The organism is Bradyrhizobium sp. SBR1B (assembly GCF_014198205.1).
Classification (GTDB): domain Bacteria; phylum Pseudomonadota; class Alphaproteobacteria; order Rhizobiales; family Xanthobacteraceae; genus Bradyrhizobium.
In genome coordinates this window covers 168284-225954 of sequence record NZ_JACIHC010000013.1, presented here as the reverse complement: position 1 = coordinate 225954, position 57671 = coordinate 168284, and the positions used below count along the sequence as shown (strand labels likewise).

At 62.3% G+C, this 57671-nt stretch carries 47 protein-coding genes (1 of these 47 cut by a window edge); 22 read left to right on the top strand and 25 right to left on the bottom strand.

Features of this window, described 5'->3' with window-relative positions:
- The 8 genes from tssH to GGD61_RS28090 form a co-directional block, all read right to left on the bottom strand.
- On the bottom strand, window positions 1-2557 hold the 5' portion of the coding sequence (gene tssH / locus GGD61_RS28125) for a type VI secretion system ATPase TssH (protein ID WP_092259302.1). Its footprint begins 83 nt before the window's first position; only the first 2557 of its 2640 coding nucleotides appear in the window; it begins with the start codon at window positions 2555-2557; its stop codon lies beyond the left edge, outside the window.
- 95 nt (window positions 2558-2652) lie between these two features.
- On the bottom strand, window positions 2653-3717 hold the full coding sequence (tssG, locus tag GGD61_RS28120; protein ID WP_183231652.1) for a type VI secretion system baseplate subunit TssG: 1065 nt from the start codon (window positions 3715-3717) through the stop codon (window positions 2653-2655).
- Window positions 3681-5648: a type VI secretion system baseplate subunit TssF gene (gene tssF, locus GGD61_RS28115; RefSeq protein WP_183231651.1), complete on the bottom strand. Its 1968-nt coding sequence runs from the start codon at window positions 5646-5648 to the stop codon at window positions 3681-3683. The genes tssG and tssF overlap by 37 nt, the downstream gene beginning before the upstream one ends.
- Window position 5649: 1 nt before the next feature.
- Complete coding sequence (tssE, locus tag GGD61_RS28110; RefSeq protein WP_246786068.1) at window positions 5650-6156, bottom strand: type VI secretion system baseplate subunit TssE; 507 nt, start codon at window positions 6154-6156, stop codon at window positions 5650-5652.
- 232 nt (window positions 6157-6388) lie between these two features.
- The gene (locus GGD61_RS28105) at window positions 6389-6874 is read right to left on the bottom strand and encodes a type VI secretion system tube protein Hcp (protein ID WP_092258832.1); all 486 of its coding nucleotides are present in this window, start codon (window positions 6872-6874) and stop codon (window positions 6389-6391) included.
- Window positions 6875-6924: 50 nt separating this feature from the next.
- On the bottom strand, window positions 6925-8427 hold the full coding sequence (gene tssC / locus GGD61_RS28100) for a type VI secretion system contractile sheath large subunit (RefSeq protein ID WP_177237211.1): 1503 nt from the start codon (window positions 8425-8427) through the stop codon (window positions 6925-6927).
- Window positions 8428-8443: 16 nt separating this feature from the next.
- Window positions 8444-8968 carry a type VI secretion system contractile sheath small subunit gene (tssB, locus tag GGD61_RS28095; protein WP_092258838.1) on the bottom strand — a complete coding sequence of 175 codons (525 nt, stop codon included), beginning with the start codon at window positions 8966-8968 and terminating at the stop codon, window positions 8444-8446.
- A 113-nt stretch (window positions 8969-9081) separates the two neighbouring features.
- Entirely contained in the window at window positions 9082-10398 is a 1317-nt protein-coding gene (locus GGD61_RS28090) for an ImpA family type VI secretion system protein (RefSeq protein ID WP_183231649.1), read from the bottom strand.
- Between the two features lie 343 nt (window positions 10399-10741).
- Here GGD61_RS28090 and GGD61_RS28085 point away from each other — a divergent pair, with 343 nt between their 5' ends.
- The 9 genes from GGD61_RS28085 to GGD61_RS28045 are packed head-to-tail and all read left to right on the top strand — an operon-like array spanning window position 10742 to window position 24348.
- Window positions 10742-12610, top strand: a complete 1869-nt coding sequence (locus GGD61_RS28085) for a type VI secretion system Vgr family protein (RefSeq protein WP_183231647.1) — start codon at window positions 10742-10744, stop codon at window positions 12608-12610.
- A 56-nt stretch (window positions 12611-12666) separates the two neighbouring features.
- Complete coding sequence (locus GGD61_RS28080) at window positions 12667-13179, top strand: DUF6931 family protein (RefSeq protein WP_244550696.1); 513 nt, start codon at window positions 12667-12669, stop codon at window positions 13177-13179.
- 12 nt (window positions 13180-13191) lie between these two features.
- Entirely contained in the window at window positions 13192-14562 is a 1371-nt protein-coding gene (gene tagH, locus GGD61_RS28075; protein WP_183231669.1) for a type VI secretion system-associated FHA domain protein TagH, read from the top strand.
- Between the two features lie 48 nt (window positions 14563-14610).
- Window positions 14611-15948, top strand: a complete 1338-nt coding sequence (gene tssK / locus GGD61_RS28070) for a type VI secretion system baseplate subunit TssK (protein ID WP_183231646.1) — start codon at window positions 14611-14613, stop codon at window positions 15946-15948.
- Window positions 15945-17474: a type VI secretion system protein TssL, long form gene (gene tssL / locus GGD61_RS28065; protein WP_183231644.1), complete on the top strand. Its 1530-nt coding sequence runs from the start codon at window positions 15945-15947 to the stop codon at window positions 17472-17474. Before tssK ends, tssL begins: the two co-directional genes overlap by 4 nt.
- A gap of 43 nt (window positions 17475-17517) precedes the next feature.
- Window positions 17518-21066, top strand: coding sequence for a type VI secretion system membrane subunit TssM (gene tssM / locus GGD61_RS28060; RefSeq protein ID WP_183231643.1), 3549 nt, complete (start codon window positions 17518-17520; stop codon window positions 21064-21066).
- On the top strand, window positions 21063-21767 hold the full coding sequence (gene tagF / locus GGD61_RS28055; protein ID WP_183231642.1) for a type VI secretion system-associated protein TagF: 705 nt from the start codon (window positions 21063-21065) through the stop codon (window positions 21765-21767). The genes tssM and tagF overlap by 4 nt, the downstream gene beginning before the upstream one ends.
- The gene (locus tag GGD61_RS28050) at window positions 21764-22540 is read left to right on the top strand and encodes a PP2C family serine/threonine-protein phosphatase (RefSeq protein WP_092258864.1); all 777 of its coding nucleotides are present in this window, start codon (window positions 21764-21766) and stop codon (window positions 22538-22540) included. Before tagF ends, GGD61_RS28050 begins: the two co-directional genes overlap by 4 nt.
- On the top strand, window positions 22537-24348 hold the full coding sequence (locus GGD61_RS28045) for a serine/threonine-protein kinase (protein WP_183231668.1): 1812 nt from the start codon (window positions 22537-22539) through the stop codon (window positions 24346-24348). Before GGD61_RS28050 ends, GGD61_RS28045 begins: the two co-directional genes overlap by 4 nt.
- Before the next feature lie 9 nt (window positions 24349-24357).
- Here GGD61_RS28045 and GGD61_RS28040 read toward each other — a convergent pair whose 3' ends face one another.
- Both GGD61_RS28040 and GGD61_RS28035 read right to left on the bottom strand, forming a co-directional pair.
- Window positions 24358-25386, bottom strand: coding sequence for a DUF4424 domain-containing protein (locus tag GGD61_RS28040; protein ID WP_246786066.1), 1029 nt, complete (start codon window positions 25384-25386; stop codon window positions 24358-24360).
- Window positions 25387-25437: 51 nt separating this feature from the next.
- The gene (locus GGD61_RS28035; RefSeq protein ID WP_177237213.1) at window positions 25438-25719 is read right to left on the bottom strand and encodes a hypothetical protein; all 282 of its coding nucleotides are present in this window, start codon (window positions 25717-25719) and stop codon (window positions 25438-25440) included.
- A 156-nt stretch (window positions 25720-25875) separates the two neighbouring features.
- Here GGD61_RS28035 and GGD61_RS28030 point away from each other — a divergent pair, with 156 nt between their 5' ends.
- From GGD61_RS28030 to GGD61_RS28020, 3 genes are all read left to right on the top strand, one after another.
- The gene (locus GGD61_RS28030) at window positions 25876-27594 is read left to right on the top strand and encodes a hypothetical protein (protein WP_183231641.1); all 1719 of its coding nucleotides are present in this window, start codon (window positions 25876-25878) and stop codon (window positions 27592-27594) included.
- Between the two features lie 57 nt (window positions 27595-27651).
- A complete protein-coding gene (locus GGD61_RS28025) occupies window positions 27652-29430 on the top strand; it encodes a caspase family protein (RefSeq protein WP_246786065.1) in 1779 nt (592 codons plus the stop codon).
- A gap of 193 nt (window positions 29431-29623) precedes the next feature.
- Window positions 29624-30091: a DUF4384 domain-containing protein gene (locus tag GGD61_RS28020; protein WP_312012747.1), complete on the top strand. Its 468-nt coding sequence runs from the start codon at window positions 29624-29626 to the stop codon at window positions 30089-30091.
- Between the two features lie 23 nt (window positions 30092-30114).
- Here the strand turns inward: GGD61_RS28020 and GGD61_RS28015 are convergent, their stop codons facing one another.
- The 3 genes from GGD61_RS28015 to GGD61_RS28005 all read right to left on the bottom strand — a co-directional run bounded on the left by GGD61_RS28015 (window position 30115) and on the right by GGD61_RS28005 (window position 34506).
- Window positions 30115-31107, bottom strand: a complete 993-nt coding sequence (locus GGD61_RS28015) for a hypothetical protein (RefSeq protein WP_092258882.1) — start codon at window positions 31105-31107, stop codon at window positions 30115-30117.
- Window positions 31108-31224: 117 nt separating this feature from the next.
- Window positions 31225-33084, bottom strand: a complete 1860-nt coding sequence (locus GGD61_RS28010) for a caspase family protein (protein ID WP_183231638.1) — start codon at window positions 33082-33084, stop codon at window positions 31225-31227.
- Window positions 33085-33540: 456 nt separating this feature from the next.
- Window positions 33541-34506 carry a hypothetical protein gene (locus tag GGD61_RS28005; protein ID WP_092258888.1) on the bottom strand — a complete coding sequence of 322 codons (966 nt, stop codon included), beginning with the start codon at window positions 34504-34506 and terminating at the stop codon, window positions 33541-33543.
- A 235-nt stretch (window positions 34507-34741) separates the two neighbouring features.
- Between GGD61_RS28005 and GGD61_RS28000 the strand changes: the two genes are divergently transcribed.
- On the top strand, window positions 34742-35302 hold the full coding sequence (locus GGD61_RS28000) for a hypothetical protein (protein ID WP_092259311.1): 561 nt from the start codon (window positions 34742-34744) through the stop codon (window positions 35300-35302).
- 176 nt (window positions 35303-35478) lie between these two features.
- Here the strand turns inward: GGD61_RS28000 and GGD61_RS27995 are convergent, their stop codons facing one another.
- From GGD61_RS27995 to GGD61_RS27985, 3 genes are read right to left on the bottom strand one after another with little or no spacing between them, the layout of a single operon-like run.
- The gene (locus tag GGD61_RS27995) at window positions 35479-36474 is read right to left on the bottom strand and encodes an ABC transporter substrate-binding protein (RefSeq protein ID WP_183231637.1); all 996 of its coding nucleotides are present in this window, start codon (window positions 36472-36474) and stop codon (window positions 35479-35481) included.
- 22 nt (window positions 36475-36496) lie between these two features.
- Entirely contained in the window at window positions 36497-37306 is an 810-nt protein-coding gene (locus GGD61_RS27990; RefSeq protein WP_183231636.1) for an ABC transporter ATP-binding protein, read from the bottom strand.
- Window positions 37303-38073: an ABC transporter permease gene (locus GGD61_RS27985; protein ID WP_092258897.1), complete on the bottom strand. Its 771-nt coding sequence runs from the start codon at window positions 38071-38073 to the stop codon at window positions 37303-37305. Before GGD61_RS27985 ends, GGD61_RS27990 begins: the two co-directional genes overlap by 4 nt.
- Window positions 38074-38179: 106 nt before the next feature.
- Between GGD61_RS27985 and GGD61_RS27980 the strand changes: the two genes are divergently transcribed.
- From GGD61_RS27980 to GGD61_RS27970, 3 genes are read left to right on the top strand one after another with little or no spacing between them, the layout of a single operon-like run.
- Window positions 38180-39307 (top strand): mandelate racemase/muconate lactonizing enzyme family protein, encoded by a 1128-nt coding sequence (locus GGD61_RS27980; RefSeq protein ID WP_183231635.1) that lies wholly within the window; start codon window positions 38180-38182, stop codon window positions 39305-39307.
- Entirely contained in the window at window positions 39307-40902 is a 1596-nt protein-coding gene (locus GGD61_RS27975; protein WP_183231634.1) for a GMC family oxidoreductase, read from the top strand. Before GGD61_RS27980 ends, GGD61_RS27975 begins: the two co-directional genes overlap by 1 nt.
- 28 nt (window positions 40903-40930) lie before the next feature.
- Window positions 40931-41653 carry a GntR family transcriptional regulator gene (locus GGD61_RS27970; protein WP_183231633.1) on the top strand — a complete coding sequence of 241 codons (723 nt, stop codon included), beginning with the start codon at window positions 40931-40933 and terminating at the stop codon, window positions 41651-41653.
- A 5-nt stretch (window positions 41654-41658) separates the two neighbouring features.
- Here the strand turns inward: GGD61_RS27970 and GGD61_RS27965 are convergent, their stop codons facing one another.
- The 9 genes from GGD61_RS27965 to GGD61_RS27925 form a co-directional block, all read right to left on the bottom strand.
- A complete protein-coding gene (locus GGD61_RS27965; RefSeq protein ID WP_183231632.1) occupies window positions 41659-43449 on the bottom strand; it encodes a chloride channel protein in 1791 nt (596 codons plus the stop codon).
- A gap of 1 nt (window position 43450) precedes the next feature.
- Window positions 43451-44428, bottom strand: a complete 978-nt coding sequence (locus GGD61_RS27960; RefSeq protein WP_183231631.1) for a formylglycine-generating enzyme family protein — start codon at window positions 44426-44428, stop codon at window positions 43451-43453.
- A 3-nt stretch (window positions 44429-44431) separates the two neighbouring features.
- Window positions 44432-46075, bottom strand: a complete 1644-nt coding sequence (locus GGD61_RS27955; RefSeq protein WP_183231630.1) for an arylsulfatase — start codon at window positions 46073-46075, stop codon at window positions 44432-44434.
- A gap of 30 nt (window positions 46076-46105) precedes the next feature.
- A complete protein-coding gene (locus tag GGD61_RS27950) occupies window positions 46106-46879 on the bottom strand; it encodes a GntR family transcriptional regulator (RefSeq protein ID WP_183231629.1) in 774 nt (257 codons plus the stop codon).
- 4 nt (window positions 46880-46883) lie between these two features.
- Window positions 46884-47936: an ABC transporter ATP-binding protein gene (locus GGD61_RS27945; RefSeq protein WP_210311210.1), complete on the bottom strand. Its 1053-nt coding sequence runs from the start codon at window positions 47934-47936 to the stop codon at window positions 46884-46886.
- Window positions 47933-48772 (bottom strand): carbohydrate ABC transporter permease, encoded by an 840-nt coding sequence (locus tag GGD61_RS27940; RefSeq protein ID WP_183231628.1) that lies wholly within the window; start codon window positions 48770-48772, stop codon window positions 47933-47935. Before GGD61_RS27940 ends, GGD61_RS27945 begins: the two co-directional genes overlap by 4 nt.
- The gene (locus tag GGD61_RS27935; protein ID WP_183231627.1) at window positions 48769-49704 is read right to left on the bottom strand and encodes a carbohydrate ABC transporter permease; all 936 of its coding nucleotides are present in this window, start codon (window positions 49702-49704) and stop codon (window positions 48769-48771) included. The genes GGD61_RS27940 and GGD61_RS27935 overlap by 4 nt, the downstream gene beginning before the upstream one ends.
- A gap of 3 nt (window positions 49705-49707) precedes the next feature.
- On the bottom strand, window positions 49708-51102 hold the full coding sequence (locus GGD61_RS27930; protein ID WP_183231626.1) for a sugar ABC transporter substrate-binding protein: 1395 nt from the start codon (window positions 51100-51102) through the stop codon (window positions 49708-49710).
- 184 nt (window positions 51103-51286) lie between these two features.
- On the bottom strand, window positions 51287-52090 hold the full coding sequence (locus GGD61_RS27925; protein ID WP_183231664.1) for a DeoR/GlpR family DNA-binding transcription regulator: 804 nt from the start codon (window positions 52088-52090) through the stop codon (window positions 51287-51289).
- A gap of 222 nt (window positions 52091-52312) precedes the next feature.
- Here GGD61_RS27925 and GGD61_RS27920 point away from each other — a divergent pair, with 222 nt between their 5' ends.
- The 6 genes from GGD61_RS27920 (at window position 52313) to GGD61_RS27895 (ending at window position 57653) form a co-directional block, all read left to right on the top strand.
- A complete protein-coding gene (locus tag GGD61_RS27920; RefSeq protein WP_183231625.1) occupies window positions 52313-53332 on the top strand; it encodes an ABC transporter ATP-binding protein in 1020 nt (339 codons plus the stop codon).
- A 63-nt stretch (window positions 53333-53395) separates the two neighbouring features.
- Window positions 53396-54649 (top strand): ABC transporter substrate-binding protein, encoded by a 1254-nt coding sequence (locus tag GGD61_RS27915; RefSeq protein ID WP_183231663.1) that lies wholly within the window; start codon window positions 53396-53398, stop codon window positions 54647-54649.
- Window positions 54650-54706: 57 nt separating this feature from the next.
- A complete protein-coding gene (locus GGD61_RS27910; protein ID WP_210311218.1) occupies window positions 54707-55627 on the top strand; it encodes a carbohydrate ABC transporter permease in 921 nt (306 codons plus the stop codon).
- Window positions 55624-56433 (top strand): carbohydrate ABC transporter permease, encoded by an 810-nt coding sequence (locus GGD61_RS27905; protein WP_183231624.1) that lies wholly within the window; start codon window positions 55624-55626, stop codon window positions 56431-56433. Before GGD61_RS27910 ends, GGD61_RS27905 begins: the two co-directional genes overlap by 4 nt.
- The gene (locus GGD61_RS27900) at window positions 56433-57272 is read left to right on the top strand and encodes an endonuclease/exonuclease/phosphatase family protein (RefSeq protein ID WP_183231622.1); all 840 of its coding nucleotides are present in this window, start codon (window positions 56433-56435) and stop codon (window positions 57270-57272) included. Before GGD61_RS27905 ends, GGD61_RS27900 begins: the two co-directional genes overlap by 1 nt.
- A gap of 3 nt (window positions 57273-57275) precedes the next feature.
- Window positions 57276-57653, top strand: coding sequence for an NUDIX hydrolase (locus GGD61_RS27895; RefSeq protein WP_183231621.1), 378 nt, complete (start codon window positions 57276-57278; stop codon window positions 57651-57653).
- Window positions 57654-57671: the final 18 nt, after the last annotated feature.

Here is a 57671-nt window from a genome sequence, read left to right as displayed (position 1 = left end):
GGAATTGGCGCGACAGCTCCGGGAGCAAGGTGTTGGTGATGATGTTGTCGATCATGCGCCCGCCGGAATCCGGATCGTTGCAGCGTGCGACAATGTGCTCGACGACGACATCGTCGTAGCTGAAGGCCGCGTTATGATTGTCGCGGAGCCGCCGTCCGATCCGGTCGAGCTGCAATCGAGTGATCCCTGCGAGCATCTCGTCCGACAGCGGGAAGTATGGGATCGAGACGATGCGTCCGAGGAGTGCTGCGGGAAACACCTTCAACAATTCCGGTCTCAGCATCTTGGCGAGCTCTTCCGGCTCGTTGCGATACTTGGGGTCACGCGAGAGGCCCATGATCAGATCGGTGCCGACATTGGTCGTCAAAATGATCAAGGTGTTCTTGAAGTCGATCCGCCGGCCGTTGCCGTCCTCCATGGTCCCCTTGTCGAACACCTGGAAGAATATCTCATGAACGTCGGGATGGGCTTTTTCCACCTCGTCGAGCAGGATGACACTGTAGGGCTTGCGCCGCACCGCCTCAGTCAGGCGGCCGCCCTCGCCATAGCCGACATAGCCGGGAGGTGCGCCCTTCAAGGTCGAAACGGTGTGCGCTTCTTGAAACTCCGACATGTTGATCGTGATCATGTTCTGCTCGCCGCCGTAGAGGGTCTCGGCAAGCGCCAAGGCGGTTTCCGTCTTGCCCACCCCGGACGGTCCGGCCAGCATGAACACTCCGATTGGTTTCGACGGGTTGTCCAGTTTGGCTCGGCTGGTTTCGATTCGCTTGGCGATCATCGTCAGCCCATGGGACTGGCCGACCACACGGCGGTTGAGAATCTCCGGCAGCTTCAGGACAGTTTCGATCTCGTCCCGCATCATCCGGCCGACCGGGATGCCGGTCCAGTCGGATACGACGGACGCGACCGATTGCTGATCCACATGGGCATAGACCATCCGCTTTTCCGGATTGATGCCCTCTAGCGTCTCGAACTTACCGCGCAGCTCCGCGCGTCTGGAAGCTGGGTCCTCGCCTTCCTTGGCCTCCGACAGGATCTCGCGAATGCTGCGGATGTCCTTGACCAGCACCTGCTCGGCGGCCCAATCGGCCTCGTGGTGCGCCAGCTTGTCCTTCAGAGCTGCGATATCGTTGTCGATCGCGGCAATGCGCTCGCTCTTCGTGATACCGAGGTCAGCGTCGTTGACCAGCGCGGACCGTTCAGCCTCGCGAGCGGTAATCGAAACACGCGTGTCCTCGATCAGAGCCGGCGTCGCGCTCTGGCTGATGGCCACACGTGCCGATGCGGTGTCGAGTAGGCTGACTGCCTTGTCCGGGAGCTGTCTTGAAGGAATGTAGCGGTGCGAGAGGTTGACGGCTGCAACGATCGCGGCATCGGAGATGCGAACACCATGGTGCTTTTGCATCGGACCAAGAAGTCCGCGCAGCATGATGCAACAGGTCTCGACGTCGGGTTCATCGATCTGGATCGGCTGGAAGCGTCGTGTGAGAGCGGGGTCCTTCTCGATATACTGGCGATACTCCGCCCATGTGGTGGCGGCGATCGTACGGAGCGTGCCACGAGCGAGGGGAGGTTTCAGGAGGTTGGCCGCGTCTCCCGTGCCGGCCGCGCCTCCGGCTCCGATCAGCGTGTGGGCTTCGTCGATGAAGAGGATGATGGGAGTGGGTGAGTTTTGGACCTCATCGATCACCGAGCGCAGACGCTGTTCGAACTCGCCCTTCATCGAAGCGCCGGCCTGCATCAGGCCGATGTCGAGCGCGCAGAGAGTTACATTGCGTAGCGGTGGTGGTACATCGCCAGCGGCGATGCGCTGCGCGAAGCCCTCGACCACGGCGGTCTTGCCGACGCCGGCCTCGCCGGTGAGGATCGGGTTATTCTGCCGCCGGCGCATCAGCACGTCGATCAATTGGCGGATTTCGTCGTCCCGGCCGAGGATCGGATCCATCTGGCCTGATCTGGCCTTGGCGGTGAGATCCTGGGCAAACCGGGCGAGCGGCGTCGTTCCTTTGGGACCTGTTTGGTCCGCACCCTCCGTACCGGCGCCGACCAGTCCCGAGCCGTCCATCGGCCGCATGGTCTCCTCATCGGAGCCGGACCAGATCGCGCGGCGCTCGGCGGCCAGTGCATCGACGTTGACCTTCGCGAATTCCTGCGAGAGATTGTTCAGGGCACGACGGACATCGTTCGACTTCAGGCCTGCCACAAGCAGATGGCCGGTGCGGATCTGAGTTTCGCCGAAGAAGAGCGTCGCATAGTGCCAACTCCGATCGAGGAGATCGATGACCGAATTGGCGACACCTGGCATGTCGGTCTCGTTCTTGCGAAATCCATTGATGACTCCCGCAAGGTCCGACAACAAGCGCGGGCGGTCGAGCTTGTAGTGATCCAGGGACAGGCTCAGATCCGTGCGCTCCTGCTGCAGGATATGAAACAGCCAATGCGCGAGCTCCACATTGCGGTTACCGGCGCTCTTGGCATGGCGCAAAGCCTGTATGAAGGCATCATAGCCGGCCCGGTTCAGTTTCCCCGTTACAGCTTCCAGGCTGATGTCTGTCACGGCGGCCCTCCTGCTCAATTCCTCCGCGGTGCCCGGCACCATGCGGAAAATGCTTCAAATCCCTAGTGTTGTGGCGGTCGGTGCGGTGGATAGGTTCAAATCGCAGCCGCATCGACCGCGGCGCCGCGACGGGCCCTCAGGCGCTCACCGAGCTGAAAGCGGGCATCGCGGCGAAATTCTTCCGTCGAGCTCCAGTTCGGCGACACCCAGGTGGTCCAACCAAGCCGACCGCTCTGCCCAAGCCTGACCGGGACAACCTCTCCCGAGGGAATGGCGAGTTCCACCTCCCATTCGAGTTCATCGCCAATGTAGAAGAACGCGGCGTCTGCCAGTGGCTCCGACAGATTGGGTGTTTCGGTCGGCAGGAACTGCTCGTACTGAGTAAAGTTCTTGACGAAGACTCGAACCCTGATCTTGTCCTCAACGCTGAAGACGCGTGAGCCCAGAAGGGCGTCCCGGCCGAGCCTCGCATGCGTCCCGCCGAGACGGCTGCAGTGACTCGGATCGAAGGAGAGCCAAGTTCCGACAAATTCGTCGATCTCGACCTTGACGTCGAACAACCCCTGCAGAAATCGCGTCAGCCGTGACGCGCACTTGGCCCTGGGAGCGATCAGACCGGCGAAGCTGAGCTTCGCCATGTCCGGTACGGTGTCCCGATCGACGAAAACGTCGGAGCCGAGACCAGCAAAGGAGCCGACATAGGCGATGAAGCGATCCTCTGCCGGCCTGTCATGCTGCGCGATCGGTCGCGCGTCGGCCCAGGCGCGAAAGAAGAGTTGCAGGAAGCGTCCGTTGAGGAGGTCGAGGAAACGCGGGAATGCGTCGTCCCGCATGAGCCACCAACCAAGGCTTTCGTCGGTGGTCGCAAGCGGCAGTGCGCCCTGTGGTCCCAGGAGGCCGAGAAACTTGACGAGTATCCGGAGCCGGCCGGACTGGTCATCGACCGCCGCGAGGTTGGAGGCGGGGAACTCCAAATAGGGCACTTGGCCGAGGTCGACGTATTCTTCTCGCCGTGTGGCACTGTCACCGATCCGCGGCCGATCCGGATTGGCCCGCTCGAGCTGGCGCAACGTATTGAAGAAATCGAACCGCCAAGGCTCGGCCTTCATCTCTTCGATCAGCGTCACAGCGGCCTCCGTGTGCCCATGCGCGGCGGCCACCGCATGATCTCACCGCGTTCCGGCGTCGAGATCACCGTCTGCGTGAACGTATTGAAGCCCGAATAATCGGCGAAGAAACGCTCCAGCACAGCGCCGAGCAAAAACACCCCGCTGCCTTCAAATGCTTTCTCGTCGAGAATGACGGTGATCTCCAGACCACGTGCCGCGCCGCTGCCCGCGCGCTCACGCACTCGCCGTACCACCGGCCGGCTTTCAATGCTGCGCACGCCGCGGATCTTGCGTTCTGTGGCGTCGTCGAACTGGTCGGCGAACAAGGACAGCATTTCGCGCAGCGCTCCGGCATTCTTGCCGCCGCCGCGCTCGACGAGGCCAAGATAGTTCAGGCTCAGCATGTTGATGAGCCGCCAGCTGACAATCCCGCTATTGGCGATCTCGCTGCGGCTGCGCAACTGGGCAACCACCGGCTCGCGCGGTGGGGTGGGACCCGCGACGCATATGAGATCGAGGGAGGTATCATCCAGCAGGCGGAAATCGGCGCCGCCCTGGCCGACCGGCAAATGCTCGGTCAAATGGCGATTGGAACACAATGCCCGGACGCTGAGTTCGGCAACCGAGCCTTCGCCACTCAATTGACCGGGCTCGAGCAGTGACAGGAACATGTCCGTCCCCGTGTAGTCGGAGGATGCGCCGTACGTCTTCTCTTCCACGGTGCGGCGCCGAGGCAACCGGCGCACCGTGAAATAAAGCCCTTCGACCGATCCGCTGGTCCGGTCGACAGCCGCCGAATACAGCGGACGCACCGGCCGCTTGTCCTTTTCTGCCGAAAAGTGGGCGTAGACTTCGAGCACTTGGTGGGGCTCGTATTCCAGATAGCGGCTGCGATCCGGCACCACATGGTACTCGTGCGTATTCGACTTGACGACGATGCGATCGCTCGTCTTCTCGAACAGGTTTATCGCTGGCGCCGTATAGAGCCTGAAGATATCAGGACGCACCGCGGCGGCCAGACGGGAATTATGTTCATCGAAGGCAAAGACGATGTCGATCGATTTGCTGCGCAGCCGTGGCATCACGCTGCGCAGTCCCGTCAGGTTGATGCCGAGGAACTTACGCGGGAACATGAAATATTCGCGCAGCAGTTCCGAACCGCGAAACACCCGATTGTCGCTGGGAAAGAGCAGCTCGTTCTCGTCGAAGCCGATCTGCTGCACGCAGTCATCGGGGGCACGGGTCACCACCGGGTCGCCGAAGTTGTCGAGATGGCGGAAGTAGACGCCCCGGCAATTCGAGATCAACTGCTCGTAAAGCGCGATGGCATCGGATTCCGCGCCGGACAGATAGATCGGGAGTTCGCTGACGCGGCAGCCTGCAAACCAGGTTTCCGGCTTGGTCCGGTTCTCTGCGCCCGGCGGTTCCTCATCGAGCCGAGCCGCAGTGCGATGCGTCAGTGACAGTCTCAGTCCGGCGATGACGTCGCTGCCGACCGAAATCCCAAGCGCTTGCAGCGCGCCTGCAGTCGAGAAATACTCGGCGCCCGTGACGTCGAACGGCCAGAGCGCAATATCGCGGCAGAGTCGAAATCGGCAGGAAAGACTTCGCTCTCTTTCGCGATAGGTGGCGTCGAAATAGGCGCCGCGAGCGATCTTCTTGCCATCGCGCAGCGCCGGGTCGGCATAGGATGGTCGTGCCGTGACCAGCATGGCCGATGGGGTAGGGGCGAGGTAGTTTGGAACCAGCTGCTCGAGCAGGTTGGCCGTGAATTCCGGAAATTCATGCTTGAGTTTGAGCTGAACACGGGCGGCGAGAAACGCTGCGCCTTCGAGTAACCCGGTGATCATCGGATCCGACCGATCCCGAACCAGGCCGCCCAGGCGCTCCGCGATGCCAGGATATTCTTCGGCGAAATCGCCGGCCTGCTCGTAGAGCAGCGACAGTTCGCGGTTATAGAAATCCAGGAATTCGCGATTCATGCTACAGCCGGTTGATCTGAATGTCGCCGCTGTCGAGATCGACGTCGGCGACGAATTCCACGGGGACGTTGAGCGGCTCGGTCTTCAGGTCTGCGTGAACGATGAAGCGCAGCTTGAGTTGTTCGGGGCCGACCGAGCCGTCGCGGCGGACCCGGATCGACTTGCGATCAAGCCTCGGTTCATAAGTCGTCAGCGTTGCGCGCAGCGCGTCGGTGAGTTCATCGTCGGTGACCTCGTCGATCGATCTGTGGGCGATATCGGGGAAGCCGTAGTTCAGGATCGACGTTCGCACGCAATCCCGGCCGTTCAGGTCCAGGGTCGATTCTAGAGCGATGGTATTGAGGAGCGTTTCGAGGTCATGCGAGACCTCGCGCCGCAGCAGGGTTTCTGAGATCGGAAAGCGACCCGCGCTGCGCCGCCCGGCAATGACCCGTTCACCGAACTCATCGCGCAAATTGAGCTTCTTGCGCGCATCGCGCGCTTCATGGGCCGAGCGAAACGCCAGCATCAATGGAGGAGAGAGCCGATCCCTCTTTGGTGCAATGGTCATTTACGGTCCCCATGACGCCTGACTCAAACGGCGCCTGGCCCAAACGCAATTCGACAGGGCGCTAGCCGATCTCCGAGGTCGCTTCAGCAGGCGTCGACTTACGATGGGCCGGCCAGAAGCTACGGATCAAAATTGCAACGCTGGCGCCGGTTCGCGCTGTTCGCAACCGGCGCCAAGCAGAGGCCGAAAATCAGGCCCATTCCTTGTTGGCCGGCACGTCCCAGCCGAACGTCGGCGAAGTTCCGCCAGCGCCTTTCTCCGTTTGGGTCCTGTAGGTCATCTTGACCTTCGCGAAGTTCAGGCTGACGTTTTCGGTGAGACGGTCCTCGCCGTGCGATCCGCCCGTCGATACGCTGCTGACCATGACGTGTTTCATCTCGATCTTGAGATATTCCAGCGGATTTTCTCCGGCCTTGCGGACAGTGAGGATCGCGGTGTCGATGTGCTTGCCATTGGCGCAGACTTTGAAGAGTTCCGGCGTGGCTTTGTCGACGAAGTGCGTGAAGTGGAGATCCTGAATGCTGACCTTGCCGGCGCCGCCGCCCGAGCCGCTGTGGAATGTGCCGGTCTGACTCTCGCCGAACGACCAGCTCAAGATATCGATTTCGTCCTTGTGCTTGTCGTCCAGCGACTCGCCTTTAATCGGATCGAGTTTCAGGAAGATGTCGACAGCCATAGCATAGTCCTTTCAAAATTCTGCATGTTTACGGTTGCGATGCTGCGGCGTCATGAGCTGGGGCCCGGCAGGCGCGAAACCAGACTGAGGCCGACGTCCATCGCCTCCAGTTGAAAGTGTGGACGAAGAAAGAAGCGCGCGTTGTAGTATCCCGGGTTCTCCTCGTTTGCTATGACCTCTACCTTCGCAGCGGCCAGCGGCTTGCGCGCCTTCTGAGCTTCTGACGACAGGGCTGGGTTGGCATCAACGTACTCGTTGATCCAGGTCTGCAGCCAGACCGTCAGCTCATCCTTCTCCTTCATGGATCCGATCTTGTCGCGAACCATGCACTTCAGATAGTGCGCAAAGCGAGACACAGCGAACATATAGGGCAGTCGTGACGACAGGTTGTCGGACGCGGTTGCATCCACGCCCTTCTCGCCAAAATATTTCTTCGGCTTGTAGAGCGACTGGGCACCGATGAAGGCGGCTTTGTCGGTGTTCTTGCGATGGATCAGCGGGATGAGGCCCGCTTTTGCAAGTTCGTGCTCGCGGCGATCGCTGATGGCGATCTCGGTCGGGCACTTCAGGTCAACGCCCCCGTCATCGGTGGGGAACGTGTGCGTCGGCAGGTTGATAACTTCTCCGCCGGACTGCACGCCGCGGATGCGCGTGCACCAGCCGAACTCCTTAAAGGCGCGATTGATGTTGACGGCCATCGCATAAGCGGCGTTGATCCAGCCATATTTGTCGCCAGTGTGTCCGTCCGTCTCCTCCTCGAACGCGAACTCTTCCACGGGCTCCGATTTCGCCCCGTAGGGAAGGCGACCCAGGGCGCGCGGCATGCACAGACCGAGATAACGCGAGTCATCCTGATCGCGCAGCCCCTTCCAGGCGGCATATTCCGGCGTGTCGAACACCTTGCCGATGTCGCGTGGGTTGGACAGCTCGGTCCATGAATCCATTCCCATCAGTGTCGGCTCGGCGCCGCTGAAGAAGGGAGCGTGAGCGGCGCCTGCGATCTTGCTGAGATCGCGCAGCAACTGCACGTCAGTGGGCAGGTGGCTGAAATAGTAGTCGCCGATCAGGCAGCCGAACGGCTCGCCGCCCAGCTGGCCGAATTCGTACTCATAGATTTGCTTGAACAGCGGGCTTTGGTCCCAGCGTGCATCGGGGTAAAGCCGAAGGTTCCGATACAGCTCGTTCTTCGAGACGTTCATCACCCGGATCTTGAGGTTGGCGTCGGTCTCGGAATTGAAGACGAGGTAGTGGAGGCCGCGCCAGGCACTTTCGATCGCCTGGAACTCGGGCGCATGGAGGATCTCGTTCATCTGCGCGGTCAGCTTCTGGTCGATCCGCGAGATCATTTCCTCGATGGTGTCGATTACGTCGGACTTGATGACGCTCGTGTCTTTCAGTGCTTCCTGCACGAGCGTGGATACCGCATTTTCGACTTCGGTCGCTGCGCGTTCAGTGCGCGGCTTGAAGCTTTGCTTCAACAAAGCGGAAAATTCGTCGGCCTCGACGGTGCCGACCTGGGTGCTGGTACCTTTTTGAACAGCTTCTTTTGCCATGGTCCCCATCCTTCCCTTAGCTCTCAGTGCCAGGTTCGCTCGGTTGGCTCGCTCGGTCCCGTAGCGCGGCCATCAGTTGAGGATCGGTGAGAAGCTTCTTCAACTGGTCCTCGGCGGCTACCTTGCCATCCATGTAGCGCAGCAGGTTGGCAAGCTGTTCGCGCGCCTCGAGCAGCTTGGCAGTAGCCGGCACCTGACGGGCGACTGCCACTGGTGTGAAGTCGGACATCTTGTTGAAGCGCAGGTTGACGGCGAGCTTTTCGTCCGACCCGTCGGTGAGGCGATTGGCGACGCGTGCCGTCACACCGGGCTGGATTGCAGCCATGCGGTTGTCAAAATTGTCCATGTCGAACTCGAGGAATTTGCGTTCCTCGACCTTCGTCTTCTCGACGCCCGGGTTGTTGCCGGAGAGGTCCGAAAGGACGCCCATGACGAACGGCAGTTCTATCAGGCGCTCTGCGTCGTAGGGATCTTCGTATGTGATATGCACGCGCGGAGCGCGGTTTCGGCGAATGAATTTTTGACCGCTGTCTGTAGCCATGGTGTCCTCACTACGAAATCGCTTAAGACGCCGACACGGAATCGACTGGCGCTTTGAGTTGCGGTCGGCAAACAGCCTCGTGTCCAGTTAGTGCCCTCAAGCGAAAGCTCGGTTCAATGTGACCTGTCGATTGTTTTAAGCGTTCCTTCGGGTAAAACATCATTCAAAAGGCTGATAAAATCACGTTGCGCGAGCTCTCGCGCGCGATCGAGCAAAAGAGGTACGGGGCTGGATGGCTCGGCGCTTCGGAAGAACGACGCGACTTTTGCCATCAGGCTTAATGCCTGCGCTCGGTTTTCCGCTGAAAATACAACGTCTTGATCGTTGCTGGCGGTGCCCGCGGAGGGTGGGGCAGCAAGTTCCGCCATCCGTTCGATCGGCAAGTCGAAGACCTTGTCGCGCCCGATGTTGATCGCGGCGCTCTCCACGTGCGATGGCACGAGCATCCGCATGACCTCGATAAACGATTTGCCGATCATCTCCTGTGCCTGACGCACCAGGAGCAGCGCCGGGTTGGATGGTTCCATTCGGGCAAAGTAGTCGGTCACTGCTGCAAGCGCCGCGGAGGCTTGGGCGGAAGAAGCTAACTCCCCGGATGTGGCCGGCTGCGCCTCTGTCTCCACGGCTTCGGTGCTCTCCGCGCTTGCCGCAACCACCGCCGCCGGATCGCGCAACGCGACCAGACCTGCAAGCCAAGCGGCCATGCCGTTCGCCAGGCCGGACACTCTGTCCAGGCTGATGGAAGGACCCCCGTTCAACTTTTCGTGCCAAGCCTGCTTGATGCCCGAGATTTCGGCAGCGACTGCGGAGCATCGCGCGCTGGTTGCCTTGAGAGTATCGAGATCGGTCTCGCTGACGATGCGCTCGATGGTTGCAACATCGGTCCCGTCGGCGTCGCCAGCGCCCGCGGGAATTTCGCCCATTGCAATTTGATAGGCACGGTAGGTCAGGGTGCCGTATCTGCGGTTCTCGATGAGGGGAAGGAACTGCAGCGGGTTGATGACCGTCGGGAAGACGTCGAGCGATTCAACCGTAACGGCGCGAAGCGCGTAGTCGCCGTCTTCGCTTCTTGGATGCACTGCTTCCCACTGCTCGTTCAGCAGCAAGTTGGTTGCCTTCAGGTAGCAGAGGAAACCGTCGAGATCGCGATTGAGAATGGAAAATTTGGCCAGCAGCATGTTCAGGCGCAGATCGTGGGTACGCGCAAGAAGGGATTCCGCGGCGGCAAACTGTCGGGCAAAATCGACCGCCTTCGGATCGAAGCGTCCACGCTCTCCATTGGCGTTGACGACGTCAAAGAACGACATCGGGAGCAGAGATTCCGCACCTGCGAAGAAGTTGAGATACTCGACGTCCCCTATGGCGTCGAGATCCGGCCCGCAGGGATCGTCAGCGGAAATGGGCTGCGTCAGTAAAGCGACATCAAGCATACGAACCCATCCAACCACCCGATCGCGTCCCGCTGCCTGCCAATGACGACTTGCGGATCATGCAGCGGATTATGATCCGATCGTCTCTTGTAAGTGAGACACCTTCTGATCCCGGTTCATTCCCGAGATCATGCCATTTTTGCGTGAACCGGCAAGCTCTTGTAGTCGACTACTTGATAGCGGGGGTGGCTCTTTGGGCCATTCGGGTGGACGCGTGAAGGCTTGCGCCGGGGCGGGCTTGCCAACGCAGCAAGTGGCGCGCAGGATTCAGTGGCTACCATATAGCGTTTGATCAGCTCTCCGCGGCGGGTCATTCGATCGGAGGAGGGAGTTTAGGCGCCACATGGGCCAGCTTAGTCAGGATACCCGTCTCTGCGAACTCAAGACGCCTCTCGGCAAGGACGTTCTGGTTTTTGCCGGATTCGAGGGCTCGGAAGGTCTCAGCGAATTGTTCGAATATCGTATCGAGTGTCTCAGCGAAGATGCCGATCTCGACTTCGATCGCGCGATCGGTCAGCAGTGCACGTTGACGATAAAGCTGCATGAAAAGGAGCGCGAGTTCAGTGGCATTCTGACGGAGGCTCAGTGGCTCGGGGTGAAGAACGACTATTTCAGCTACCGGATCGTGCTGAGACCCTGGTTATGGCTGTTGTCGCGCACCACCGATTGCCGGATCTTTCAGGACAAGAAGGCGCCTGACATCATCAAGGAGGTCTTCAATGAACGCGGCTTCACCGATTATGAATCCAAGCTGACCGAAGAGGGCTCCTGTCCGAAGCTCGAATACTGCGTTCAATATCGCGAAACTGACCTGAACTTCGTCTGCCGCCTGATGGAGCAGCATGGCATCTACTACTTCTTCAAGCATGAGGGGGGTAAGCACACGCTCGTGCTGGCGGACTCCAAATCCTCGCACAGCCCGATCAGCGGCCTCGCCACGATCCCCTACATCCCGCTGACTGGAGCCGATCGTCGCGGCGAGCAGCATATCTGCGAGTGGGTTTCGGAGCGCCGGTTTCGTACCGGCAAGATCGAGCTCAACGACTACAATTATCAGAAGCCCAACGCGAAGATGATCAGCGACGCCAAAGGCACCGAACATTACACCCGATCGGAGATGGAATTTTACGACTTTCCTGGTAAGTTCAAGGAGAAATCGGACGGTGAGCGCTACGCGAAGATTCAGCTGCAGGCCGAGCAGGCGATGGATCGTCGGCGGCGTGGCAACGGCGACGCCGTTAACCTGTTCCCGGGAGGGTTGACCAAGCTCGAAAAGCACTCAAAGGATTCGCAAAACATCGAGTATCTCGTGGTGCGCTCCACGCATTCGTTCTCGATCGAATCCTATCGCACCGGCGGTCCGAGCGACGCCGGGCAGCACGTCTATTTCGGCAGCTACGAGTTTCTGCCGAGCGATCGGCCGTTTCGAGCGCTGATGATGACGCCCAAACCAAGGATCAACGGCATCCAGACCGCCAAAGTGGTGACCAAGGACGACAATTCGAGCGAGGAAATCGACGTCGAGTCGCTCGGCGAAATCTATGTCCGCTTTTTCTGGGATCGCAAGAAGAAGCGGTCGTGCCGATTGCGCGTGGCCCAGGTCTGGTCCGGCAAGCGCTGGGGCGGTCAGATCATTCCGCGTGTCGGACAGGAGGTCGTTGTCGAGTTCCTGGAAGGGGATCCCGACCGACCCTTGGTGATTGGCACCGTGTACAATGACGAATACAAGTTGCCTTACGACCTGCCGTCGAAAAAAACGATTGGCGGCTTGAAATCGGACTCCACCAAAGGAGGCGGCGGCTTCAACGAGTGGAGTTTCGAGGACAAGAAAGGATCCGAGAAGATCACGGTGCATGCCGAGAAGGACCACGATGTGACGGTCCGCGACACCGAGACAAGGACCATCGGCGAAGCGGCATTTGGCGGCGACACCCGCAAGACGACGCTCAAGAATGGCAATGACAAACTCGATATCGAATTGGGCGGTCAGCACGTCACGCTGGCCATGGATCAATCCGTCAATGCAGGCCTCAGCATCACGCTGACGGCCAATGCGACCATAACCCTGCAGGTGGGTCCCAGCCAAATTATCCTGACCCCGGGCGGCATCATCATTAACGCGCCGACGATCGCGATGACGGCGCAGGCAGCCATGGCGCTATCAGCCGGCGGTCCGTTGGTCGCCCACGGCACTCCAACCCTTGTCGGCTGATGGTTATGGGTCAGGCTCGGTTCGGTACGGTTCAGGATCTGCTTCAAGCCTATCCCATGGCGCGCTATGATATTGGCAAGGCCGAGGCCGACAAGCCATCGCTGGATTTCCTTCAGGAGGCCGCCGACGCGGGAAACTGGCACCAGGCCGTATCCTTCTGCGCCTACCTGCTCCCCCGTCGTGTGGCCGTCGCGTGGGGGTGCCGCTCGCTGCGACGGATGTTCGACCATTTCGACGCCGACGACAGCAGGTCGCTGAATTTCGCCGAGACCTGGGTCCACCAATCGGATGAGCAATCCCGGAATAAGGCCCTGGCCGTCGGCAATGCCAACGACCCCGAGCAGCCTGCAACATGGCTCGCGCTGGCGGCCGGCTGGTCTGGGGGAAGCGTGGTTCCCGCGGAATTTGCACCGGTTGAAGCCAAGCCCGATCAAGCCGCGCGGGCTGTGCGGGCTGCCGTGCTCATCGGCCTTTGCCGGCTTTCCCGTGACTCCCGGGACCGAATAATGACGACGTGCCTGAAGGATGGTATTCAATTGGCACGCGGCGAACCGCGCCCTCCACGCTAGCGAGACGACGTGATGGTGCTTCGCTTCAATATCGAGAATGAACCGAATCTTCCGGATGGCGGACCTGTATCATTTACGGTCTCCGGCAGGCGTTCGGTCGATATTGGCCGGGACCGTCACCTCGACTGGACGCTGCCGGATCCGGCGCGGACGATTTCCGGCAAGCATTGCGAGGTGCACTTTCGCGACGGCGGCTATTGGCTGCACGACGTCTCGACGAACGGCACTTTTCTCAACGGCGCCGACCAGCGCATGCGAGGGCCGCACCGCCTGCGCGACGGAGACCGGCTCACGATCGGCCATTACATCATCGCCGTTTCGCTCGAGGATGACGCCGGCGGGCGCGCACCAAACCATGAGGCGCAACACCAAGGATCTCTCGCCCAGCAACACGCCGACTACGGTGAGCTCTGGACCGCAGGTCGGGACGTACCTCCGCCGATCGACCCGCAGCAATTGAAGAAGCCGCGCGAGGCTGCGCGGCCCGTGAATCCGGAGTTTCTCGATTGGGCGGCCAGCGTCCCGGCACCGGGTGTGGATCCCGTCCGACGTTCGTCACCGATGCCTTCCTATCAGCCCTCTACGCAGGATGACATGAGCTGGGCGGCCGGTCCGGTTGCCGCCCCGAGACCGCAGGTCGAGCGACCGCCGGCGGTGCCGACCCCGCGCCGGCCGTCCGTGTGGACGGATGACGAACCCGCCGTTGCCCAGCCGGCGCAATCGCGGCAGCATGCGGAGGCGTCCCACCCGCCGCAGGCGCCAGAGGATGAACCCGTCAGGGCCATGGCAGCCGGCGGCGTGGAGTTCACGCGGATGGTGGCGCGCGCTGCCGGATTGCCCGACAATTTCTTTGCTCACCAGAGCGATGCTGAACTCGCCGAACAGCTTGGCATCATCTTGCGCATGACTGTGGACAATCTGATGGCGCTGCTGCAGGCGCGAACCCAGGCCAAGCAGCTGACACGCAGCACCAGTCAGACCACGATTCAAGCCATCGAGAACAATCCGTTGAAGTTCTCGCCGAGCTCGGAAGAGGCCTTGCGCATTCTGTTCGGACCGCAGACGCGAAGTTACCTCGATGCGCAACGCGCTTTGGCGCAGGCCTTCGGCGACCTCAAATCACATCAATTGAGGACGTATATGGCGATGCAACACGCTGTCCATGAGCTGATCGCCGATATCGACCCCACGCTGATGGCGCGCGAACTGGAGCTTCAGCGCGGCGCAAACTCCTGGTTCGGAACGAACAAGAGCAAGCTCTGGGACGAATTCCTGGCGCGTTGGAAGGCGCGTCTCGGCCGTGACGGCGGCGCGCCGATCGAGATCTTTATGTTGCATTTCGCCGACTATTACGACCGTGCGAATAAAGCTGATTCAAAGTGACCGACTGGCGGCCGTGCGGTCGCTGCAATTTGTTGAGTGGATGCAGGAATGTCTTGGTACAGCAAGGTTTTTTGGTCGGAAGGTCTGTTTCTGCGACCGCATCATTTGCAGCAGAACGACCGCTACATTGAGCATTTGCTGGAAAAGCGCGTTCGCTATACCACGCCGTACCCTTGGGGCTTCGCCCAGCTGGAGATCGACAAGGATCTTACCGAACAGAGCAAGTTCGCGGTGCGCAATGCGTCCGGCGTCATGCCGGACGGCACGCCGTTCGATATTCCCGCGGATAGCCCGATGCCGGAAGCGATCGAGGTGCCGGAAACGGCTGCGGGCCAGATCGTCTGGCTGATGATGCCGGTGGCGGCGCCAAATACCCGCGAGGTCGACGAGGACCGGACCGATAGCGCCAGTCGCTATGTTCGTACGTCGGAGACCTTCATCGACTCGACCTCGGCGCTGCGCATCGAGGAGGAGATCGACATCGCCTATCCACGGCTGTCGTTCGAGCTGCGCAAGACCAGCAAGCCGGGATATATGGGCCTCGGCATCGCGCGCATTCTGGAGGTGCGCGACAAGAACATCCTGTTCGATGACAAATTCGTGCCGCCGATGCTGGTCTGCGCCGCGCACCCGATCATCGAGGGTTGGCTCAACCGGGTCATCGGCTGGGTCGAGACCAAGCTCGACGAGCTTGCGCGTTACGCGGTCGATCCGTCGTCTGGAGGCGGCTTGCAAAGCGTCGACTATCTGGTGTTGCAGGTGCTGAACCGCACCATTCCCGTCCTGACCCATTTCCAGCGTTCCGGCAGCGTGCATCCTGAGCGGCTGTACGAGGAACTGCTGAGGTTCGCGGGTGAACTTGCGACATTTGCGACGGCCGAGCGCCGCGCGCGCAACTATCCGACGTACGATCACGACGATCTCGAAAACGTGTTCACGCCCCTGGTGAGCGACATCCAGGATTTCCTGAGCGCGCGGCTCGGCCGGCGGGCGATCCGTCTGGAGATCATCGAACGCGCTCAGAACGCCTTCGTATCGCCGATCCGGGATCGGGCGCTGTTCCGAACCGCGACCCTGGTGCTGGAGGTTGCCGCGCGGCGACCGCTCGTGGAGATCCAGAACGATTTCCCGCACCTGTTCAAGGTCGGGCCGAACACGAAGATGAACGAGATCGTGCACGCAAACCTGCCGGGTCTGACCCTGGTGCATTTGCCGACGCCGCCACCGCACATCCGTGCCATCACCGATCACGTCTATTTCTATCTCGACCGCAAGTCGCCGCTATGGCCTGAGTTCAGCACGGCGGCCTCGATCGGGATGCACTTTTCCGGCGACTGGCCGGAGCTCGAGCTGTACCTTTGGGCCATCCTGGAAGACAGGCCATGAGCGACAGGGACAAGCCGGTCAATCCTTTCGGTCGGGGCGAACGGACGATCATTCGTCCCAACCCGGGCGGGAAGTTGCCGTCGGCCCCGACCCCTCAGCCTCCGGCGGGCGAGTTGCCTGCGGCACGTCCGGCTTATTCGCCTTCGCCCGTGCCGTCGCGCGACACGCCAGCACCGCCGTCGTTTTCTCCCGTCCCGCAGGGCTCGAATTACGCCGCCCCGCCGGTCAGCCATCCGACCGAGGAATGGATCTCGACGCCGGCGCAAAACCAGACGCCGCAGCCTCTATTGCCGCCGGGACCGCCGCTGCGCGTTGACGATCTGGTCGCGCCAAATGCCAATCCGGTGATGCGCGCTGCGGGCCCGTTGCTCCAACTGCTTGGCCGCCTGCGGGTGGCGCTCATGCGTGCGTCATTCGCCAGCCTGATGGAGCAGGTCGCAGATGCCATCAAGTTCTTCGAAAAGGACATCCGTTCAGCGGGCATTTCCGAGTATCAGGCCAATACCGCGAAATACATCCTGTGTGCGACGGCCGACGATATCGTGCAGCACATCCCGACCGAGGAGCGGCACGTCTGGACACAGTATTCGATGCTGAGCCGATTCTTCGGCGAGCGGGTCGGTGGAGTCCGCTTCTTCGAGATTCTCGACCATTTGAAAGTTGATCCGTTGATCAACTATCCGGTGCTCGAACTTCAGCACGCCTGCCTGGCGCTCGGCTTCCAGGGCATTCACCGTACATCGGCTGGCGGGCTTGCGAACCTGCAGCTGGTCCAGCGTAACCTTTACGAATTGCTGCGCCGGGTCCGGCCCAAAACGATGAGTGACCTGTCGCCCAATTGGCGCGGGCAGGCGCTGGCGAGCCGCCGGCAGCGTTTGCGTGTTCCGGTCTGGCTGGTCGCGGCTGTAGTTGCGGCGCTGCTGACCGGGTCCTATTTCGTGCTACGGACGCTTTTGGCCGGCCGGGCGGAGAATGCTGCCGAGGTCGCGCTCGCGCTCCATCCGGACGGTCCAATCGAACTCAAGCGCCGGGTCATTGCACCACCGCCACCGCCACCGCCACCACCTCCGCCGCCGCCAGACCGCATCACCCAGTTGCAGCGCATCCGAAACGCCTTGGCGAAGGAGAACACCGCCTGCGCCATGACGGCGGACCAGACTGCGAGCTTCATCGTGATCAGGGTTTGCGACCTCGCGTTGTTCGCCTCGGGTCAGGCGACCATCCTCGACGGCTTCAAGCCGGTCGCGCTTCGCGTCGCAGCAACGCTCGACAAGGAGCCGGGACGCATCCGGGTCGTCGGCCATACCGACAGTTCACCGATCCGCACGGTGCGCTTCCCGTCGAACTTCGAGTTATCGGTCGAGCGAGCCAAGGCGGTGGCCGCCGCACTCAAACCCGGCATGACCGATGGTTCACGCGTCGACATCGAGGGTAAGGGAGCCGATGCGCCGATCGCCAGCAATACGACACCTGAAGGGCGCGCCAAGAACCGGCGGGTCGAGATCTTTATCGAGCGCAGTGAATAGGCAGACACCGCGGGCTCTCGCGGTTTGCGACAGGTACGGTTAGATGCTTGCCAAGGACATTATCCGCATCATTCTCTATGGGGTCGGGCTCAGCTCGCTCGGAGCGGTGATCTACTTCGCCGGTCCCTTCATCGCATTCGGTGACTGGCGGCCGCTCGAGAACCATATTGTCCGGCAGATCGCTATTCTGCTGCTGACCACGGCCGTGGCAGCTGCTGTCGGTCTCAATCTGTTCAAGCGGCGCAAGAATGCCAAGGAGATTGCCGACGGTATCGCAGGTGCGGATCAGCCGGTCAGCGACGAGCCGGTGCTCAAGGAGCGCATGAAGGATGCGCTCGCGACGCTGAGGACCGCCAGTGGCAACAAGTCGGGCTATCTCTACGATATACCCTGGTACGTCATCATCGGCCCGCCCGGCGCCGGCAAGACCACGGCGCTGGTCAATTCTGGCCTCAAATTTCCACTCGCGCGCGGCGCGACGCCGGCGGCGATCGCCGGGGTGGGTGGTACCCGCTATTGCGATTGGTGGTTTACCGACGAAGCGGTGCTGATCGATACGGCCGGCCGCTACACCACCCAGGACTCCAACAGCAAGGCCGACAAGGACAGTTGGCTGGCGTTCCTTGATATTCTGAAGAAGAGCCGGTCGCGCCAGCCGATCAACGGCGTTCTCGTCGCCATCAGTATCGAAGACATCCTGACGCTACCGAAGCAGGAGCTCGCACTCCACGCTGACGCCATCCGGATGCGCCTACTCGAGCTGCACCAAAGGCTGAAGGTCAGCTTCCCGGTCTACGCGCTCTTTACCAAGGCCGATCTCGTTTCCGGGTTCACCGAATATTTCGCATATCTCGGCGAGACTGGTCGCCGTCAAGTCTGGGGTGCCACGTTCCAGACCGCAGACAAGAACCAAAATCTGGTGGGGCAGGTCCCGGTCGAGTTCGATCGTCTGCTGGAGCGCCTGAGCGAGGAAACGCTCGATCGTCTGCAGGACGAGCCGACGCCGCAGCATCGTGTGCAATTGTTCGGTTTCCCGGCGCAGATGGCGCGGCTCAAACCCCAGATTCACGACTTCCTCAACCAGATCTTCGAGCCGACGCGCTATCATGTCAATGCGAACCTGCGCGGGTTCTACTTCACGTCGGGCACACAGCAAGGCACGCCGATCGATCAATTGATCGGATCGTTGGCGCGTACGTTCGGCGCGGAGGAGGTTGGTTCCGGGTCCTATTCGGGCACAGGCAAGAGCTACTTCCTGGCAGATCTGATTTCCAAGGTCATCATCGGCGAGGCCGATTGGGTCTCGACCGACCGTGCCGCGGTACGCCGTGCACTGATCCTGAAGACCGCGGCGCTGTCGTTGATCGGACTGGTCTCGATAGGGCTGATCGCAGCCTGGCTGACGAGCTACAAGCGCAATTCCGATTTGATCGCGCAGAGCCTGCAGGCGGACGGGGAATATGCGACAGCCGGAGCGCCACTTATCAAGGAGACGCTGATCGCCGATCGCGATCTCGACAAGGTGCTGCCGCTGCTCTACCGGCTGCGCAATGCACCGGCGGGCTATGCATCGCGCAACGAGTCGGTGCCTCTGTCGGCCCGCTATGGCCTCAGTCAGCGCGCCCGGCTGCAATCGCCTGCGAATGCAGCCTATCATACGGCGCTCGAGCGCATGTTCCGGCCGCGCCTTCTGTATCGCCTGGAAGAGCAGCTCAACGCGCGCATCAACGAGCCGGCCTTCGTTTACGAGGCGCTGAAGGTCTACCTGATGCTTGGTGGTCTGCAGGCGCCGGATCGTGAGCTGATCCGCTCCTGGATGCATCGTGACTGGGCGGACAACCTCTATCCCGGCGCGACCAACGCGGAAGGGCGACGTCTGCTCGACGACAATCTCGCTGCGATGTTCGACCTCGAGACCGAGCAGCCGCCGCTGGTCGAACTTGACGGCCGGCTGATCAAACAGGCCCAGAGCTCCCTTGCGCGCCTCAGTGTGTCGCAACGCGCCTACGAGTTCTTGAAGTCGGAGGCGCGTGCGTCGACGGCCGGCGATTGGATCGCCAGCCGACGCGGTGGTCCGGACATGGCCGTCGTGTTCGAATCCACGACGGGGCAACCGCTCGAGACCCTGCGTGTGCCCGAGTTCTTCACCTATAACGGCTTCCATCAGAAATTCGTGGCGCGGCTGCCCGGACTGTCGGAGCGGATGAAGCGGGAACGCTGGGTTTTGGGCGAGGCCGGTCAGCAGTCGGCCGTCGACCAGCAATACGATAATTTGGCGGGCGATCTGCTCAGCATCTATTCCAACGATTTCGTGACGACTTGGCGAACGGCGCTCGGAAGCTTGCGTCTGAAGAAGCTGCTCGCTGACAAACCCAAATACGAGGTGCTGCGGGCGCTTTCTGCGCCGACCTCACCGATGCGGCAGATCCTGGAATCGGTTCGCGACGAAACAACGCTGACAAAGGAACGCCCGAAGACGGCGGGGAATTCCGTGGCACCTGCGGCGGCCGCCGTTCCGCCGGCCCCCGCACTCTTCACCAACGCCCAGGACGGTCCCCTTGGCGCGACAATCGAGGCCCAGTTCAGACCTTACCACGCCGTGCTCGAAGGCGAGAGTACCCGCCGCCCGATCGACTCGACCATTGCGAACCTGAACGACATCGCGCAGAGCCTCACGCTGATCATCGAGAATCCGCAACTGACCGCGCAGGCGGCTGCCGCGCTTCAGACCCAGGTCGCAGCCCTTCGCAACAATGCGTCGCGGATGCCTCCGCCGTTCTCCGACATGCTGCGAGCGGCGGCTGCTGAGTTCGAAGGGAGCATCGCAGCCTCGACCGCGGGACAGATTCTGCAGACGCTGCGCGATCAGGTCACGCCTGCTTGCCAACAAGCAGTGACCAACCGCTATCCGTTCGTCCGGGGCAGCACCCAGGAAGTTCCGCTCGCGGACTTTGCCAAGGTATTCAGCCCGAACGGGATCATGGATAGGTTCTTCGCCCAATATCTCGCCCCTTACGCCGACACGTCCCGGCCGGAGTGGGTCTGGCGGAAGGAAAGTCCTGTCGGACGGTCGTTTTCTCCGGATACGCTCAAGCAATTCCAGAACGCTGCCCATATCCGGGATGCCTTCTTCCAGACGGGCGGGGCCGTGCCGGCGGTATCGTTCGCAATCCGGCCGCCCGGTTCAGCCGGACCGGGTGTGACCGTTAAGACCGAGATCGGCGGTACCACGATTACGAGCCCGACCAGTCCCGGACCAGCGACGACATCGTTTTTCGGCGGTCCGCAGCCTGCGCCTGCGCCTCAACCGCAGAACAACGCGCCGACGACGGTCTTATGGCCCGGGCCGTCGCCGCGAACGGCGATTTCCGTGAGCAACGACACGGGTCCGCCTTCCGTTCTCGAGCGAACCGGTCAATGGTCGTTGTTCCGGATGCTGGAAGCAGGTTCATTGGTGGCGAAGGCGGAAACTGCCAGCGCCACTTTCATCGTCGCCGGACGCGAGCTCAACTATCAGATCTCAACCGGATCGTTGCGCAATCCTCTGAACATGTCAGTGCTCCGCGAGTTTCGCTGCCCGACGGGAATATGACCATGCGTTGCGGTTTATTCGGCAAGATCGGCGCAAAACGCGACTTTATCGCAATCGCGACCCCGCGCAGCTTCCTTGAAGCCTGGGAGCCCTGGCTGCAGGCTGCGCTGTCCGCAAGTCGCCACCGACTGGGCGCAGATTGGCGGCAGGCTTTCGTGACCGCACCGGTTTGGCGATTTTGGCTCGGCGCCACGATCTGCGGCAGCTCGGTCACAGGGGCGATCATGCCATCGCTCGACGGGGTCGGGCGGTACTATCCATTGACGCTGCATGCAGTCGCGCGCGAAGGCGAGGTGTTGCCTTCACCGAACATCGATCCGCAGGATGAATGGTTCGGGCAAGCGGAGGCGTTTCTGCTTTCGACCTTGGATCAGGCCGCAACCTTTGAGCAGATATCCGATGCACTGGATCGTCTTGAGGCGCCGCGATTGCAAGAGGCTGCGGCCTGCAACCCATCGATCACGTTGCTTGGTACCGGCGCAGTAGCAAGTGGTCCGGCGGCCGATGCATTCCCGGGAATGTTTGCAGCGCTTTGCGCGGCCGCCCCGGAAGTCTACGCCGCGGCCAGCTTCTGGTGGACGGCCGGAGGCGAGGGATTTCCGTCAATGGCGCTAAGCTACCGCGGATTGCCGGATCCGTTTCACTTCGCGATGCTGTTGACCGGCGATCTTGCCTCGGCGGGACGGGATGACGCGCGATGACACACGTCCCAACCTCATTCGATGTCGGCAGCGTCACTCACGCCGGACGGGTGCGAGAGCGTAACGAAGATTCATTTCTGGTACGTACGGACGTCGGCCTCTGGGCTGTGGCCGACGGGATGGGTGGTCACGAGGCCGGCGATCTCGCCAGCCGCGTTGTGGTTCAGTCGCTTGACGCGATCGGATCGCTGGAGTCCGCTGCCGATCTGCTGGCGGAATGCGAGGTGCGGCTGTTCAGCGCAAACCAGCAGATCCTGGCGCTCAGCCAGGAGCGACAGGGGGCCACCGTCGGGACCACGGCGGCGGTTCTGCTCGTTCGCGACGGCTATTATGCCTGTGTATGGGCGGGCGACAGCCGGGTCTATCTGATCAGTCGCGGGATCATCAACCAGGTGTCGCACGATCATAGCGAACTTGAGGAACTCATCGCCGAGGGCGCGCTGTCGCGCGAAGACGTGAAGGATTGGCCGAACAACGCCATTACGCGCGCGGTCGGCGTCGCCGACGATCCGGAGTTCGAGGTGGTGACCGGCCCGGCCGCGCCGGAAGACATCTTCGTGATCTGCAGCGACGGCTTGACGAAGCACGTGCAGGACGAGGAGATCCTGCAGCATGCGGCGACGCGGCGCGCACAGGCTGCTTGCGATGACATGCTCGCGCTGGCTCTTGATCGCGGCGGCCTCGACAACGTGACGATCGTCATCGTGCGCCTGCTGGCGCCACAATCACGCGAGCCAACAAGATCGCCGCTCGATTGGAAGCCACAATCATGACCCCAAACGATCCGTTCCGATCGTCCTACAGGGGCGTGCCGACCGGCACCCGCCTCAACGGCATCTACGAGATCGAAGCGGTGATCGGCGCCGGCGGCATGGGTGAAGTCTATAAATGCCGCGAGATCCAGACCGGATCGCCTGTTGCGGTCAAAATGCTGCTGCCCGATATGGTCGAGAACGAAGCCGCTCTTGCGCTGTTCCGTCGAGAAGCCGCAGCGCTTCACAATCTGCCGCACGATGCGATCGTTCGCTATTTCCTGTTCACGGTGGAGCCCGTATTACAGCGGCCGTATCTCGCGATGGAGTTCGTGAACGGCCGCTCGCTCTCGAACATGCTCGATGACGGCCCCTTGACCCTCGAGGCGCTGATCAAGTTGATGCAGCGCGTCGCATCGGGGCTGCATGCCGCCCATGAGCACGGCATCATCCATCGCGACGTTTCGCCGGACAATATCATCGTGCCGCTCGACGACGTCAGGCGGGCCAAGCTCATCGACTTCGGCATTGCCCGATCGACCCAGCTGGGGGACAAGACCATCATTGGCTCGGGCTTTGCCGGAAAGGACAATTACGCATCGCCGGAACAGGTCGGACTCTACGGCAACGAGGTCACGGCCAAATCCGATGTCTACAGCCTGGGGCTCGTCCTGTTTCACGCGCTGACCGGGCAAAAGCTCGACATGGGCGGCAGCCAGTTTCAACTGGTGGAGAAGCGCCGGCGCGTACCCGATCTCGGAGCCGTGGACATGCGCATCCGGCCTTTGCTGGAGCGGATGCTGCAGCCTGATCCGGCATTGCGTCCGAGCATGGCGGAAGTCGCGAACTGGACGCCGGGTGGTTCGGCGGAGACATCAGCTACGCCATTGTACGGATTCGATCCGCTGCGGCGACCGGAAGGTGAGGCGCCGACGCCACCGGACCGGCTGCCGGTAACGGCGCGCGGGCGGGGTCATCTCTGGTACGGGGCGGGCGTGGCATTGATGCTACTTCTCGTCGGGGGAGGAGGATATGCCTTTTACAAGCTGATCTGGTCGGGGCCGGGCACCACGGTGTTGCCGCCACCTCCGAAACTTGCTGCTACCCCGGCGCCGCCGAAGGCCGAGCCAGCTGTCCCGCAGGTGGGACGCCAGGAGCCGGTCAAGCTGCCGGTGGCGCCTGCGGTTACGACGCCATCTCCAACACCGGATGGGGTCGGGCGAGCCGATCGCATCCGCAAATATGTGGCGCAATATTCCGGCGGCGACTGCTTCTTCATCCTGCCGGTGGCCGTCAGCCAGAACGCCGCCGTCATCGAAGGCTTCGGCGCCTCGACCGTCCCATTCGACACTTTTGACAAGGCGTTCCGGCGCGAGCAGGGCTTCGAAGCTTCCGTTGGCGTCAGGCAGGTGACTCCCGCGCAGTGTCCAGCCGTCAAGTTCTTGAGAGAGGTCGGGAACGAACAGGCGCGAGCGCCGCGCATCAATCTATCGGCGACAGAGCTGAAGGCCGACGAAACCCTTAGCGGCACAATTGAGAACTTCGCCAACCGCGTAGTGGAACTGCTGATGGTGTCGGATCGTGGCGAGGTCCAGAGTCTGACTTATCTTCTGAAGCCGGGCATCGACTCGCTTTCGTTTGCCCTCCCGCCAGCACGCGGCAGCGGTCCGCAACTGCTGTTGGTGGTGGCGACCCCGCAGGTCCTGGATTCCCTGCGCCAGCCGAAGCCGACCCCTGCCGACACGTTTTTCCTACAGGCGCTCAGCGAGTCTCAGCGGAACAAAGTCGCCATCGTCGCAGCCGCACGTTACGTGCTGCTCACGAACTGATCGGCATGCTCAAAACGTTCCGATGACCAGGATCTTCAGATCTGCATCAGGCCTGAAATCGTTGGCGGTATATTCAAGCGTGCTGCCGGTGGAGGAGGTTTTGAGCCGCCCTGGACAGAAACTTACCAGGCGATCGCTGCCGCCCGGATCGATCGTCAGCTTGAACGACCGGATCGGACTTGCCCAATTTGATCCGGTTTTCAGGACGTATGATATGCGCCGCTCCTGCAGCTTGCTGGTGTTGGCCTGATTGCTGCCTGCGCGCTTGTCGAGTTCTGCGAGGAACGCGTCCTGAATGCAGTACTCTTTCCGGTAACGCTGGACTTCCTGACTGAGGGCGCCGCTGCGACGCAAACCGGAGCGCAAGATCGTGTCCGGACTAGTGCCGACACTCGGCCGATATTGGTGTTCAACGGTCACCTTTTTCGCGGCCGGAAATACCTGCTGACGGACTGCCGAGGTCTTCAGGACCCAGCCGGGCGCATATTGCTGGCGGCCGTTGTCGCTCCTTCCGGCAGGCAGCAGAAGTCCGTCGTCTACGAGCTGGGTTCGGGTCGCATCGGGCAGGTCGGCTGCCCGGATTTCGCGGCTGCCGATCGGCAGCAGTGGCACTTTCAGTTCGCGCAGCAAGGCACTGACATCCTTGTTGCCAACTATGGCTCGCTGATCAATGGTTAGCGGCGTCGGGTGGCCGTCGACCTTTGTCGTGAAGTCGACAAAGTTGACCGGATCATCTGACGGCAGAGCAATGTTCTCGGCCTCCGAGAGGTCGATGTCGGGCAGCGGAAAGGCGACAGTCATGGTGACCGGCTTGGCCGTGACATTGGTGAACTGGTAGCGGACCGTGACGCTGTCCAACGCGATACGAAGGTTCTCGCTCTCCATGGCAACGTCATTGGTGCGTACGAATTGGAGCCCACCGATGGATAGTTCCGCGGCTGAATCGTTGGCGCGGGCCGGCCACACCGTCGCAACCAAAAATGCCAACATCAAAGCCGGTGTTCGGAAGGTCAGTGGGGCAGAAAAGCCGTTCACCATGCTTGTCTCCATGTGGCGGCGCAGCATATGGCGCGTAGCGCCCGGTGCGCCTCATTCGATCGGCTGATAAAGATCGCCCCACTCGGATTTCCAGACCCCTTCCGGGTCGCAGACCACGATCGCAAGCTTCAAATCGTTCGCCAGTCGGATCGCCCCACGAAAGGCATCCTGTGCCGGCAATTGTGCGCTGGTCTGGTCGGCGGTCAGTCGCCCTCCGCTCACTGCCGCCGGCAGCACGATTGCTCCAGAAGCGCCGTCATTGTCGCGCTTCAGGACGAGTGTGATCGCGTCGGGCTGGACTTCATTCACTTGCTCAAATCTGTTCCGGGCCATAGTTTGCACCGCGAGTTGGAGAAGGTTCGGACGATCACCGTCCAGTGATGGAATTGAACGAGATTGAGAGTGCTCACCACTAATTGAAGCGCCGCGTTACCGGCATCTGGGATTAGTCGATCTGACGCGGCGATTGGTTCGGGATACATTGAGAACATGCTTCGTCCAAAGCGTTTTATCTGGGCCGTCATCGTTGGCGCTGGCATCTGCGGAACCCAGGCGCACGCCGACGATGCCGTCGTACGCAGCTTTGGCGACGGTTCGGCTGCTTCTATGGTTGGCATTGTCCCGGCCAGCGAGGACGTAGAACTCGCGGGTCCGCAAGCGATCAGCGCCGACGGGCAGGGAAATCTGTTTGTGCTTGATCAGGTTAACGGCCGCATTCTTCAGTTCGATCCCAAGCAGCCGAATTCTGATCCAGACATCCTCAAGATGCCCAAGGAGGTCCAGCCGACAGATCTTGTCGTCCGCAACGATGACATCATGGTTTGGGACGGCGGCGTGCGGACGCTGAAAGCGGCGGCGGGACAATCCACGCGCGGACTCGGCGACGTGATCCAGCTCGAGGAAGTCTCGACTCGTGGTGTGGACGATCGGCTTGCCGTCTCCGCTTTCTCCCAGATGGGGTCGCAGGCGCCCGGCAGCGCAGCCGACTTGCTCGACCAGAATACCCGCGCAGCCATCATCAAGACGACGCGGCAGCCCGACCGGCAATACGTGGCTTCACGAGGCAAGGGCTCCGTGATCGCGGATCTCATTCCGGACAAGGGCAATGCGAGCGTGCGGGTCGAGATCCAGACTATGGTTTCCAACGAGACGATCGGTCAGCTCGCCCTCCGGGTTCGCAACCAACTTGGCGCGGTGGAATTTCTCGAGATCGACAACAGCGACCGCTTTTATGTGCTGGCTGAAGACGTTCCGCCGTCGGGCAAGAACGCCTCCACGTTCGTGGCGCGCTACGCCGCGAACGGCCGTCTGGAGGGAATTTATGAGCTTCCCCTCGAAAATGCGCCGTTGACCAGACGGTTCGTGACGGTCTCGGGGGACGGCGACGTCTATTTTCTACGGACCAGGCCCGATGGCATCGACGTGGTCGGCGTCGGTTTCAGGCCTCTCAACAACGTGTCGATCATCGACGTGCGGCCGTCGCGAACGGCAATTGCGCCTGCATCGCAACCCAGTTTCAAATTCGACGCTTCGGCCGCGGTGAGGCCGTCCAACCGACAACAGGCGATCGAGACCGCGTTTGCGTTCGAGGGCATCCAGTGGAAGCTGACGCAGGCGAACTACGGCAGCGATCCCGACAGCCAGTGCAGCGGCTTCAGCCGTATCCGGCGACCCTGGTATTTGCAGGGCAAGGTGAACCAAGAGGTGCGCGGCGTACCCTATTGCTGGGGCTGCCACGGTTCGCTCGCGAACTTCCGGCAGCGGATCGAGAGCGGAATGCTGGCTGGCAATGTGTGCACTCGCAACGCGCCGCGACCGGATGTGGCTGGCGTCGACTGTTCGGCATTCGTCAGCGCCACGTGGGGGCTCTCCGTCCACTACACAACTGCCGCAATTCCCGCGATTGCAGCCCCGGTGGCAAATCCGTGGGACCTGAAGCCTGGCGATGCGCTGAACAAGTCGGGCTCGCACGTGATGTTGTTCCTGCGATTCACGCCCGATCGCAAGGCCGAGGTGATGGAATCCTCGACTGGCGGCTGCAACGGCCGCGTCTGCCGTAACGTCTATCCGCTGGCGAGCCTGCTCTCGCGCGGCTACGTTCCGGTCCGCTTCAAGGCCTTCGCGGATGACCAGGCAACGGTTTCTGCAAACGCCTACCACGAAACCGAACCACCGGCGGGGCGCAAGACGGCAAGCAAAAGGCGCTGAACCGGCCGTGTCGTTCGCGCTACAAAATGATTAAGCGGGATGTCGAGGTGGATTACGATGCGAATGCCCAAGCGACTTGGTTGGAAGATCAGGCGGCTATGCGCAACGATCGGTCTGGCCGGGTCGATCGGACTGACGGCCCCGCAGGTGCATGCTGCCGGCGGCTTGGCGATCAGCAACCCGGAGGGAGCTGCGGTACGCGCGCTCGTCATCGGGATTGATGACTATCAGCACGTACGCAAGCTGAAGGGCGCGGTCGCCGACGCCACCGACATTGTCGGCAGCTTGAAGTCGATGGGGGTCGGAGACATCGTCGAACTTGCGAACGCGCAGGCCGACAGGGCGAGCGTTTTGCGCGAAATCAGCGCGCTGGTGGAGCGGACCGGAAACAACGACCTCATCTTTCTGTCGATCGCCGGTCACGGCACCCAAGAGCCGGAGCGCGTCAAAGGCTCGGAGCCCGACGGGATGGAAAACGTGTTCCTGCTGCCAGGCTTCGCAACCACGCCGACCGGCTCAGTCGAGCGCATTCTGGGGAGCGAGTTCAACCACTTCATCCGGCAGTTCGAGCTGCGCGGAGCGAAGGTGATCTTCGTGGCTGACACCTGCCATGGCGGCGGCATGGTGCGCGATATCGATCCGCGTGCCGCGGAAATGAGCTTCAGGCAAGTGCCGCGCTATACATTGCTGGTCGACGAACTGAAACCGGTCTCTGACAGCAACGATCCGGAGTCCGAACTCGACCTCGACCGCACGGCATTCCTTGCCGCGGTGGACCGTTACACGAAGGCGCCGGAAGTCCGCATTCCCGGGGTCGATGGCCTCCGCGGGGCTCTCAGCTATGCAGTCGCGCGTGCCGTGGAAGGGAGTGCGGACATCAATCACGATGGGAAGGTGACGCTGAAGGAGCTCTTCAGCAATGTTCGGCAGGTGGTCTACCAGCTATCGGACCAGCGTCAGAACATCGTGACGATATCATCGCCGGCCCAGGCACCGGACACCGAGGTTGCCTTCGGCTTGACGCGCGGCGTCGTCTTGATTCAGGGGCCGGCCGCAAGAGCAGCCTCTGGCTCTGCCGGGACCGGCGCGCCAGCCGAGGCACAGGCGCCGCCGCCGCCGGCTATCACGGCCAAGGCATCCACTGCTCCGAGCCTCGCCGCGGCCCCGACCAAGGACCTTCCGATCGGTCAAACGCCGCCGCTTCGCCTCGCTTCGCCCATCCGGCTCGCGGCGCTCGACGGCAAGACGAGCTACTTTGCGAGCGTGACGACCAAGGATATTCCCGTGCAGGCCGTCCAGCCGACGGACAACCCGGATCTCATCTGGGATCCCATGTCGCACGATGTGATCGCATGGGGCGACGTGGTTGCGTACGGGATGGACATTGCCAGCCTATCAACGGTCGTTGACCGGACGGCGGCGATACGTGAACTCAAGCGCATCGCGGTTCGGTCGCCTCAGATGATGCGCATATGGCCGGACGACCGCCAGCAGCGTGCCGGCCAGACCGTCCAGGTTGACCTGTCTGATGTGGCATCGCGGGCCGTGTTGTTGTTCAATGTGTCCGGTGATGGCACCATCCAGATGTTGTATCCGGTGGGCTCCGATCCTGCATTGGTCCGATCGGCGAACTTGCGGCTGCCGCTGAAGGTCGGTGAACCCTTCGGTGCGGAACAGATTATTGCAGTGACCTCGCAGCAACGCATGGGCGAACTGGAGACAGCCTTGATACAGCTCAACCGGCGCCGCGCCTCGGGGCAGATGATCAAGAGCCTCGAACGCTACTTGCCCGTGGACGCCCGGATCGCCTCGATCGGCTTCTTCAGTGCTCCCTAGGGGAGGGCAGAAGCTGCCCAGTTTGCGAGCGATCCGCCGGCAGGGACCGCGGCTCCCGGTACTTCTGCTCCCGCTACTGGTTGGTGGCGGACCTGTCTGCGCGGCACCGCTGCCTTGGGCGTCGCTGCCTACTGGCATGCACGCACGGCTTTGGTCGGTTCAGGCGGCGCGTGGCCAATCCAACAGTGCAGGGGTGTCGCTCCAGATCCTGCCGGGCCAGACCGTCACTCTCGGCAGCAAGGTGTCGTTCGGCGTCACCGCCAGGAAGGCTGGATATCTCATTCTAGTCGACATCGATGCGGAAGGACGGATGTCCCAGATCTTTCCGACACCCGAACTGTTGGCGCAGTCGGACGGCCGCGAAATCAATCTCGTCAAGCCTGGCGTCGAATTTGTCGTTCCGAGCCCGGCCGCACGGCAGAGAGGTTTTGAGTTTGTCGTCGCACCGCCGGCGGGATCTGCAGTGATGATCGCCATCTTGAGCGAGCGACGCGTCCAGTTGCTTGATTTGCCGGACTTGCCGCGCAAGCTACAAGATCAAGCCGCAGCGTTGAGCTATCTATCGGCCTGGACCAGTGAGTTGCGCGTGCCGGACAACGCCAGCAGAAGGCTGTTGCCGAACAACTGGTCGTTCGACGTCAAACCCTATTCCATCAAGTGAGCTCGCGCGGATACGCCGCGAGGTCAAAGCTTGCTGAGGCGGCTGAAGAAGCCGCCACGGGCGATCATGTAATGAATGTCGTTGGGGAAGGGAAATGCGCTGCGAACATTGGAAATCGCGCGTTGGAGAAACTCACCAGTCGATGATGCGGACTTCTGCTGCGACCGTGGTTGGTCAGCGACCTGAGGTATCATGAACCGATCAACAAAAGCTTCGTCCAGATCGTTGACTCTGACCATCTGACCGAATGCCGGGAACAGATCGTAGTGACCTACGGTCACGCGGAGGTTCTTGAGGGCAGGGCGCTGAGGCTGCGCTCGATTGCCGTCGGAGGTCGCCAGCCCGCGGCCTATCAGATCCAACTTCACGGACTGCGGCAGCGTTGAGGGACCATAAACGATCTCTAGCGCAGTGCCGCTCTGCCCAGACAGCCACTGGTACCAGAAGGTCGCATCGTCGGGTCGCGCCTTGGCCCCGTAAAGGCAGTCAAATCCCCAACAAGCACTCAGCTTGGCCTGATACTTTCCCAGAGTTCCGACCAGATTGCGCATGCCGTTGCCGCCGCCGGAGTGGCAGGCGATGATGATTTTGCCAATCTGGAGTTGAGGAATGGACGTCGAAGAGCCTCCCAGGAACTTGGCCAGAGCTCCGAGGATTTCCTCGAGGTACCGTTCCCCCCAGTTCGACGTGGCCAGATCCTTGACGCTGTAATTTCCAGCAAAGGCGTCGCCAACGGCATATTCATAGCCCAGGAACGGCGCGATGAGCACGACGTCCTTGCCGGAATCCCGAACCTGTTCACGGAGGCGCGCTGGATCGTTGTGAAACAGGAATTCATGATCTTTGACGTAGAAGCCATGCAGCCAGATCACGATATCCAGTTTGGTGGTAGTCGTTAAGTGCTTTGGCGGAAGATATACCGCCGTCGGCTTCATGCCGGGCGCCAGCCGCTTCGTAAAGAGCGTCACTCCTGGAAAGGACTTGGCGTCTTTCTGTTCGAACTCGCACGCCACCACGAAGGTCGCTCCGCATCGACCGGGTCGGGCGTGGACTTGGGCCGACCCGATGTTACATGTGATTGTTCGCCAGATCCTCGATAGGCTTCCTATGACGGCTGGCGAATTCGCACCTTGCTAATTGCAGACTTCGACATTCCCGGTGTTGCCGCCGGGACCTCCCCCGCCACGGTAGTCGAGGTGGCAGCCGCGACGGACCTGGCGGCACAAATATGCGTCGCAAACGACCTGGCCGCTGCCGCCGCTGGACTTCGCGGTTGCCTGTCGCCGCGGAACGTCCGCCACGGGCTCGGATATTTCGCGACGCGAACGGTCCGCACGTGACGCACCTTCGTTCGCGTTGCGCTTGGCAACGGGCTTCTTCCCGCGCCGCTTCTCGCATTCGTTGTCATCGTTGAGGAACGAGCCCTCGGCGCAAGTGATCCTGACGCACTGGTCGCCACTAGCCTTGTAGCCATGATCACAGATCACGGGACAGACCCGGGCCGGCTTGAGCTTGATCGCGTCAAGCGCATCGAGACTTGCGAGCTTGGTATCGAGTTTTGTTCCCGCGTACCGGTTGAACAGACTCAGCGAACGCTGTGACGCCGTATTCCAGTGGCCATCGACGGCACCGGTGAAGCAGCCGACGCGGTTTAATTCGCCTTGGACCGACTTGGCGATATCGGCTTTTGCGATATCGGTCTGGCGCGGCTCGGCGGTCAACGCCGCGAGCCTGGGCGGGCTGTTGGCGTCGGCGGACATCGCTGCTGTGGAACCATCCGCAGCCGTGCTCCCAACTGCCGGCTTATTCTCGGAAAGCGCAGCAACGATGCTGGATTCTGATGCAGTTCGTTTCCGTTCCGCTTCAGTAGCTTGCTCAAGCGCAGTTTGCTTCGCTTTCTCGGCGGCTACACGGGCCTCTTCGGCAGCCTTCAGATCGGCAGCGGCTTTCTCCCGCTCGACACGCTGAGCCCCCTGGGACATCAGGCGAGCCTGTTCCTGCTCGGCCTGCTGCGCCTTCGCTGTTGCCGCGACGCGTGCCTCTTCGGCCTCGAATTGATTCAGCTGCAGCTTGGCGAGGTTTGCATAATATCCGTCCGGATGCTGGCTCAGGAATGCGTTGAGAGCAGGCTTGTTGCGCAGCTGCAACGCCAATTCGTAGTCACGGCGGATTTCGGACTGGGGATTGGCAGCTTGTGCCGGCTCTTCTGCCTTGGCGACCGGAACAAGCGCAACGTCTTCGCCGCCCAGCGAGCCGTAAACGTAGGGCTCCTGCCGGTTGCCCGTGGCTTGCAAGACGTCATCACGCACGAATCCGAAGGCCCTGCGCAAGTCGAGCCCAGGCTTTGCGATGTATTTCACGAGAGCTGTCGCGTACGGACTGTTCTTGCTGTTGCCGTCCAATGCAGTCAGTCCGGCTTTCGCGGCAAACGCGATCAGCGTGTTTGAGACGGTGGGCTCGACCCTGGCGAGCCCGCGGCTGATGGATCGCGAGGCAACGGTCCGTTTCATCGAATCCGCGAACGGATTGTTCCGGCACGCATCGACGATCACGACGCGCAGCTGCTTTGCGGGCTCGATCGCCAGCAAGACGCGGTCGAGCGAAAATGCCTCGTCGTAAATGTCGGTGTCCCGCTCGAGCCTGGCGTCTGTCGGGATCAGATAGTTCGTTCCGTCAATCTCGATCCCGTGGCCCGCATAGTATACGACGGCAATGTCGGCGTCGCGGGTCTGATCGGCGAACTCTCTCAGAGCCCGCCGCATATCTGCCGCGGCGAGGTTGAGCCGGGAGTCGACCACGTCGAAACCTGCGCTCTTCAAGGTCGCGGTGATGGACGCGGCGTCGTTGGCCGGGTTCGGGAGCAGGGGAGCATTCTGATAGCTGGAATTGCCGACCACCAGGGCGACCCGCTTGATGGCCCAAGCCGGCTGACAGGTCAGGAACAGCGCAGCAGCAAGGAGAAGACAAACTTGGAGGTGCCTGTACGTTCTCATGGCGAAACACCCGCATCTGCCCGAAGGATAGTAGTCACGTCGCTAAAACGGCCGCATAGAACGCGATATTGCTCATCAAGCAATTCTTACGTTATTGGCGGCCACCCATCTGCGTACACTAACAGTTCGGAGGCTGATCCATTCCTTATATTGTCGTTGCCCAAAGCGAACGCGTTCAAGTTCGCACCCAAAGTTTCGGACGACCACGGGCCCAGCCAATAGGGGCAATCCGCGGCCGCGTGAGTTTCAAGCTACTGATTTAATTATCTATTTTTCGTCTCACCATCGTCCCGTCGAAACGGAGGGGTGGGACCGTTTGAAGCAACATTTCGGGAGCGCGGCGTGAAGTGCGGGAACCGACCTCCGGCCCGGAATGGAGCAACCGAATAGGGCTTTCGGACGATCGGAGCGATTGAGCCAATGTGTCCAGAAGATCAAGGACCTCAGACAGAGGAATCACCGCAGCTTGATCTTGAGGTCGTTCTCCAGCATCAGTTTCAGGAGAATAGCACCAAGGAGATCGTAGTAATCCTTCTTCTTTCGAACCGACCATTCTTTGGCGTCACCGTTCCAATAGCGCGAATCCGCGTCGGAGAGGCGACCGCGTAGCAGAAGGAAGAGGCTTTTCTTGTCGACAGTATTCAGCCGAGAGCCCTGCAGGCGGCCCAGTCGAAGCCCGAAATTATGGAGCTTGCGGAATGTTTCGCGCTTTTCGGGAAAGACGTTGTCGAGCGGAGGGTAGGCGAGCGGGGGATAGAAGTCGCTGACCGTCGCGGACGACCAACCGTCGGCTTGCATGACAAAGGATGAGCAAAATGCACCGAAGAAGTGTCGCCTCGATTTGTATTGCAAGGCATCGTTGTAAGGTGCACCCAGCGCAACGAATGGACCGACGAGAGTGGCGAGCGTACCGACCGCGATCATTCCACCTTCGGCAAGCGCACCAAGTGGAATTTCCGACATGCTGATGCCCATGTCTGCAATGCCATAGACATCCAGCGCCTTGGATATCACATCGTATGCGTTCTGATCGCTGTATCCGGGAGCGCTAACTACACCCACGCCCTTTGTGCCGGTGATGGCGATCGCGTCTTGATAGTACATCGGGTCCGGAAGAAAGATGTATCCCGGGTCGGCGTCGTCCGTAAAAGCCCAGTTCCGACCTCCGTCGAGACTATGGCGGCAACCGACATATTCGCGCAGGTACCAATTGACCTGGTCGGTGTAGAAGCGGTCGAGCGGGCTGAGGCGAAAATTGATCCAGATGATGTCGTGCTCGGAGTACTGATGATGGTTTCGGGCCGCCAGGGTGAACCAGGTCTCTCCGGTCCTGACTTTGTACTTGGTGGTGTTGGCAGGCTGAGTCCAGGGCTGCAGCGGCTTCAGGGGGCGCCTTTCGTTGCGCAACGGCTGCACGGCCATCCTATATCTCCAGATTTGAACCCATCGAGACGTCCGGTCGCCAACCAACTTCAAGCAGGGGCTTGCAGCCTTGCTCTTGGTGCGGTTCTACTTGGACGACGTTCAAATAGCCGTCTGTTGATACGGAGGTCGTCATTCGATCGAATGATATCTGGACGCCTTGCCCGGTTCGGAAGGCGCAGTGCAAAATGCCGCGTTTGGCGGAATGAATTCGAAAATCGACTTGGAGACCCTCATGCCCATTCCAGTGAAAATTTACATCACGCCATTTGCCGAAAAGGGTGTTCTGGAGCCCGTGAAATGGGATTGTGATGCCGCCAAAAAGGCTCTGGATGTGGTGAACAAGATCTGGTCGAAGGCCAAGATCACTTTCGTGATCAATGATTGCCTGACAGACAGGCCGCTTGACATGGCAAAGAACGCCCGCGGCAACGACAAGCAGGTGCTTGATGTTCTCAGCCTCCGCCATGCGGCCGATAATGCGATCCACGTTTATCTGGTCAATCCGATTCCAAACCTTTCAGCAGGCGGCGGCTCATACCTTCATGGCGATCCGGAGCCGGCCAGCTTCGTGCAGTGGTATGGCAACGACTTTGCCAGTGGACGCGCCTGGGCCCATGAACTTGGCCATCTGATGAGTGTCGACCACGTCGAGATAGACTATACCAACGAGAGACAGGCGGCGGCGCTGAGCAGCAACCTCATGACGAAGGGCCTGAACGTGGGCAGCGAGTTGACCAAGCAGCAAATTGAAACAGCCAGGGGCTCTAAGCTCGTCAAGCGGTTTGGCGGCTGACGTCGCCCGGATATAGTTGATTCTTTTCCAGCGGTGCGCGTGCCGAAGGGACGGGTGTTCACTGCGGTGCTCAACATTTGCTTGGTACGGCAGCAACATATCGAGCCGAGATCGAGAAAAGTGGAGCGCGCCGCATATGTCCGGCGCCACCACGGATCCCTCGGTACCTTTGGTATCTAGGCAATCGTTTTCAAATACAGGCTCGGATCGAAGTATTTGCTCGCCGGCGTGAAGTCCTTGATACCCGCATTAGCCATGAAGAAGTCTGTCGACTGCTGCAGCCAGTTGGTGACGGTCCCGTCCGAGTACATCCGCTTCCAGTCCTTGGACGTGAACATCTTTTGTGCTTTGAAAGACTCGTTGATGTCGGACAGTGGCGTCTGGCTGTAATGACCCTTCTGCAGTTTCTCCATCGCCTCGGTGCTGTTCGCGACGATATAGTCGTTCGCATCTGCCCAGCCACGGATCAGCTTGGCCAGGGTCTCCTTGTTAGGCTCGTAATAGTCGTTTGCAGCGGCCCAGCCACCAATGATTGCTGCCTTTGGATAGTAGGCTGACGCATCGGCCAGCATGGTTGCGCCGGGGACCTTGTCGCGGACCGTGACGTTGAAAGGCACCCAGAGCGCTACGGCAGGCACTGCGCCGGAGATGAAGGCGGTCACGGCCGCCGGCATGGTCTGGTTGACGAGCTCGACCTCCTTGGGATCGACCTTGTTGGCCCGCAGCGCGGTGTCGAGGAACACGTGCGCCGTCGTGCCGGTCGCGGTCGCGATGCGCTTGCCCTTCAGATCCGCGAACGACTTGATGCCCTGATCGCCGCGGACCCACAGCTGCGCGGTTGCGACCTCGATGTCGTTGATCAGAAACACCTTGCCTTGGCCGCGGGCCGGGAAGTTCGAGAGGACGGCGCCGGTCGCCAGCACGTCGAGGCTGCCGCCGATCAAAGCCTGGAAGATTTCCAGGCCAGTGTTGAACTGCCGCAGCTCGAGATCGAGGCCCTGCTTTTCGAAGGAGCCGCGGTCCATGCCGGTCCAGATCTGGCCGTCGACAGCGACGGTGTGGAGGTAGCCGACGCGGACTTTTGTTTTGGCTTGCGCGATCGCCGGTGCCGAGGCCGTGAAGGTGCCGAGCGCAAGGCCCGCCGTCGTGGTCAGAAATTGCCGCCGATCCATGATGTGTCCTCCGTTTTGCTTGCTATTCCGAGAATGAGACCGGACGCATCTGCGCTTGCTGGGCGCGATATTCGTCCATCACCAGTTGCCTGATATGGCTTCGCAGTTCCGCGAATTCTGGCCGCTCCTGGATCGACTCGTCGCGCGGGTAAGCGAAGGGAACGTCGATGATCTCCTTGATCCGCGCCGGCCGCGCCGTCACCACCACGATGCGGGATGCGAGGTAGATCGCCTCCTCGACGGAATGGGTGATGAGCATGACGGTCTTGCCTTCGGTCTCCAGCACCTTCAGCAGCAGGTTCTGCATGTTGGAGCGGGTCTGGGCGTCGAGTGCGCCGAACGGCTCGTCCATCAGCAGGAATTGCGGCTTCACCGCATAGGCCCGCGCGATCGCGAGTCGTTGCCGCATGCCGCCGGACAGATGTTTCGGATAGGAATTGGCGAAGTCAGACAGGCCCATCAGGCCGAGATAGTGATCGCAGATCGCATCACGCTCGGCAGTCGGGACATGATTGGCGTTGAGCGTCAGGCCGAAGGCGATGTTCTGTTTCACCGTCAACCAGGGGAATACGCCATACTCCTGGAAGATGACGCCGCGTTCGGGGCCGGGGCCGGCGACGGGACGTCCATCGAACAGAACCTTGCCTGTCGTCGGCTTCTGAAAGCCGGCGAGCATGCTCATCATCGTGGTCTTGCCGCAGCCGGACGGGCCGATCACCGCAATGAAGTCGCCGTCGTTGATGTCGTAGCTGACGTCCTCGACGACGTTGAGGTGGCCCTTCGGCGTTTCGAAGGATAGCGAAACCTTGTCGAACTGAGCGCGCTTGTTCATGCGATGGCTCGATCTTGCCAGACCAGCAGCCGGGCCGTGATCTTGCGCAGGATCAAATCCATGATCAGTGCGATCAGGCCGATGCAAATGATGCCGACATAGATGACGTCGAGCAGGAAGTAGGTCGAGGCATTTTGAATCATGGCGCCCAGCCCGCGCTGCGCCGCGATCAGCTCGGATGCGACCAGCGTCGCCCAAGCGACGCCCAGCGCCACGCGCAGCGCCGTGAGAATGTGCGGAACGGTGAGGGGAATGATGACCTTGCGAAAGATCTCGGCCTGGTTGGCTCCGAGCGTCTGCGCCACGCGGATGTAGAGCGGCGTGATTTGCGACACGCCCTCATACATCACGATCACGCCGGAGAAGAACGAGGCGTAGAACAGGATGACGAGCTTTGCGAGCTCGTCGACGCCGAAATAGACGATCACCAGCGGGATCAGTGCGATCGGCGGCAGCGCGCGAAAGAAGTTGATCATGGGGTCGGCGAAGGTGCGGGCGGGGCGATACCACCCGAGCAGAAATCCAACCGGCACGGCCACCAGGATGCCGAGCGCGACGCCGAGAAAGACGCGCCGGGTCGAGGCGAAGATGTCGATCAGCAGGCCTTCCTTGGTGAGAAGCTCAAAGAATTTGGCGGCGACCTGGTGCGGCGCGGGGATCAGAGAGACGTTGACGAAGCCGCTCCAGCGCACGGCGTACCAGAGCAGGATTGCACCGATCCACGGTATCAATCCGAGACCGAAGCGTCTCAGGCCAGCTCCGTTCATTCGACGCGTCCACCCAGATTGCGGTTGATGTTTTCAAAGGTCATATTATAAATAGGATGACCATACAAGTGGCGCCTTTGGTCGTAGGCGTCGCAGGCTTTCCCGCATGACATCGCCGCATTTCACCATCCGAAGCGTCAAGGCCTTTGGCTATCGCTACCCGCTGACCACGCCGGTTATCACGTCCTTCGGGCGGATGAAGGATCGGCCGGCCGTCTTCGTCCGCGTCGAGGACGGCGACGACAATGTCGGCTGGGGTGAAGTGTGGTGCAATTTTCCAGCACCGGGAGCCGAACATCGTGTTCGGCTCGTCAACGAGGTGCTTGCGCCAGCTCTGGTCGGATTCACCGCCTCCGAGCCGTCCGCCGCGTTCGAGCATCTGACACGGGGAACCTCGGTGCTTGCGCTGCAATCTGGCGAAGCCGGCCCGTTTGCGCAGGCGATCGCCGGCATCGATCTCGCCGTCTGGGATCTCTTCGCGCGCCTCCAGAACGTTGCGTTGTGGAAGCTGCTCGGCGGGGCGAGGGGCACGATCAAGGTCTACGCCAGCGGCATCAATCCGGTCGGGTCCGAGCAGACGGCCGAAGCGGCCCTGAGCCGCGGATACCGCGCGTTGAAGCTGAAGATCGGCTTCGATCCGGCAACCGACCGCGCCAATCTCGCCGCGCTGCGCCGTCTTGTGGGCGAAGGTCTGCTGGCCGCCGACGTCAATCAGGGCTGGACCATTGCGCAGGCATTGGAGCTCGCGCCGCAACTGGAGCACTTCGGTCTCGCCTGGCTCGAGGAGCCGATCGGCGCCGATCGTCCCCGGCGGGAATGGGCGCAATTGCGCGAGGCCATCCGCTTTCCGCTCGCGGCCGGTGAGAACATCGCGAGCCATGCCGGCTTTGCCGAGGTGCTGCGTGAGCCGGTGCTCGGTGTCGTCCAGCCGGACATCGCCAAATGGGGCGGGTTGTCGGCTTGCGCTGGCATCGCGCGCGATATCCTTGCGTCGGGAAAGATGTTCTGCCCGCACTATCTCGGCGCCGGCATCGGCCTCCTGGCATCCGCGCATCTTCTCGCCGGCGTGGGCGGCGACGGGCTGCTCGAAGTCGACAGCAACGAAAACCCGCTGCGCGACCGCTTCTGCGGTCCCGTGCTCGATGTCCACGACGGCATGATCACGCTCGGCGACGAGGCAGGTCTCGGCATTACGCCCGATCTTGCCGCCATCGAACAATACCGGACGATCTGATGTCATCACGCGGCTACGACTACATCATCGTCGGCGCGGGCTCGGCCGGCTGCGTCGTTGCCAACCGGCTGTCGGCCGATCCGTCCTGCCGCGTGCTGTTGCTGGAGGCCGGCGGATCGGATCGAAATTTCTGGCTCAAACTTCCGGTTGGGTACTACCGGACCATCTACAACGAGCGCTTCTCGCGCCTGTTCAGGACCGAGCCCTCGGAAGGGAGCGGCGGTCGTGCCATCGTCTGGCCGCGTGGCCGCGTGCTCGGCGGTTCCTCGTCGATCAATGGACTGATCTTCATCCGGGGCCAGCACGAAGACTTCGACGATTGGGAACACCTCGGCGCCGAGGGCTGGAGCTATCGCGAGATCCTGCCGTATTTTCGGCGCTACGAACGTTACCGGGGGGGCGAGAGCCAGTTTCATGGCGGGCTCGGGGAGTTCGAGGTTTCCGATCTCCGCAATGACAACCAGGCATCGAAGGCCTGGGTCGAGGCGGGTGTAGAGTTCGGTCTGCCGCGCAATCCCGACTTCAACGGTGCCACGACGCTGGGCGTCGGCACCTACCAGCTCGGCATCGGGCGGCACTGGCGGACCAGTTCGGCCTCTGCGTTTCTGCGCCCCGTCGCCAGCCGTCCGAACCTTACCATCGTCACCCAGGCACAAGTCAGCAGGGTCGTTTTCAACGGTAGCGTCGCCACCGGCGTCGAGTGGATCAGCAAGGGGCAGGTCCGCAGCGCGACGGCTGATCGTGAGATCATCCTGTCCGGCGGCGCGCTGCAGTCGCCGCAGATCCTCCAGCTCTCCGGCGTTGGTCCAGCCGATCTGCTGCGCAAGCTCGGCATTCCCATTATTGCCGAGTCTCCGGAGGTCGGCGCCAATCTCCAGGACCACTATCAGGCCCGGCTGATCGTCCGCCTCAAGGAGCGGATCTCGCTCAACGACCAGGTCCGCAATCCCGTCGAGCTTGCGAAGATGGGCCTGCAGTGGATGCTCGCGGGCAGCGGCCCGCTGACGGTCGGGGCGGGGCAGGTGGGCGGCGCAGCCTGCACGGAATACGCGGTCGGCGGACGGCCGGACGTGCAGTTCAACGTGATGCCGCTCTCGGTCGACAAGCCCGGCGAGCCCCTGCACGGCTATTCCGGCTTCACCGCCTCGGTCTGGCAGTGCCACGCAAGGTCGCGCGGACGGCTTGCGATCAGCTCCACCGATCCGTTCGAGCAGCCGCGTATCGAGCCGAATTATTTTGCCGAGGAGATCGACCGCAAGACCATTGTTGCGGGTCTGAAGATTCTCCGCGAGATTTATCAGCAGAGGGCGTTTCGCCCGCTCTGGGACATCGAGATGGTGCCGGGCGAGGCGGCAAGGGATGATGCCGGGCTGTGGGATTTTGCACGCAATACCGGGGGCACGGTGTTTCACTGCGTCGGGACGTGTCGCATGGGCGGCGACGCGCAGGCCGTGCTCGATCCGCAGCTGCGCGTGCGCGGCGTTGAGCGGCTGCGGGTGATCGACGCCTCGGTGATGCCGCAGATCACGTCGGCCAACACCAACGCGACCAGCCTGATGATCGGCGAACGCGGTGCCGCGCTGGTTATGGCTTGATCGCGCGGCCTGAATTCCGGAGGGCGAGATGGAATTGAGTTCCGATAGTCACGTCCCCAAATACGCGCAGATCGCCGACATCTTCCGGCAGCGGATCGCGCGCGGCGTCTGGACTCAGGGCTTTCGCCTGCCCGCCAACGAGGAACTGGCGGCCGAGTTCGGCGTGTCGCGCGTCACGATCAGGCAGGCGGTGGAGCTGCTCGCCCGCGACGGCGTGATCGAGGCGCAGCAGGGCCGCGGCACCTTCGTCACGGGGATCGTGCGGCACGATCGCTGGCTCAAGGTCGAGACCACGCTGTCCGATCTCGCCGACATGTATCGCGACACCTCGCCCGAGATCATCAACATCTCGGAAAGTCGCAGCAATGCCCCGCTGCTTCCCGGGGACGGCAAGCCGGCCGAAAAGTACGTCTTCATGCGTCGGCTGCATTCGCGGCAGAAGCAGCCTTACTGCGTCATTTCCATCTATCTCGACGAGAAGATCTTCCGCAGGTCACCGAAGCGTTTTCGCAACGAGACCGTGATTCCGATCCTGAACGATCTCAGGGATCCCGCCATCGCCAGCGCGCGCCAGACCCTGACGATAGGTGCCGCGGACATCGAAGCCGCGCGGCTGCTGCGCGTGCCGCTGAATTCGCCGGTAGCAGAAGTCCGCCGCATCTTCACGACCGCGGACCGCACCGTGATCTATCTCGGCGAAGTCACCTATCGCGGCGACTTCGTGCGGATCGACATGGATCTGCGGCCCTAGCCCTCTCAACGCGAGAACAGTTCCTGGTTCCGGCGCTCGAGCTCCTCCCCGTAGGTGCGCAGGACGTGGGCTTCACTCAAGGTGCCGATCGTCGCGCGATGATCGGTGCGATCGACGACCGCGAGCACATCGGCCTCGCTGCGTTCAAAGGCCTTCAGGATCTCGCGCACCGGCGTGGTCGGGAGCAGGCACTCATCCTGTTGCTGGGCCAGTGACCCCAGCTGCTCGTCGTCCTGGTTGGCGACGGAATGCAGCGTCGCGGCAGGCACGATGCCCGCATAGATGCCGCTGGGATCGTGGAGCACGATCTGGCGAACCTGTGCCGGCGAGAACAGCTTTTGCGCCTCGCCGATCGGCATCGTCGTCAGCGCGTTCTCGAAGTCGGTGCGCATCAGCGAAGCCGCGCTCATCTGCCGGACCCAGCCGATGTCTTGCGGGCCGCGGATCACCTCGCCGCGCAGATGGAAGCGCCATGTGGCGAAGCTGTAGCCGAACAGCTCGCGCACGATCAGCGCGCAGACCGACGACGCGACCACCGCTCCAACGGTGACGGAGAAATCGCCGGTGATCTCGAGCGCAAGACACACCATGCTGAACGGCGCGCCAAGGACGCCCGTCCCGAGTGCGGCGAGCGCCGCGATTGCGGCCGTGCCGGGTTGAAGCGCCAGCGCGGGAAGAGGGCCCGTCAGCACGATGCTGTAGAGCTGCCCGATCAGCGCACCCAGCAACAGCGAGGCGAAGAACAGGCCGCCGCGGAAACCGGAGCCGAGCGAGATGGCGGAGGCCAGGATCTTGAACACGATCGTGGTCGTGAGCAGAAGCCAGGTCGGATTGCTGACGAGCAGGATCTGCATCGCGCCGTGACCGGCGCCGAGCACAGTGGGCGTCAGCAAGGCGAGACCGCCGAGGAGGAGGCCGCCGAGAATTGGGCGCAGGAAGCCCTTGAACACCGTGATGCGCTGAAAGCAGCGCTCGGAGAATGCGACGGCGAGCATCACGAGGATGCTGACGAAGGCGCAGATGATGCCGATCAGCACGGTTTGCCCGATCATCTCGACGGAGACCGGCGAGGGGAAGCCGGGCACCATCAGGAAGGACTGGTGCGTCAATTGCCGCGCGACGAGCCATGCGGTGACGGCGCTGGCGATGACCGGCACGAGACCGGCGGACGTATAGGCGCCGAGCACGACCTCGAAGGCGTAGAAGGCGCCCGCGAGCGGTGCGGAAAACGCGGCGCTGATCGCCCCCGCGGCGCCGCAGGCCACCAGCAGCCGCATGTCGTTGCGACGGGCAGCCAGGCGCTGGCCGACATGAGAGCCGAACATCGAGCAGATCTGGGTATAGCCGGCCTCCAGCCCGACCGATCCGCCGAACCCGTTGGACAGCAGCGTCTGGATCGAAATCAGCAGGCTGCCGCGAAAGGACACCCGGCCGCCATAGAGCGCATTGGCCTCGATTGCGTCGGCGAGCTGCTGTCCCTTCACGCGCCTGGCGAAATATAGTCCGATCAGCGCGAGCACCAGGCCGCCGATCATCGGCACGAGCAGCGTGCGCTGCCAGGAGATCACGCCGGTGGCGCTGAGATGTGCATCGAAAGGAATGTCGAACAGCAGGGCGTGAGAAACCTGGCTGAGGCTCGAGATCGCAGCCACCAGCACGCCACTCAGCAGTCCGACGACGATCGCGACCAGCACAAGGCCGGTCTCGCGATTGCGCACGAAGTTGCGCAGGAACAACGGCAGCAGGCGGATTCCGGGAGCCGCGGCCGGCTTCGCAGGATGTGATGCCGGCGCCATCCTAGGCCGGATCCCGCGGCGGTTCGGCGCGCACGACGCGGAAGCCGATATTGCTGGACGCGGAGTCGGGCGTGTTGGAGCTTCGCGCCGCGACGCGGTAGCGATTGCAATAGGATTCGTGGCAGAGGAAGGATCCGCCGCGCATTGACCGGTTGGGAGCGGGCTCGCGGTTCAAGGGGTCTCGTGATGGCGTGAGGCGGTGATAGCTCGGCGAAAAATAGTCCTCGCACCATTCCCAGACGTTTCCGGCGACATTGTGCAGGCCATATCCGTTGGGCACGAAACTGTGAACCGGCGCCGTACCGAAATAGCCATCATCCACGGTGTTGCGGTCGGGGAAGTTGCCCTGCCAGATGTTGCAGCGATGCTTACCGCCCGGGTGCAGCTCGTTGCCCCAGGGGTAGGTAGCCTGGTCCAATCCGCCGCGCGCGGCCATCTCCCATTCCGCTTCGGTCGGAAGGTGCGTGCCGGACCATTCGCAATAAGCCTGTGCGTCGTTCCAGGAGACGTGGACGACGGGGTGATCGAGCCTGTCCAGGATGGTGCTCGCAGGTCCTTCCGGCTGCGCCCAATAGGCGCGCGTCACCGGGACCCACCATGGCGTTTCCTGAACGCGCGTCGTGCGGGCCGCACGTGTCTCTTCCGGCAACAGCCCGTCGAAGACAAAGCTCCAGCCGTAGCGTTCGGCATCCGTCGTGTAGCCTGTGGACCGGACGAAGTCGCCGAATTGCAGATTGCTCACGGCGTGGCAGGCAATGGCAAACGGCGACAACGTCACCAGCCGTACGGGGCCTTCGCCGTCCTCGACGAAGCCGGTACCGGCGGCGGATCCCATGTGGAAGGTTCCGCCGATCAGCGAGCTCCAGCGGCGCAGGATCGGAGTTGGACTGGGAGTGATCGCCGCTTGCGCATCCTCGCCCGTCGCCGGCCCGCTGCTGGCGGCGCGCTGGGTGCAACAGTGTGAGCGATCCCCGGCCATGTCCTATTTCTGCTTCTCTTCCTCCCAGAAGGCTGTGCCGCCTTCCGCCTTCATCAACTCCAGAATCTTCTCGCGCGGGATCACGCCGCAGCGATTGGCCCATTGCTGATACTGCGCCGTCATCTCGCGGACGCGATCCGGATGCTGCGCGGCGAGATCGTTCATCTCGGTGCGGTCCGTCTCCATGTCGTAGAGCTCCCAGGGGCCGGGATACTTCCGCACTAGCTTCCACTTGCCGACGCGGACGGCCGCGTTGCCCTCGTGCTCCCAGAACAGCGGGCTACGGTTGCCATAGGCCGAGGCGAATGACGGCACCAGGCTCTCGCCTTCGCAGGGCAGGATGGCGTTGCCGTTATACTCCTTGGGATAGGTGGCGCCGGTGACGTCGAGGATGGTCGCCATCACGTCGGTGAGCTGGCTCGGATTGTGCCGCAGGCCGCCTCTCTCGGAAATGCCGCGCGGCCAATGCACGATGAACGGGGTTGCGATGCCGCCTTCGTGGATCCAGTGCTTGTAGAGACGGAACGGCGTGTTGGAGAGGTTGGCCCAGGCGGTGCCGTAGCTCTGGTAGGTGTCCTCGGCGCCGGGCATCAGGGTCGGGTCATTGCCGAAGTGCACCGGTCTGCCGTCGCGCGTCTTCGCCTGCGCGATCATGAGCTGGTCGACCAGCTCCTTTGCCGTGACGCCTTCCGGAATGTCCTCGGCGCAGGCGCCGTTGTCGGAGAGGAAGATGATCAGCGTGTTGTCCATCTGGCCGGTCTCGTCCAGCGCCTTCAGGATGCGGCCGATGCCCTGGTCCATGCGGTCGATCTGGGCCGCGTAGACCTCCATGCAGCGCAACGTCCATCCGCGCTGCTCCGCGTCGGTCCACGGCGGCTGGGTCGGATCGCGATCGGTCAGGCGCCAGTTCGGATGGATGATGCCGTCGTCGACGAGGCGCTTGAGGCGCTCCTCCCGCAGCCTGTCCCAGCCCGCATCGAAGCGGCCCTTGTACTTGGCGATATCCTCGTCATGGGCGTGGAGCGGCCAGTGCGGCGCCGTATAGGCGACGTACTGGAAGAATGGCGCGTCGGGCTTCTGCGCCTTGTGCTGGCGGATGAAGGCGGCAGCCTGATCGCTGATCGCATCGGTGTAGAAGAACGAGGGATCCTTCACCGCCTCGTGCTCGATATTGTCGTTGCCGCGGGTGAGCGTATTGGGATGGTAAAAGGAGCCGGCGCCGATGATGGTGCCGTAGAAGTGGTCGAAGCCGCGCTGCATCGGCCATGCGTCGGTCGGCTCCGTCAGGCTGCTGGCGATGTGCCATTTGCCGCTGAGGTAGGACGTGTAGTTCTTGCTTTTCAGCGCCTCGGCGATCGTCACGCAGCTTTTGTTCAGGTTGCCGGCATAGCCTTCCGGGCCGTTGCTGTAGGTAAGGATGCCGATGCCGGTCTGGTGCGGATGCAGGCCGGTGAGCAGCGAGGCGCGTGAAGGGCTGCAGCGTGCGGTGTTGTAGAACTGCGAATAGCGCAAGCCATTCGCCGCGAGGCGGTCGAGGTTCGGCGTCTGGATCTCGCCGCCGTAACAGCCGATGTCCGAGAAGCCCATGTCGTCGTTGAGGATGAGCAGGATGTTGGGGCTATCGGGGGTCTTTGCGCCATTCGGCATGTTTGTGTCCTCGTTCTCGACGTGTGGCGGTTAGTGGCGGCGCGTCAGGCTGATGCTGAGGCGGAAATATTTCGGCAAGTACACGGCGCGCAGCAGCTCGAGCGCCCGTCCGTCCTTGCCGAAAGTGACGCGCTCGATGGACAGCAGGGGCGAGCCGACCTTGACCCCCAGCAGCTTGGCGCTGCCGGCGTCGGCGAGGTCGGCGCTGATGGTCTGCTGGGCGTCCTTGATGGCGAGGCCAAGCTCGTCCTCGAAGACGCGGTACATGATGATCGAGACCAGATCGCGCCTCTCGAGCTCGAGACCGATATCCGGGGGATAGAAGGCGTGCTCGATGGCGATCGGCGTGTCGTCCGCGAGCCGCAAGCGCCGGAGCTGCCAGACGGCACGCTCGCGCAGCTGCTCGCGAACGGCGGCGTCGTGTCGGTTGGTCATGCCCTGCTGCAGGATCGTGGCGCCGGCCTGGTAGCCGGCATCGCGGATGGTTTCCGAGAAGCCCATGAGGTGGCCGACCCAGTTCTCGGGCTGGTTCGAGCGCAGGAAGGTGCCGCGGCCGCGCGAGCGGTCGAACATGCCTTCGTTCACGAGGGGGGCTATGGCGTTGCGGATGGTGATGCGGCTGACGCCGAAATGGCGGCCAAGCTCGGCCTCGGTCATCAGGCGGCCGGTCGCATCGATCAGCTTGCCGTCGCGCACCTGGCTGCGAATGGATTCACGGATCTGGATATGCAGGGGCGTTGATCCCTCCGCAACGACATCGCTGCCGAGCGGCGCGGGCTTCTTCTTGCGTGTTTGAATAGTCATGGTGTCAGAGCCGCATGCGTGTTGCTGGATCGAACAGATGAATGTCTTGAGGTCGGGCCGTGATCGAGATCGTGTCGCCCTCGCCGGGAATGTTGCCGTCGGCGACGCGCATGCGGATCATGGTGCCGGCGCAGTCGAGGTCGAGCACGGCGGTATCGCCGAGATCCTCGATCAGGTCGACGCGCGCGCTGAGGCCACCCTCCGCCATGCGGAGGGCGCCGGGCCGAAGCCCGACCACCACGTCGCGCTCACCTGCGGTCGTGGCCGTCGTCTTGAGGCGATGGCCCGCGATGATGACGTCGCCATCCACGTAGCGGGCGGGGACGAGGTTCATCGGGGGATTGCCGATGAAGCCGGCAATGTCGATCGAGTTCGGGCGGGCGAACACCTCCGCGGGCGTGCCGACCTGCTGGATCTCGCCCGACATGAACACCGCCATGCGGTCCGCAAGGGTCATGGCCTCTTCCTGGTCGTGGGTGACGTAGACGGCGGTGACGCCCAGCGAACGCTGCAGCTTCTTCAACTCGGCGCGGGTTTCCAGCCGCAGCTTCGCATCCAAGTTCGAGAGCGGCTCGTCGAGCAGAAACAGGCGAGCCTTGCGCACGATGGCGCGGGCCAGCGCGCAGCGCTGCTGCTGGCCGCCCGAGAGCTGGCCCGGCTTGCGATCGAGCAAATGGTCGATCTTCACCTTGCGCGCCGCGTCCTTCACGGCGGGCGTGATCTCGGACTTCGGCAGCTTCGCCATCTCCAGCGGAAAGGCGATGTTCTCGGCCACCGTCATGTGCGGGTAGAGCGCGTAGCTCTGGAACACCATGGCGATGTCGCGGTCCCGCGCATCGGTCGAGGTGACGTCCTTGTCGTCGATCAGAACGCGGCCGGCGGTCGGCGCATCGAGGCCTGCCAGGATGCGCAGCGTCGTGCTCTTGCCCGAGCCGGACGGGCCGAGCAGCGCGAAGAACTCGCCCGGTTTGATGTCGAAATTGACGCCCTTCAGAGCGGCGAACTCGCCGTGCATCTTGACGATGTTGCGAAAACTGACCTGACCCTGGCCGCTCATCGGCGTCCTCCGCCCTTGACTGCACCGACCGTCAGGCCCTTCACGATATGCTTCTGCGCGACCACGCCGAGGACGACGACAGGCAGCATGGCGAGAACCGAGACCGCGGCGAGCTTGGCCCACAGCGTCTGCTCGACGGAGACGAAATTGAACATGGCGACCGTGACCGGGCGCACCGTGTTGCCGCTGAGTACGACGGCGAACAAAAATTCGTTCCACGCATTGAGAAACACGAACACGACCGTCACGGCGATGCCGCCACGGACCTGCGGAATGATGATCCGCCACAATGTCTTCAATCGGCTGGCGCCGTCGAGATAGGCGGCTTCCTCCATCTCGAAGGGAATGTCCTCGAAATAGGAGACCAGCAGCCATATAGCGAAGGGCAGGGAGAACGACAGATAGATCAGGATGATGCCCTGATAGGTGTCGATCCAGCCGATGTTCCGCAGCACCAGGAAGTACGGGATGATGATGCCGACCGGCGGCAGCATCTGCGTGGCCAGCACGTAGAAGCCCGCGAACTTCTTGCCGCGAAAGCGCAGGCGCGCCAGCGCATAGGCCGCGGGCACCGCCATCAGCATGGTGACCACGGTGGTGCCGACGGAGATGATGACGCTGGAGAGCAGGTTCGGCAGGATCGATCCCGAGCCGAGCAACACGTCGCGATAGGCTTCCCACGTCGGCGTGAACACCAGCTTGGGCGGATAGGCCAGCACGTCGGAATCGGTCTTGAGCGAATTCATGACGCTCCAGACGATCGGAAACGCCCAGGCGAGCAGGAAGACCGTGGAGATCGCGAGCAGGGCAATGATGCGGAGGCGCTTTGCGGTCATTTCGCCCTCCGCATCGCAAAAAGGATGCCGGAGATGATGATGGTCACGACCAGGAGGGCGACAGCGAGCGCTGAGCCGTAGCCGATCGACAGCTCGGTGAAGGACTTTCGGTACGCATAGAGATTGAGTATCTCGGTCGCCGTGCCGGGGCCGCCGGCGGTGACGGTGAAGATCGCTGCGAACGCGGTCAGCGCCACCATGGTCCGCATGATGATGACCATGACGATCGCCGGGCGCAGCAAGGGCAGGGTGATGCGGCGGAAGCGCTGCCAGGCCGAGGCGCGGTCGAGCCGCGCGGCCTCGTAGATGTCCTCGGGCAAGGAGGCCAGCGAGGCCAGCAGCACCATGAACGCGAACGGCGTCCACTGCCAGGTGTGGATCGCGATCACCGAGACCATCGCAAGCGTGGGATCGCCGAGCCAGTTCTTGCTGCCGAGGCCGGCGTTGATTGCGAGGAAATCGACGATGCCGAATTCCGGTGCCAGCATGAAGGTACGCCAGATCATGCCCACAACGGCCGGCGACAGCACCACGGGCAGGATGGCGATGACCCTGAACCAGCCCTGGCCGCGCTTCATGTCCATGACCAGCAAGGCGAGCGCGAGGCCAATGATGACCTGCAGCGCGACGGTCGAGCCGGTATAGACGAGGCTCACCAGCAGCGAGGTCCAGAAGCGCTCGTCGGAGAGGAGCACCTGGTAGTTCTCGAATCCGACGAAGCCGTTGGTGAACGGCATCGCCAGGTCCATCCGGAATGCGCTGGTATAGACCAGGAAGAGCAGCGGAAACGTCGTCGTGGCGAGCAGCGCAAGAAACGCCGGTGCAAGCAGGGCCGCTGCAAACCGGCGTTCGCGCTGTGCCAGGACGCGGCCGAAATCGCTGCGAGGCGCCTCGCTCGCGATCCCGGCCGATGTCACCGCTGTCGTCGCCATGGCTCAGCCGCGCATCATGGGTTCGATGCGGCGCTGCGCATCGTCCAGTGCGGCCTTGACCGTGGCCTGGCCGGAGAGGGCCGATTGGATCGCGGTCGCCATGGTGTCGCCGATCGCCGGCCATTGCGGCACGCGCGGACGCCAGTCGACGTCGGTGTCCTGCTGCAGCGCGCCCATCGTGGCCTCGACGAAGTTCTCGCCGAAGCCGTTCATCAGCTTGATGTAGTCGGGATCCTTCCACACCGAGGTTCGGTTGACGCCCGAGCGTTTGGTGGGGCCGGCGAACTTGTGCGCGGTGCGCGCCTGGGTCTCGGCGCTCGCGGCCCACTGGATGAACAGCCAGGTTGCTTTCCGCTTCTTCTCTGGCAACGCGGAATTGATCGGGAAGCCCCAGTTCCAGATCGACGTGGTGCGCTTGCCCGAGGGGCCCTTGGGCCAGCGCGCATAGGCGACCTTGCCGATCACTTTGGACTTCTCGGGATTGTTGATGACCGAAGCCGACGAGTGTGCGTCGATGTAGCTGGCGACGGTGCCTTGCGAGAATGCGTCGGCGATATCCGGCCAGTTCCAGTTGGCCGCCGCCGTCGGCGCGTACTTCTTCATGATGTCGACGTACCAGGCGAGCGCCGCCTCGGCCTCGGGGCCATTGACGGTGAGCTTGCCGCCCTTCATCCAGTCGCCGCCGAACTCGCGGAAGATCGACGGATAGATGTACATGTTCTGGCCGGCACCGGCGACGCCGCGCAGCGCTGCGCCCCAGACGCGATCGTTCGGTGTGTTCAACGCCGCGGCATTGGACATGTAGGCTTCTAGCGTGTCGGCCGGCTTCAGGCCTTTCGCGTCATAGAGGTCCTTGCGATAGACCTGAATGGTGACTTCGCCGTCATAGGGCATGCCATAGAGCTTGCCGTCGATGCCGTTGGCGCTGCGCCAGGCCGGAATGATGTCGTCGAGCTTGAACCAGGCCGGATCGGTCAGCGACTTGTCGGCGAGGTAAGTATCGAGCGGCTCGACCCATTTGTTCGCGGCATAGAGCGCGTAATACATGGGATCGGCGGCATGGGTCGCGTAGGTCCCGGTCTTCGAGGTCAGGTCGATGACGCTCTTCTGCCGGATCTGCGCCGGCGGGATCTTCTCGAAGCGGACGTCGATGCCGGTGAGCGCCTTGAACTGCGGCGCCAGTGCAATGAGGTTTTCGAAATAGCTCGCCGGGATCACGGCGACCGTGATGGTCTCGCCGGAGACTTGCTGCCAGTCGATCCGAGCGGATTTGTAGGGCGCGAGGTCGGCGTCCTGCGCGGCAGCCTGCCGGAGAAAGGCCGGGCCAAGTGTCGCGAAAGCTGCGGCGGCGGTTCCGGTCTTGAGTAGCGTTCGTCGCGTTGGCGTGAATGACGTCATGCTGTCCTCCCGAAAATCCGGATTTATACTTCCGGTTAGTTAGGACATTTGCCCAAATGTTATAACAAGTCAACCGCGACAAATTGGGTGTCCTCCGGCCGTTTGGCGCGGGGCGTGGAACGACCGCCGACCTCGCCTCCGGGAGGCGCGATCAGGGCGAGCAGCGATGAGATGCAGTTGCCGGCTAGATGTCGCCGAGGAGTTCGAAATCTGCGCGAGCGCCGCCGGCCGTATGGATCTGGCCGCTATATCGCTGTGCGCTCAGCTCGAACGCTGCCGGCAATCGGCCGTCGATGACGAGATGGTGGCATTCGTCGAGGTGGCCGCCGCGAACCGTTGCATTGCGCCCGAATTTGGTGATGTCGGCCACGAGCACGGACGTTCGTGAATTGGCGGCGATGGATTGGCGTGCCTTGACTTCATCGACATGGAAGTCGAGTAGCGAGCCGTCGGCATCGACGCCGCCGACGCCGAAGATTCCGAAGTCGGCGCGAAATCCCGAGAAGAAATGCACGGCGGCCTCGCCAATGATGTCGCGGTCGAGCGGCCGCAGCGTGCCGCCGGCGATGGTGATCTCCACGTCCGGATTATGCGAGAAGGCTGCGGCCACGTTCAGGCTGTTGGTAATCACCCGCAGATCCCGTCGACGGGAAAGTGCCTGCGCGACATATTCGGGCGTGGTGCCGAGCCCGATCATCAGCGACGTCCCGTCGGGAATGAGTTTGGCGGTCGCATGCGCGATCCGCCGCTTGGCTTCGGCGTTCAGCCTGTGTCTGCTGCTGTAGGCGAGGTTCTGATTCTGGACGGGGAGGCTGACCCCACCATGCACGCGCCGAAGCAATCCCTGGTCGCAGAGCGCATTCACAAGGCGGCGGATGGTCTGCTGGGTCACCTCGAAACGCGCCGCAAGCTGCTCGATGGAAGCGAAGCCTTGCTCGCGCACGATCTCCAGTATGTGGACCTGACGTGTCGTGGCGCTTCTGGCCATGAGCCCTCCGTTCGCGACAAAAGTATCATTTGAACGGCTAAGACGCAATTTTGTGTTTCATATGGTGTCACACTATGTTCATATGAACATAATAGTCGCTACGCCGATGAATGAGCGTGGCTCGAGGGAGGACGCATGGACTGGTCTTTGACTGGCACTGTGCTGCTCCGTTGGAGCGAGCCGCCATCAGCGTAGCTGCATCATGCTGAGAGCGAACCGGCCATGTCGGCGATTACGCTGAATCATGTCTCCAAGTCGTGGGGCGCGATGCGCGCCGTCGATGACATCAGTCTGACGGCGGACGAGGGCTCGCTGCTGGTGCTGCTGGGGCCGTCCGGCTGCGGTAAGTCGACCACGTTGCGGCTGATCGCCGGGCTCGAGGAGGCCGATGCCGGCACGATCGCTATCGGCGGCGTGGACGTGACCCGCCTGTCGCCGGCGGAGCGGAAGATCTCCATGGTCTTCCAATCCTATGCGCTGTTCCCGCATTTGAGCGTGGCCGAGAACATCATTTTCGGCCTGCGCGTGCGGCGGGTGTCGCGCGCCGAACGCGACGCCCGGCTTCGTCGCGTCGCCGACATCGTTGGTCTCGCGCATCTGCTCGATCGCAAGCCGTCGCAATTGTCGGGAGGGCAGCGCCAGCGCGTTGCGCTGGGACGCGCCATCATCGCCGAGGCGCGGGTCTGCCTCATGGACGAGCCGCTGTCGAACCTCGACGCCAAGCTGCGACACGAGATGCGAACGGAAATCCGCGCGTTGCAGCAGCGCCTCGGCATGACGATGGTCTACGTCACCCACGATCAGACCGAAGCCATGACGATGGCGGACCGCGTCGTCCTGATGCGCGATGGCCGTATCGAGCAGAATGGCTCGCCGGAAGAGCTCTACAACAGGCCGGCGACGGCGTTTACGGCGCGTTTCATCGGCACACCGCCGATGAACCTGGTGCGTCAGGGCGATCATCTGATCGGCATCCGGCCGGAGCACATTCGCATCGTGCCCGGTGGCGATCATGCCGCGCGGGTCAAGGCCGTCGAGCATCTCGGAGCCGACAGCATCGTGCTGTGCGACATCGACGGTCAGCCGATCTCGGTGCGGCTCGATGGGTTCAGCAAGGTTCAGCCCGGCGAGGATGTCCGGCTGGCCTGGGAGGCCGGTCACGAACATCGGTTCGATCCGGCTACGGAATGCCGATTGGAAACTTCAGCCAGGGAGGGCCGGCTGGCGACCTCCGCTGGATAGCAGCGGTGGCTTCAGGCGCTCGGCGGATTACAGAGGGAGAGAGAGATGTTTGCGCGACGAACGATGTTGATGGCAGCCGCACTTGCCGTGCTCTCGATGGGGGCACGTCCCGCCGCCGCGGTGGATCTGACCATGTACTATCCGGTCGCGGTCGGCGGTCCCGTCACCAAGATCATCGACGACATGGTCTCGCGCTTCGAGAAGGACAATCCGGACGTCAAGGTGACGGCAGTCTATGCCGGCAACTACACGGACACGATGACCAAGGCGATGACCGCCATGAAGGGCGGGCAGCCGCCGCAACTGTCGGTTCTGCTGTCGACCGACGTGTTCACGCTGATGGACGAGAACGCGATCGTGCCGTTTGACGATCTCGTCGGCGACAAGGCCTGGTTCAAGGAGTTCTATCCCGCGTTCATGGCCAACGGCCAGGTCGACGGCAAGACCTGGAGCATCCCGTTCCAGCGTTCGACCATCGTGCTGTACTGGAACAAGGACGCCTTCAAGGAAGCCGGCCTCGATCCCGAGAAGGCACCGGCGTCCTGGGACGAAATGGTCGAGATGTCGAAGAAGCTGGTCAAGAAGGAGGGCGCCAACACGACGCGTTGGGGCGTCGAGATCCCGACGACCGGCTACGGCTACTGGATGCTGCAGGCGCTCGCCATCGAGAACGGCCAGAAGATGATGAACGAGGCCGGCACCGAGGTGTACCTCACCGCGCCTAAGACGGTCGGCGCGCTCGACTACTGGGTCGACCTGTCGCGCAAGCACAACGTCATGCCGACCGGCAGCATCGACTGGGCGACGCTCCGCACCGACTTCCTCGAAGGCAAGACGGCGATGATGTGGCACACGACGGGTAACCTCACGGCCGTCAAGGACGCCGCAAAATTCCAGTTCGGCGTGGCCATGCTGCCGGCCAAGGAGCGGCGGGGATCGCCGACCGGCGGCGGCAGCTTCTACATCTTCAAGAACGCTTCGGCCGAGCAGCAGAAGGCCGCCGTCAAGTTCATCCAGTGGATGACGGCGCCCGAGCGTGCGGCGGAATGGAGCATGAAGACCGGCTACGTCGCAGTGTCGCCGGCCGCCTACAAGACCAAGGCGATGGAAGACTACGCCAAGGACTTCCCGCAGGCGACCGTCGCGCGCGATCAGCTCGAGCATGCCGTGCCGGAGCTCTCCGTCCACGAAAACGGCCGCATCTACAAGTTCGTGAACGATGCCGTGCAGGCCGCGGTCACGGGCTCGCAGAAGCCACAGGAAGCGCTGGCCGCCGCGCAGGCGCAGTCCGACCGCGTGCTGCGCGCCGCTAAGTAATCGCAAAGTAAGGGACGTGGCGGGGTGGCGGTTCGCCGCCATCCCGCCGGCTCCAGGATGACCGATCTCGCCGCCTTATCGCCAATCCCCGAACGCCGCGCCCGGTCGCAGGCGTGGTGGAATGCCGTGAATGCGTGGCTGCTGCTGTTGCCGGCGGCGGTCCTGCTGGTTGCCTTCACGCACTGGCCGATCCTGGCGACGATCCGGCATTCGCTGTTCATCACCAAGCGGAACGGCAGCGAGGTCTTCGTCGGGACGGACAGCTACCGGGCCATGGCGGCGGATCCGATCTTCTGGAAGGCGCTGGTCAACAATTTCTGGTTCGCACTCGGCACGATCCCGACGTCGATCGCGCTCGCCCTGATCATGGCGGTCTGGGTCAATCGCAACATGCGCGGCCGCGGCTTTCTGCGGCTGGCGTACTTCACGCCGACGGTGCTGCCGATGATCGCCGTCGCCAACATCTGGCTGTTCTTCTACACGCCGGATTACGGCGCGCTCGATCAGCTGCGCGGGCTGTTCGGCCTCGGCGGCTGGAACTGGCTCGGCGATCCCTCGACGGTGATGGGCTGCCTGATCGTCATGGTGATCTGGAAGGAAGCCGGGTTCTTCATGATCTTCTATCTGGCCGCGCTGCAGCAGCTCTCGCCGGATCTCGATGAAGCCGCCTCCATCGAAGGCGCGAGCCGGTGGTACACGTTCCGCCGCATCACGTTCCCGCTGCTGATGCCGACCACGCTGTTCGTGGCCATCAATGCGGTCATCAACTCGTTCAAGCTGGTGGATCATCTGGTCATCATGACCAAGGGCGGTCCGAACAACGCCAGCACGCTGCTGCTCTACTACATCTATGAGGTCGCCTTCACGTTTCAGGATTCCTCCTACGCGGCAACGCTGACGGTCGTGCTTCTCATGCTGCTGAGCGCGATTGCGCTGCTCAAGTTCGGCTATCTCGATCGCAGGATCCACTACCAATGAGAGGCCGGACACCTCCCGTCGAGGCCGTCGCAGCATGGCTCCTGGCTTTGATCTGGCTCGCCCCCTTGGCCTATGCCTTCTGGAGCGCGCTGCATCCGGCGGCCTATGCCACATCTTTCAGCCTGTCCGCGCCCTGGACGCTGGAGAATTTTGCCCGGGCCTGGAAGCAGGCGCCGTTCGGCCGGTACTACCTCAACACGGTCGTGCTGGTGACGTTCATCCTGGTCGGCCAGCTGATCCTGTCGACGCTGGCCGCCTATGCCTTTGCGCGCTTCAGATTCAGGGGCAGCGGCATTGCGTTTGCCCTCGTGCTGCTCCAGCTCATGATCATGCCCGACGTCCTCATCGTCGAGAACTATCGCGCGATCGCAAAGCTCGGCTTGCTCGATACGATTCCTGCCATCGCGCTGCCTTATCTGGCGAGCGCCTTTGGTATCTTCCTGTTGCGGCAGACTTTCAAGAGCGTGCCTCAGGAGCTGGTCGAAGCCGCCCGGGTCGAGGGAGCAGGCCCGCTGGTCATCCTTTGGCGGGTCTATGTGCCCTTGGCTCGGCCCACCTACGTCGCCTTCGGTCTCGTCTCCGTCAGTTATCACTGGAACAACTTCCTGTGGCCGCTGATCGTCACGAATTCGGTGGAGGCGCGGCCGCTCACGGTGGGGCTCGCCGTTTTCGGCGCTCCTGAGACCGGCGTGGATTGGTCGGTGATCACGGCCGCGACCGTGATGACGATGGCGCCGCTCCTGATCGCGTTCCTGCTGTTCCAGCGTCAGTTCGTTCAGTCATTCATGCGCGCGGGTATCCGGTGATGCGGCTTCTGACCTGGAACATACAGTGTGGCAAGGGGTGCGACGGAGTCACTGATCTCTCCAGGATCGTTGCCGTCGCGAGGCAAACGCTCGATGCGGACGTGTTCTGCTTCCAGGAGGTGAGCGCCAATTTTTCGAGATTTGGCGATGGCGCGGATCAGAGCGCTCAGTTCGCAGCCTTGCTGCCCGGCTACTCCGCGATATTCCGACCGGCGATCGAGACGATAGATCGCGTGGGCAGCCTTCACTGCTTCGGCAACATGACGCTGTCGCGATTGCCGGTGTTGCAGATCGCCAATCACCTCCTGCCGTTTCCGGGCGCGGGTGGGGTGCGCAGCATGCGCCGTCACGCCCTGGAGGTGACGCTTCAGGCCTCGTTTGGCGCTGTTCGCATCGTCAACACGCATCTCGAGTTTCATTCGGCCGATCAGCGTCAGGCGCAGATCACGCGGCTGCTCGACCTGCAGCAGGACGCATCCGGGAGCCCCAGGCAGGCCAGCTCCCGGCACGATGAGCCATATGGGAGCCAGACCGTCGCGGCGTCGAGCCTGATGTGCGGCGATTTCAATTTCGACGTCGCCGATCCCCAGCACGCCCTGATCGACCGCGCCGGCAGGCCCGGCTTGAATTATCGGGATGCGTGGGCCGCCAATCGTCCGGGGCGCCCGCGGGCGCCGACATGCGGCATCTTTGATCGCGCGCAATGGGCCGACGGGCCGGACTGTCGCGACTTCATCTTCGTCACGGAGGATCTGGTCAGTCGCGTGCGCGGCATCGAGGTCAACGCGGCAACCGATGCGTCCGACCACCAACCCCTCGGGATCGAGCTGGCTGACTAGAGAATGGCGAAGTCATCAAAGCTTGTCGTTGCAAGGAAGGGCAGGGTGCTCCTCGTCAGACGGCGGCGCGACAAGCGCTGGATGTTTCCGGGCGGCCGCAGGCGCGCCGGCGAGAGTGAGAGAAAGTGCCTCCATCGCGAGATCATGGAGGAGCTGCCCAAGCTCAGGCTTGGCGAGTTGAGGCTGTGGAAGGAAGTCAACGGCAAGAACCGCAGGTCCGGCCGAAGGATGAGCGATGCGATCTTCCTGGGCAAGAAGGCCTCGGGTCCCCTGAAGATCGGCGACAAGAAGGAGCTCGACCGGGCGGAATGGCGCAAGCCGCGCGGACTGAAGCTGACCGCAACCTCGCGCTACATTCGCGACAAGCTGTTTCCGAAATAGGCGAGGGCCTGGCTGTTC

Excerpts from the sequence above, each read along its gene's own strand:
- tssF (WP_183231651.1), bottom strand. The coding sequence starts at position 5,648 with ATGAATCGCGAATTCCTGGATTTCTATAACCGCGAACTGTCGCTGCTC.
- tssE (WP_246786068.1), bottom strand. The coding sequence starts at position 6,156 with ATGCTGGCGTTTCGCTCGGCCCATGAAGCGCGCGATGCGCGCAAGAAG.
- GGD61_RS28105 (WP_092258832.1), bottom strand. The coding sequence starts at position 6,874 with ATGGCTGTCGACATCTTCCTGAAACTCGATCCGATTAAAGGCGAGTCG.
- tssC (WP_177237211.1), bottom strand. The coding sequence starts at position 8,427 with ATGGCAAAAGAAGCTGTTCAAAAAGGTACCAGCACCCAGGTCGGCACC.
- tssB (WP_092258838.1), bottom strand. The coding sequence starts at position 8,968 with ATGGCTACAGACAGCGGTCAAAAATTCATTCGCCGAAACCGCGCTCCG.
- GGD61_RS28090 (WP_183231649.1), bottom strand. The coding sequence starts at position 10,398 with ATGCTTGATGTCGCTTTACTGACGCAGCCCATTTCCGCTGACGATCCC.
- GGD61_RS28085 (WP_183231647.1), top strand. The coding sequence starts at position 10,742 with ATGGGCCAGCTTAGTCAGGATACCCGTCTCTGCGAACTCAAGACGCCT.
- GGD61_RS28080 (WP_244550696.1), top strand. The coding sequence starts at position 12,667 with ATGGCGCGCTATGATATTGGCAAGGCCGAGGCCGACAAGCCATCGCTG.
- tagH (WP_183231669.1), top strand. The coding sequence starts at position 13,192 with ATGGTGCTTCGCTTCAATATCGAGAATGAACCGAATCTTCCGGATGGC.
- tssK (WP_183231646.1), top strand. The coding sequence starts at position 14,611 with ATGTCTTGGTACAGCAAGGTTTTTTGGTCGGAAGGTCTGTTTCTGCGA.
- tssL (WP_183231644.1), top strand. The coding sequence starts at position 15,945 with ATGAGCGACAGGGACAAGCCGGTCAATCCTTTCGGTCGGGGCGAACGG.
- tssM (WP_183231643.1), top strand. The coding sequence starts at position 17,518 with ATGCTTGCCAAGGACATTATCCGCATCATTCTCTATGGGGTCGGGCTC.
- tagF (WP_183231642.1), top strand. The coding sequence starts at position 21,063 with ATGACCATGCGTTGCGGTTTATTCGGCAAGATCGGCGCAAAACGCGAC.
- GGD61_RS28050 (WP_092258864.1), top strand. The coding sequence starts at position 21,764 with ATGACACACGTCCCAACCTCATTCGATGTCGGCAGCGTCACTCACGCC.
- GGD61_RS28045 (WP_183231668.1), top strand. The coding sequence starts at position 22,537 with ATGACCCCAAACGATCCGTTCCGATCGTCCTACAGGGGCGTGCCGACC.
- GGD61_RS28040 (WP_246786066.1), bottom strand. The coding sequence starts at position 25,386 with ATGGTGAACGGCTTTTCTGCCCCACTGACCTTCCGAACACCGGCTTTG.
- GGD61_RS28035 (WP_177237213.1), bottom strand. The coding sequence starts at position 25,719 with ATGGCCCGGAACAGATTTGAGCAAGTGAATGAAGTCCAGCCCGACGCG.
- GGD61_RS28030 (WP_183231641.1), top strand. The coding sequence starts at position 25,876 with ATGCTTCGTCCAAAGCGTTTTATCTGGGCCGTCATCGTTGGCGCTGGC.
- GGD61_RS28025 (WP_246786065.1), top strand. The coding sequence starts at position 27,652 with ATGCGAATGCCCAAGCGACTTGGTTGGAAGATCAGGCGGCTATGCGCA.
- GGD61_RS28010 (WP_183231638.1), bottom strand. The coding sequence starts at position 33,084 with ATGAGAACGTACAGGCACCTCCAAGTTTGTCTTCTCCTTGCTGCTGCG.
- GGD61_RS28005 (WP_092258888.1), bottom strand. The coding sequence starts at position 34,506 with ATGGCCGTGCAGCCGTTGCGCAACGAAAGGCGCCCCCTGAAGCCGCTG.
- GGD61_RS28000 (WP_092259311.1), top strand. The coding sequence starts at position 34,742 with ATGCCCATTCCAGTGAAAATTTACATCACGCCATTTGCCGAAAAGGGT.
- GGD61_RS27995 (WP_183231637.1), bottom strand. The coding sequence starts at position 36,474 with ATGGATCGGCGGCAATTTCTGACCACGACGGCGGGCCTTGCGCTCGGC.
- GGD61_RS27990 (WP_183231636.1), bottom strand. The coding sequence starts at position 37,306 with ATGAACAAGCGCGCTCAGTTCGACAAGGTTTCGCTATCCTTCGAAACG.
- GGD61_RS27985 (WP_092258897.1), bottom strand. The coding sequence starts at position 38,073 with ATGAACGGAGCTGGCCTGAGACGCTTCGGTCTCGGATTGATACCGTGG.
- GGD61_RS27980 (WP_183231635.1), top strand. The coding sequence starts at position 38,180 with ATGACATCGCCGCATTTCACCATCCGAAGCGTCAAGGCCTTTGGCTAT.
- GGD61_RS27975 (WP_183231634.1), top strand. The coding sequence starts at position 39,307 with ATGTCATCACGCGGCTACGACTACATCATCGTCGGCGCGGGCTCGGCC.
- GGD61_RS27970 (WP_183231633.1), top strand. The coding sequence starts at position 40,931 with ATGGAATTGAGTTCCGATAGTCACGTCCCCAAATACGCGCAGATCGCC.
- GGD61_RS27965 (WP_183231632.1), bottom strand. The coding sequence starts at position 43,449 with ATGGCGCCGGCATCACATCCTGCGAAGCCGGCCGCGGCTCCCGGAATC.
- GGD61_RS27960 (WP_183231631.1), bottom strand. The coding sequence starts at position 44,428 with ATGGCCGGGGATCGCTCACACTGTTGCACCCAGCGCGCCGCCAGCAGC.
- GGD61_RS27955 (WP_183231630.1), bottom strand. The coding sequence starts at position 46,075 with ATGCCGAATGGCGCAAAGACCCCCGATAGCCCCAACATCCTGCTCATC.
- GGD61_RS27950 (WP_183231629.1), bottom strand. The coding sequence starts at position 46,879 with ATGACTATTCAAACACGCAAGAAGAAGCCCGCGCCGCTCGGCAGCGAT.
- GGD61_RS27945 (WP_210311210.1), bottom strand. The coding sequence starts at position 47,936 with ATGAGCGGCCAGGGTCAGGTCAGTTTTCGCAACATCGTCAAGATGCAC.
- GGD61_RS27940 (WP_183231628.1), bottom strand. The coding sequence starts at position 48,772 with ATGACCGCAAAGCGCCTCCGCATCATTGCCCTGCTCGCGATCTCCACG.
- GGD61_RS27935 (WP_183231627.1), bottom strand. The coding sequence starts at position 49,704 with ATGGCGACGACAGCGGTGACATCGGCCGGGATCGCGAGCGAGGCGCCT.
- GGD61_RS27930 (WP_183231626.1), bottom strand. The coding sequence starts at position 51,102 with ATGACGTCATTCACGCCAACGCGACGAACGCTACTCAAGACCGGAACC.
- GGD61_RS27925 (WP_183231664.1), bottom strand. The coding sequence starts at position 52,090 with ATGGCCAGAAGCGCCACGACACGTCAGGTCCACATACTGGAGATCGTG.
- GGD61_RS27920 (WP_183231625.1), top strand. The coding sequence starts at position 52,313 with ATGTCGGCGATTACGCTGAATCATGTCTCCAAGTCGTGGGGCGCGATG.
- GGD61_RS27915 (WP_183231663.1), top strand. The coding sequence starts at position 53,396 with ATGTTGATGGCAGCCGCACTTGCCGTGCTCTCGATGGGGGCACGTCCC.
- GGD61_RS27910 (WP_210311218.1), top strand. The coding sequence starts at position 54,707 with ATGACCGATCTCGCCGCCTTATCGCCAATCCCCGAACGCCGCGCCCGG.
- GGD61_RS27905 (WP_183231624.1), top strand. The coding sequence starts at position 55,624 with ATGAGAGGCCGGACACCTCCCGTCGAGGCCGTCGCAGCATGGCTCCTG.
- GGD61_RS27900 (WP_183231622.1), top strand. The coding sequence starts at position 56,433 with ATGCGGCTTCTGACCTGGAACATACAGTGTGGCAAGGGGTGCGACGGA.
- GGD61_RS27895 (WP_183231621.1), top strand. The coding sequence starts at position 57,276 with ATGGCGAAGTCATCAAAGCTTGTCGTTGCAAGGAAGGGCAGGGTGCTC.